The 57,671-nt window shown below is 39.0% G+C and carries 43 protein-coding genes and 1 pseudogene (2 of these 44 cut by a window edge); 23 read left to right on the forward strand and 21 right to left on the reverse strand.

Features of this window, described 5'->3' with window-relative positions:
- A protein-coding gene (locus tag AAEY68_RS05330; RefSeq protein ID WP_024593252.1) for a TonB-dependent receptor crosses the window boundary here: on the forward strand, positions 1-1,625 show its 3' portion. 424 nt of this gene lie to the left of the window's left edge; only the last 1,625 of its 2,049 coding nucleotides appear in the window; its start codon lies beyond the left edge, outside the window; the stop codon is at positions 1,623-1,625.
- 172 nt (positions 1,626-1,797) lie between these two features.
- Here the strand turns inward: AAEY68_RS05330 and AAEY68_RS05335 are convergent, their stop codons facing one another.
- Together AAEY68_RS05335 and AAEY68_RS05340 are read right to left on the reverse strand one after the other, a co-directional pair.
- Entirely contained in the window at positions 1,798-2,478 is a 681-nt protein-coding gene (locus tag AAEY68_RS05335) for a LytR/AlgR family response regulator transcription factor (RefSeq protein ID WP_024593253.1), read from the reverse strand.
- Positions 2,472-3,980 (reverse strand): sensor histidine kinase, encoded by a 1,509-nt coding sequence (locus AAEY68_RS05340; RefSeq protein WP_024593254.1) that lies wholly within the window; start codon positions 3,978-3,980, stop codon positions 2,472-2,474. The genes AAEY68_RS05335 and AAEY68_RS05340 overlap by 7 nt, the downstream gene beginning before the upstream one ends.
- A 343-nt stretch (positions 3,981-4,323) precedes the next feature.
- On the opposite strand from AAEY68_RS05340, the gene AAEY68_RS05345 reads away from it, so the two are divergent.
- Together AAEY68_RS05345 and AAEY68_RS05350 are read left to right on the forward strand one after the other, a co-directional pair.
- A complete protein-coding gene (locus AAEY68_RS05345) occupies positions 4,324-5,187 on the forward strand; it encodes an ABC transporter ATP-binding protein (protein WP_024593255.1) in 864 nt (287 codons plus the stop codon).
- Positions 5,181-8,336 carry a M1 family aminopeptidase gene (locus AAEY68_RS05350; protein ID WP_350585634.1) on the forward strand — a complete coding sequence of 1,052 codons (3,156 nt, stop codon included), beginning with the start codon at positions 5,181-5,183 and terminating at the stop codon, positions 8,334-8,336. The genes AAEY68_RS05345 and AAEY68_RS05350 overlap by 7 nt, the downstream gene beginning before the upstream one ends.
- A gap of 72 nt (positions 8,337-8,408) precedes the next feature.
- Here AAEY68_RS05350 and AAEY68_RS05355 read toward each other — a convergent pair whose 3' ends face one another.
- Both AAEY68_RS05355 and AAEY68_RS05360 read right to left on the reverse strand, forming a co-directional pair.
- Entirely contained in the window at positions 8,409-8,924 is a 516-nt protein-coding gene (locus AAEY68_RS05355; protein ID WP_024593257.1) for an ankyrin repeat domain-containing protein, read from the reverse strand.
- 99 nt (positions 8,925-9,023) lie between these two features.
- The gene (locus tag AAEY68_RS05360) at positions 9,024-10,550 is read right to left on the reverse strand and encodes a catalase (RefSeq protein ID WP_024593258.1); all 1,527 of its coding nucleotides are present in this window, start codon (positions 10,548-10,550) and stop codon (positions 9,024-9,026) included.
- 427 nt (positions 10,551-10,977) lie between these two features.
- On the opposite strand from AAEY68_RS05360, the gene AAEY68_RS05365 reads away from it, so the two are divergent.
- The 5 genes from AAEY68_RS05365 to AAEY68_RS05385 all read left to right on the forward strand — a co-directional run bounded on the left by AAEY68_RS05365 (position 10,978) and on the right by AAEY68_RS05385 (position 17,827).
- Positions 10,978-11,652 (forward strand): HAD family hydrolase, encoded by a 675-nt coding sequence (locus tag AAEY68_RS05365; RefSeq protein ID WP_024591940.1) that lies wholly within the window; start codon positions 10,978-10,980, stop codon positions 11,650-11,652.
- A 210-nt stretch (positions 11,653-11,862) separates the two neighbouring features.
- Positions 11,863-13,584 (forward strand): purine-cytosine permease family protein, encoded by a 1,722-nt coding sequence (locus AAEY68_RS05370; protein WP_024591939.1) that lies wholly within the window; start codon positions 11,863-11,865, stop codon positions 13,582-13,584.
- 60 nt (positions 13,585-13,644) lie between these two features.
- Positions 13,645-15,168: a mannitol dehydrogenase family protein gene (locus AAEY68_RS05375; RefSeq protein WP_350585635.1), complete on the forward strand. Its 1,524-nt coding sequence runs from the start codon at positions 13,645-13,647 to the stop codon at positions 15,166-15,168.
- Positions 15,169-15,170: 2 nt separating this feature from the next.
- Positions 15,171-16,088: a carbohydrate kinase family protein gene (locus AAEY68_RS05380; RefSeq protein WP_007584308.1), complete on the forward strand. Its 918-nt coding sequence runs from the start codon at positions 15,171-15,173 to the stop codon at positions 16,086-16,088.
- A gap of 269 nt (positions 16,089-16,357) precedes the next feature.
- Positions 16,358-17,827, forward strand: a complete 1,470-nt coding sequence (locus AAEY68_RS05385) for a carbon starvation CstA family protein (protein ID WP_010553606.1) — start codon at positions 16,358-16,360, stop codon at positions 17,825-17,827.
- A gap of 84 nt (positions 17,828-17,911) precedes the next feature.
- On the opposite strand, the gene AAEY68_RS05390 is transcribed toward AAEY68_RS05385, so the two are convergent.
- A complete protein-coding gene (locus tag AAEY68_RS05390; RefSeq protein WP_010553607.1) occupies positions 17,912-18,430 on the reverse strand; it encodes a TetR/AcrR family transcriptional regulator in 519 nt (172 codons plus the stop codon).
- Between the two features lie 389 nt (positions 18,431-18,819).
- Here AAEY68_RS05390 and AAEY68_RS05395 point away from each other — a divergent pair, with 389 nt between their 5' ends.
- The 4 genes from AAEY68_RS05395 to AAEY68_RS05410 all read left to right on the forward strand — a co-directional run bounded on the left by AAEY68_RS05395 (position 18,820) and on the right by AAEY68_RS05410 (position 21,270).
- Positions 18,820-19,440, forward strand: coding sequence for a glutathione S-transferase family protein (locus AAEY68_RS05395; RefSeq protein WP_024593260.1), 621 nt, complete (start codon positions 18,820-18,822; stop codon positions 19,438-19,440).
- 49 nt (positions 19,441-19,489) lie between these two features.
- Positions 19,490-20,182, forward strand: a complete 693-nt coding sequence (locus AAEY68_RS05400; protein ID WP_350585636.1) for a cupin domain-containing protein — start codon at positions 19,490-19,492, stop codon at positions 20,180-20,182.
- Between the two features lie 98 nt (positions 20,183-20,280).
- Complete coding sequence (locus AAEY68_RS05405) at positions 20,281-20,661, forward strand: SpoIIAA family protein (RefSeq protein WP_002960091.1); 381 nt, start codon at positions 20,281-20,283, stop codon at positions 20,659-20,661.
- Positions 20,662-20,817: 156 nt separating this feature from the next.
- On the forward strand, positions 20,818-21,270 hold the full coding sequence (locus tag AAEY68_RS05410; RefSeq protein WP_007584284.1) for a nuclear transport factor 2 family protein: 453 nt from the start codon (positions 20,818-20,820) through the stop codon (positions 21,268-21,270).
- An 84-nt stretch (positions 21,271-21,354) separates the two neighbouring features.
- Here AAEY68_RS05410 and AAEY68_RS05415 read toward each other — a convergent pair whose 3' ends face one another.
- Positions 21,355-22,248, reverse strand: coding sequence for an AraC family transcriptional regulator (locus AAEY68_RS05415; protein ID WP_024593261.1), 894 nt, complete (start codon positions 22,246-22,248; stop codon positions 21,355-21,357).
- Positions 22,249-22,441: 193 nt separating this feature from the next.
- Between AAEY68_RS05415 and exaC the strand changes: the two genes are divergently transcribed.
- Together exaC and AAEY68_RS05425 are read left to right on the forward strand one after the other, a co-directional pair.
- Positions 22,442-23,962 carry an acetaldehyde dehydrogenase ExaC gene (gene exaC / locus AAEY68_RS05420; protein ID WP_350585637.1) on the forward strand — a complete coding sequence of 507 codons (1,521 nt, stop codon included), beginning with the start codon at positions 22,442-22,444 and terminating at the stop codon, positions 23,960-23,962.
- Positions 23,963-24,429: 467 nt separating this feature from the next.
- Positions 24,430-24,942: a hypothetical protein gene (locus AAEY68_RS05425; protein ID WP_139016246.1), complete on the forward strand. Its 513-nt coding sequence runs from the start codon at positions 24,430-24,432 to the stop codon at positions 24,940-24,942.
- Positions 24,943-24,961: 19 nt separating this feature from the next.
- Here the strand turns inward: AAEY68_RS05425 and AAEY68_RS21910 are convergent.
- The 4 genes and pseudogenes from AAEY68_RS21910 to AAEY68_RS05440 form a co-directional block, all read right to left on the reverse strand.
- A pseudogene (locus AAEY68_RS21910) lies at positions 24,962-25,207 on the reverse strand (IS110 family transposase); the annotation flags it as partial.
- 127 nt (positions 25,208-25,334) lie between these two features.
- Positions 25,335-28,268, reverse strand: coding sequence for a TonB-dependent receptor (locus AAEY68_RS05430; protein ID WP_024592918.1), 2,934 nt, complete (start codon positions 28,266-28,268; stop codon positions 25,335-25,337).
- A 65-nt stretch (positions 28,269-28,333) separates the two neighbouring features.
- Positions 28,334-30,994, reverse strand: coding sequence for a family 16 glycosylhydrolase (locus AAEY68_RS05435; protein WP_350585640.1), 2,661 nt, complete (start codon positions 30,992-30,994; stop codon positions 28,334-28,336).
- A 322-nt stretch (positions 30,995-31,316) separates the two neighbouring features.
- Positions 31,317-33,341 carry a winged helix-turn-helix domain-containing protein gene (locus AAEY68_RS05440; RefSeq protein WP_033010261.1) on the reverse strand — a complete coding sequence of 675 codons (2,025 nt, stop codon included), beginning with the start codon at positions 33,339-33,341 and terminating at the stop codon, positions 31,317-31,319.
- A gap of 390 nt (positions 33,342-33,731) precedes the next feature.
- On the opposite strand from AAEY68_RS05440, the gene AAEY68_RS05445 reads away from it, so the two are divergent.
- Both AAEY68_RS05445 and AAEY68_RS05450 read left to right on the forward strand, forming a co-directional pair.
- Positions 33,732-34,085, forward strand: coding sequence for an alpha/beta hydrolase family protein (locus tag AAEY68_RS05445; RefSeq protein WP_350585641.1), 354 nt, complete (start codon positions 33,732-33,734; stop codon positions 34,083-34,085).
- Positions 34,012-35,304 carry an alpha/beta hydrolase gene (locus AAEY68_RS05450; RefSeq protein ID WP_350585643.1) on the forward strand — a complete coding sequence of 431 codons (1,293 nt, stop codon included), beginning with the start codon at positions 34,012-34,014 and terminating at the stop codon, positions 35,302-35,304. Before AAEY68_RS05445 ends, AAEY68_RS05450 begins: the two co-directional genes overlap by 74 nt.
- A 34-nt stretch (positions 35,305-35,338) precedes the next feature.
- Here the strand turns inward: AAEY68_RS05450 and AAEY68_RS05455 are convergent, their stop codons facing one another.
- From AAEY68_RS05455 to AAEY68_RS05490, 8 genes are read right to left on the reverse strand one after another with little or no spacing between them, the layout of a single operon-like run.
- A complete protein-coding gene (locus AAEY68_RS05455; RefSeq protein WP_024592914.1) occupies positions 35,339-36,130 on the reverse strand; it encodes a sterol desaturase family protein in 792 nt (263 codons plus the stop codon).
- On the reverse strand, positions 36,123-36,803 hold the full coding sequence (locus AAEY68_RS05460) for a CDP-alcohol phosphatidyltransferase family protein (RefSeq protein WP_024592913.1): 681 nt from the start codon (positions 36,801-36,803) through the stop codon (positions 36,123-36,125). Before AAEY68_RS05460 ends, AAEY68_RS05455 begins: the two co-directional genes overlap by 8 nt.
- A 32-nt stretch (positions 36,804-36,835) precedes the next feature.
- A complete protein-coding gene (locus tag AAEY68_RS05465; RefSeq protein ID WP_024592912.1) occupies positions 36,836-37,474 on the reverse strand; it encodes an ATP-binding cassette domain-containing protein in 639 nt (212 codons plus the stop codon).
- A gap of 55 nt (positions 37,475-37,529) precedes the next feature.
- Positions 37,530-39,284, reverse strand: coding sequence for an ABC transporter permease (locus AAEY68_RS05470; protein WP_350585645.1), 1,755 nt, complete (start codon positions 39,282-39,284; stop codon positions 37,530-37,532).
- The gene (locus AAEY68_RS05475; RefSeq protein WP_024592910.1) at positions 39,281-40,615 is read right to left on the reverse strand and encodes an ABC transporter substrate-binding protein; all 1,335 of its coding nucleotides are present in this window, start codon (positions 40,613-40,615) and stop codon (positions 39,281-39,283) included. The genes AAEY68_RS05470 and AAEY68_RS05475 overlap by 4 nt, the downstream gene beginning before the upstream one ends.
- Positions 40,602-41,420 carry a DUF547 domain-containing protein gene (locus AAEY68_RS05480; protein WP_024592909.1) on the reverse strand — a complete coding sequence of 273 codons (819 nt, stop codon included), beginning with the start codon at positions 41,418-41,420 and terminating at the stop codon, positions 40,602-40,604. The genes AAEY68_RS05475 and AAEY68_RS05480 overlap by 14 nt, the downstream gene beginning before the upstream one ends.
- A gap of 2 nt (positions 41,421-41,422) precedes the next feature.
- A complete protein-coding gene (locus AAEY68_RS05485) occupies positions 41,423-43,576 on the reverse strand; it encodes a dihydrolipoyl dehydrogenase family protein (RefSeq protein ID WP_024592908.1) in 2,154 nt (717 codons plus the stop codon).
- 10 nt (positions 43,577-43,586) lie between these two features.
- Entirely contained in the window at positions 43,587-45,947 is a 2,361-nt protein-coding gene (locus tag AAEY68_RS05490; RefSeq protein WP_350585646.1) for a TonB-dependent receptor, read from the reverse strand.
- Positions 45,948-46,373: 426 nt separating this feature from the next.
- On the opposite strand from AAEY68_RS05490, the gene AAEY68_RS05495 reads away from it, so the two are divergent.
- Positions 46,374-46,787, forward strand: a complete 414-nt coding sequence (locus AAEY68_RS05495) for a hypothetical protein (protein WP_007581772.1) — start codon at positions 46,374-46,376, stop codon at positions 46,785-46,787.
- Positions 46,788-47,073: 286 nt separating this feature from the next.
- A complete protein-coding gene (locus tag AAEY68_RS05500) occupies positions 47,074-49,590 on the forward strand; it encodes a plasma-membrane proton-efflux P-type ATPase (protein WP_024592906.1) in 2,517 nt (838 codons plus the stop codon).
- 116 nt (positions 49,591-49,706) lie between these two features.
- On the opposite strand, the gene AAEY68_RS05505 is transcribed toward AAEY68_RS05500, so the two are convergent.
- A complete protein-coding gene (locus AAEY68_RS05505) occupies positions 49,707-50,132 on the reverse strand; it encodes a hemerythrin domain-containing protein (protein ID WP_007581776.1) in 426 nt (141 codons plus the stop codon).
- A 348-nt stretch (positions 50,133-50,480) separates the two neighbouring features.
- Here AAEY68_RS05505 and AAEY68_RS05510 point away from each other — a divergent pair, with 348 nt between their 5' ends.
- The 3 genes from AAEY68_RS05510 to AAEY68_RS05520 are packed head-to-tail and all read left to right on the forward strand — an operon-like array spanning position 50,481 to position 51,296.
- Positions 50,481-50,738 (forward strand): hypothetical protein, encoded by a 258-nt coding sequence (locus AAEY68_RS05510; protein ID WP_007581778.1) that lies wholly within the window; start codon positions 50,481-50,483, stop codon positions 50,736-50,738.
- 55 nt (positions 50,739-50,793) lie between these two features.
- Complete coding sequence (locus AAEY68_RS05515) at positions 50,794-51,048, forward strand: hypothetical protein (protein WP_024592905.1); 255 nt, start codon at positions 50,794-50,796, stop codon at positions 51,046-51,048.
- Positions 51,049-51,077: 29 nt separating this feature from the next.
- A complete protein-coding gene (locus AAEY68_RS05520; RefSeq protein ID WP_007377212.1) occupies positions 51,078-51,296 on the forward strand; it encodes a DUF6500 family protein in 219 nt (72 codons plus the stop codon).
- A gap of 36 nt (positions 51,297-51,332) precedes the next feature.
- On the opposite strand, the gene AAEY68_RS05525 is transcribed toward AAEY68_RS05520, so the two are convergent.
- The gene (locus AAEY68_RS05525) at positions 51,333-53,252 is read right to left on the reverse strand and encodes a tetratricopeptide repeat-containing diguanylate cyclase (RefSeq protein WP_350585647.1); all 1,920 of its coding nucleotides are present in this window, start codon (positions 53,250-53,252) and stop codon (positions 51,333-51,335) included.
- A gap of 177 nt (positions 53,253-53,429) precedes the next feature.
- Complete coding sequence (locus AAEY68_RS05530) at positions 53,430-55,085, reverse strand: RluA family pseudouridine synthase (protein ID WP_024592904.1); 1,656 nt, start codon at positions 55,083-55,085, stop codon at positions 53,430-53,432.
- Between the two features lie 321 nt (positions 55,086-55,406).
- On the opposite strand from AAEY68_RS05530, the gene poxB reads away from it, so the two are divergent.
- Positions 55,407-57,131 carry a ubiquinone-dependent pyruvate dehydrogenase gene (gene poxB, locus AAEY68_RS05535; protein WP_024592903.1) on the forward strand — a complete coding sequence of 575 codons (1,725 nt, stop codon included), beginning with the start codon at positions 55,407-55,409 and terminating at the stop codon, positions 57,129-57,131.
- A 198-nt stretch (positions 57,132-57,329) separates the two neighbouring features.
- Positions 57,330-57,671: the 5' portion of a hypothetical protein gene (locus AAEY68_RS05540; protein WP_024592902.1), read on the forward strand. It continues 132 nt past the right edge of the window; the window shows 342 of its 474 coding nt (coding positions 1-342); its start codon is at positions 57,330-57,332; its stop codon lies beyond the right edge, outside the window.

Consider the following 57,671-nt stretch of genomic DNA (forward strand, 5'->3'; position numbering starts at 1 on the left):
TAGCGGTATACCGTGGACCGCAGTCAACTAGCAATGGTCGTAATAGCATTGGTGGTGCAGTTTATATGACAACCAAAGCACCAACACAAGATTTTGAAGGTGCTGTACGCATTGGGTATAGAAACCAAGATAGTTACCTTGATACAGCCGGAGTTGTTTCAGGGGCTTTAATTGATGATGTATTAGCATTTCGTTTGTCTACTCAATATGTTAATGGTGAAACTTTTAGCAACCCAACGATACATGAAACCAATCCAACAGATAAAAACTTAAATAAGCTTAATACCAGTAGTACGCGTGCAAAATTACTGTATACCCCAACAACAGATTTAGCTGTACAGCTAACTTACTCTACCTACAGTGAAGAGGGTAATACAGGTCGTAAGTATTTTGAAGGCGATGAGCCATTTGACTATGTACCTTTATTTCAGCGCGATATGGATACCCAGTCAGACACGACTCAGGTAAATATTGACTATAAAATAAATGATAACTTTTCGTTCGATATATTACTCGCATATATGGATTATGATTGGGGCTTCGAAGCATATGAGGCACTTGCCAGTGCTGAGTCTGATATTTTTATGGATGAAAAAAATATCACAATTGATAGTAAGTTAAACTTTGGCTTAAATAGTGATTTTTATTCGGGCTTTGTAGGTATTGCTTATTTTGACCGTGAACAAGACTTTAAAAGCGTTGGTGCAACCAATTATTTTGGTGACGATAGTAGTGACTCTAAAGCAATTTATGGCGAAACAAGCTTTGAGTTAACAAATGAGCTTACGTTAACAGCGGGGCTGCGAGTTGAGCGTGAAGAACAACTTCGTAATTTTGATATGGCTTTTGGTGGCAGCAGATTAGTTGAGCAATTAGATAATTCTAATACGATAAAACTACCTACGGTAGCTGTTCAATATAAAGTAACTAATAACACTACCTTATCGGCAAGTGCTCGTCGTGGTTATAACGCTGGTGGTGGTGCCTTAGATTTTGCTGCACAAGAATACTATTACTACGAGCAAGAATCAGTAAATACCTATGAAGTAGGCTCGCGTAGCGTACTAAATAATGGTGATTTAAATATTAGTGCTAATATTTTTTACAATAACTTTAATGGTTATCAAGCCTTAAGCTCAAGTCGAAAAATCACTAATATTGACGATGCGCATAGCTATGGCTTAGAACTTGAAGCATATAGCATGCTAGGTGAGCAATGGCAGTTACATGCAGGGCTAGGTTTATTAAAAACTAAAATAGATGAATCAGCGACTTATTCAGATGCAGTGGGTAACGAATTAAACTCAGCACCAGAGCTAACTGCAAGTTTAGGTTTATCGCATTGGTTTACTGATAGCTTAAAGTTAAATGTGAGCGCTAATTATGTAGACGATTACTATGGCGATTTAACTAATACAGAAGAGCGTGTTGCCGGAGGTTATACAATTACGCGTGCAACAATAAGCTATAACAGCGATCATTGGTTGGTGAGTGCTTTTATTAATAATGCATTAGATGAAGAAGCATTTACGTCAGTTGAGCCTGCAAGTGGTCCCTACCCAACGGGTTATGTTGCGGTAGTGAATCCTCAAACGTTAGGTGCTTCAGTAACGTATCGTTTTTAACGTGCTTCTAAAATAATGAATTGGAAATTGTAACGCTACTTTTTAAAGGTAAAATAATTTAAAGCCCTAAAGCCCTAAAGCCCTAAAGCCCTAAAGCCCTAAAGCCCTAAAGCCCTAAAGCCCTAAAGCATTAGGGCTTTTAAATAAAGGGGGAACTTTAACCGAGCTTAAATTAAATAATGTCGCGCACTTGTTGTTTAAATGACTTGCCAATTTTAACTGACACGCCTGATGCTAGTTGAACGCTTTCATTACTTAACGCAACAACTTTATTTTTGTTAATCACGTAAGATTTGTGGACTTGAATAAATGAAGTATCAAGTTCCTGCAATATGTATTTGAGAGTACTGCTTGCAAGTAATGATTTTTCACCTTGCCATACTCTTACGTAATTACCATACGCTTCAAACATGTCTATATCGCTTAATTGAATTTTATGTTTTTCACGATCGATTTTAAGCGTAATAGCCAGAGGTGCCTTGGGATTTAGCGTTATGTGTTTTCTTTTTTTCCGTACTTTATTGAGTGCTTGTTCAAGGCGTTGCGCAGAGACTGGTTTTAGTAGGTAGTCAGTTACGTCTAGTTCAAAACCGGCTAAAGCATATTCTTGATACGCACTAATAATAATCACTTGTGGTCGATTCGCGAGCACTTTTAGTAATGCAATCCCTGATAGTTCGGGCATGTTTATGTCTAAAAATAACAAATCAATAGATGATGTGGCTAAAGCACATAATGCATCTTTAGCGTTAAGGTATTGTCCGCTTATATTAATATCTTTATGGGCACTTAAATGATGCAGTATAACGTCATGCGCGAGCGGCTCGTCATCAACAATTATTGTGTTTAGCATGCAGCCAGCTCCAATTTAAGTGTGGTTTGCCAAAGGTTTTTATTTTCATTAATAATTAATGTGTGCTTATTTGGATATAAAAGAGTTAGCCTACGGCGTAAATTGTTAAGTCCCATCCCATGCTCTGAATTGTTATTAGGTAGAATAGGGTTAGAGGAAAATAGCGTTAGTATGTTATCGGCCATGGTGATTTTAAACACAACCGTTACTTTTTGTGACGTGGGCTCTACACCATGCTTTATCGCGTTTTCTAAAATCATTATTAACAGTAGCGGCGAAATTAAATAGTGTTGTTGATGTTCAGGCCATTGCACATCAAAGTTGCAGCGCTCAGCACTTCGTAAATGCTGTAATGCAATAAAACCTTTTAAGTAATTGATTTCTTTTTCTAAACTCACCTGTGCTTTTTGGCCTTCATAAACACTGTAACGCAGTAAATTAGCTAATTGCATAACAAGATCTGGTGCATTATCTGCTTTTTTTAATGTCAGCGCGTAAAGGTTGTTTAATGTATTAAATAAAAAATGAGGGTTAATTTGCTGCTGAAGTAGCATTAGCTCTGTTTTTGTTTGTTGCTGGGCAATGTTGCTAATTTGAACGTGTTGTTGCTGTCGTTCAAACGCTAAAATAATCGGTGTGCTTATAGCTAAAAACAAAAATACGAACTGATAATTTTCAGGGCTGAAAATATTATCATTACCGCCTGGTGTTAAGTTAGCAATGCCTGAGGGTAAATCGTTAATAGGTAACAGTAGCAAGCACGATGTTAATATAGGTGTAAGTACAACGAGGCTTATTAAACTTGCAAACAAAAATATTAATACGCCATGATAGGTTAATACGTAGCGTATTAATAAATATCTATTTAATAAATACACTCCATATACTAATCCGGCACAAACAGTAATTTGCCAAAGGTAACCCAAAAAAGTATCAAACTGTGTGAATACTTTATAAACATCAATAACAGGCTCAATAGGCTGGTTTAACATAGGATCAGTGTGCGTATTGAGTATGCTTGATGTAACTATTGCCCAACCTAAAAGTACTATAAACACGACTGTATCAAGTGAAAACAAGGATTTAAGCCATTTATTACTCAACACATTGTTATTTTTATTAGTGCGTTTAGTAATAAGCCATATACCACTTGCAGATGCGCACATTGTCCAACATTGTGCATCAAGGTATTGCCATTGCGAAAAGTTAAGAAGTTGGTTATTAAATACTAGCAAGAGAGATGGATAGGCTAAAAAGCCTAACAGCCAAACTATGATTGCGGGTGTAAGTAATAAACGATATGCAAACGCATGGGCAATAAAAAAGGGAATACACTGTAAAAAAAGTTGAATATTAATAGTCAGATATTGGCTAGTTGAATCCATATGTGATGACAAAAAGCGTATATGAGAGTCGAGCATAATAGCGGCTATTAGCGGTAAAAAAATTATTAGCTGGGTAATGCTAAAGCGTTGCCATATTGGTGTATTGGCTTGCTGCATATGTGACTCCGTTTTTATTATAGTTTCTGAGCAGATATGCTTAGATAAAATTGTCTTTTTATTTTAAACATTACCTTTGCACAATTCACTACGCTGAGCGCGCTAGTTTATCCATAAAATTGTTTCAATCATAATTTATTTTTAAAATAATTATTTTATTTCATAGGGTTAGTAACCGTTTTAAGCATACTAGGCCGTTTATTTAAATGATGAAAGGTCATATTTAAATGACCAACGTTACTTTTTTATGTTCATCATTTATTTCAATACGTTAACCATTATTTTCTCGCTTGTATTGACTTGCTTTCTTAAGCTGGTGCTATACCAATTAAGGATGAAACTAATGCTTACACTGAAAAATATCAACAAAAAATACGCAGATGGTACGCAGGCTTTGAATGATGTGACGATCACTCTACCCGCCGGTATGGTCGGTCTACTTGGCCCTAATGGAGCGGGTAAATCAACACTTATGCGCACACTCGCGTGTTTACAAAATGCCGACTCCGGACATATTAATTTTAATGGCCTTGATGTGATTAGCCAACCAGATGCGCTTAGATCGCAGCTAGGCTATTTACCACAATATTTTGGCGTGTACCCCAACATGAGTTGTCGGGCGTTACTTGAGCATATTGCCGTATTAAAAGGCATAGATGGTAATGCACGCAAAAACCAAATTAATAGTTTACTTGAGCTAACCAATTTGACTCAGTTTGCTAATAAAAAGGTCGTTAATTTTTCGGGAGGAATGAAGCAGCGTTTTGGTGTGGCTCAGGCTTTGTTAGGTAACCCAAAGCTAATTATTATGGATGAACCCACTGCTGGGCTCGATCCTGTGGAACGAGAAAGTTTAAATAATTTACTCGTTAGTATTAGTCAAAATAGGTTGGTATTGTTATCGACCCATATTGTTGAAGATGTAGAAAATTTATGTCACTACGTGGCCATTATAGATCAAGGAGCACTCATACAAAGCGGTGACGTAAAAGAGTTACTAGTTCCTTTAGAAGGCAAGATTTGGCAGCTCGAAAGTTTACCTACGGGCATACCAAATCAGCATGTATTAAGTAAGAGCCATCGCTATGGTAGAGCGTCATTTCGTGTCTATGCAGACACAGCGCCTGCACAAAATGCAATAAACTCGCCCGCTACGCTTCAAGACAAGTACTTTTTTGCACTCAATGAAGGAAGTCAAACATGTTAATTTTTAATGAGTGGCGATATGCAGTGCGCCAACCACTTGTTTGGCTGTGCATTATTATCCCTTTGGTATTTGCGGTTATGTTGTCCTCTGGGCTTGCAGCAGTTGAAGTTAATTCGTTAAAACAATTTAAGTTAAATATTACAATGCTACAAATGATGCAGTTACCTGTGCTTGTAGGAGTATTGGCGCCCGTTATATTTTTACGAGATCAGCACGCGTCAATGCAGGAGCTTATTTATGCTACGCAAACTAGCTTATTTAAGCGCAGTTTAGCAAGAGTATGCTTACTGATTTGCTTGGTTTTTATTATTAGTTTAATCAGTGATTTAGTAATGATATACATGCAAGTAAGGCAATTGGGCTATATACCAAATATGGTTTCTTTTACTGTATTTAATAGCTTTTTAGTGTTGTTACCAAATAGCTGCTTTTTAGTTGTTGTTGCCTTTTTTGTTTGCCATAAATCAGCTAATTCATTACCCAATTATGTTGTTTTTACAGTGTTGTGGATAGGCTACATAATGCTTGCAAGTATTACCGGAAATCCAATGCTTGCTGGAAGTAGTATTATAAGCAATCGATTTTATACATTATTTGTTTGGCTTGACCCTTTTGCATACACAGCCGTAATAAACAGTTTAACCAATTCATTAGGAGCTTCATTTGCTATTAATCGCGTTGTTGTGAGTATGCTTGCTGTTGGTATTTTTTATATTACTTTTAGTAAAAATAAAAAACACACATTATTAAAGAGTGAAAATGGTAAAAATACTAACGAATACATTCGTTACAACACGTTAGAACCCGCTGAATATAAAACAGCGAAAGTCACAAAAAAACCATTTTTGATGATGGCCAGTTTATACAAAATTACGCTGGTTAATTTGGTTTCACACCCTGTTACTTTACTGATTATTTTTGTTTGGCCGGTGATAGTTTTTAATAGTGTTGCCTCGTCGTCTGGTTATGTTGAACCAATGAGTGTTATGAGCACCACAAGCCTTGATGCGATCAGTTATTATGCATTTGATATGCAATTGTTGTTTGGCACTTTATTAATGGCTTTGTGGAGCTGGCAAGTAAGCTGTTTCGCTAAATACTATAATATAGCTGAGCTGATCGCTGCCACACCGCTCAAAACATATTACTTTTTAAACAGTCAGTTATTGGCCCTAGGTACTATGATATTGTTTTTTTTAACAATGAGCTTATTAGGGGCAAGTGCAGCTCAGTGGTTTTTACACAGTGCATATCAATTTGAAGTACATTTAACCATTTTATTTTTGATGGCAATTGTGCTTGCCATTATTGCGTGTGTATTTTTGTGTGTATTTAATTTGTGTCGTTCGCAGCTTATTGCGGGTTTGCTAATTGCTGTTATTTTACTGATCAAATTTACACCGATAATGACTAGCCTTGGCCTCACGCATACATTGTGGAGTGTTGGTTGGACGCCTTTGCAGGCACCTGATAACTTTTGGGGTTATCGTGCAAGTATAAGTAGTTATTGGCCTTATATATCAGTTTGGTTAGTGGCGTGTATAAGTTTAGTTATAATTACGGGGATTTTTAATCACCGAGGTGCCGGGTTGAGCCAAAGAGTAATGGGGGTTAAACATTTTTGGTTACTTATACCTTTACTTATTACTGTGGCACTATTTACTCAATTACATTTAAGACTGGTTGAGGAGAAGCCTTTAACCAACTCGCATAAACGCGAGGCATTTAAAGCACAATACGAAAAAGCATTCTCACAATGGCGCAATGTAGCACAGCCAAACATTGTGCACATTGATGCTAATGTAGGCTTTTATCCGCATCAGCAGCAAGCTCATTTTTCCTTAATATATACCTTAAAAAACACCCATCAAGATCCTATTAAAGAGATATTGGTTGGGCGCTCTGGTTTTTATAAATGGGCCGATATTGAAATCGATGGCGCGCAAAGGGCTAAAAGCTTTCCCTTGCTTAATCAAGCTGTGTTTAAGTTTGAGAATGAAATGCAGCCAGGAGAAATACGTAAACTAGTTACACGGTTTGATGTTCATCAAGCTAAGCTTTGGCCAGTAAGAGGCCATCAGATAATAACCCCTGAATTTAGCTATATACGATCAGTGCCTTTATTGCCGACTGTTGGCTATCAAGATAATTATGAATTAACCGATCCTATACTTCGTCAGCAACACGCACTTAAAGTGAAGTCGGTGATTAGACCCACGAAGCTATTTGCTAAAACGGCGAAAGCAAGTACTCATTACCAGTGGCTTACTATGTCGAGTAAAGTGAGTACAACAAGGGGTTATCAGGTTATAACCCAAGGAGAGGAAATATCACGTACCAGCAAAGATGACCGCGAAATATTTCATTTTGAGACTCGTACACCCATAAATGCAATCCCAGCTTGGATCACGGTGCCTTATTCCCCTGTTACCAAACAGCAAAATGGCGTGATATTAAACGTGTTTGCTAAAGATAAAAACGAGCCAGCACGAGCGGAGTCTATAGCTGTAAACCTTAGCGCAATGGGCGATACAATAAAATGGCTTAATAATATAAGCCCTTATAGAGCAAAACAATTGAGTTTAATAGGCTCGCCTAGTGTTGGTGCTACAGGTTATGCATTGCCGCAACTTATACTTATTGAAGACAGTGTTGGTTTTAGATCAAAGCCAAGCGCTAATGCAGGCTTTGATCAACGTTATCGCCGTGCAGTTCATGAAACCGCGCATCAATGGTTTGGCCATGATATTGGTAATGGGGTATTTTCAGATAGCGCTTTTTTAGTGGAGTCTATGGCAAAGTATATTGAGCTTGTTGTTATAGAGCAGCGTTATGGGAAAGCGACAATGCAAGCGCTGGTTGAGTATGAAGCAACACGCTATGAGCAAAGTATGCTGATGAACATAAAGGAGCGAACAGCCTTGGTTGATGCTACACAAAGCTTTGACCAATATTCGCGAGCAACCATTGTCTTTGCTAAGCTACGCGCTGCTATTGGGGATGAACCCATTATTAATGCGCTCAAGTTGGTTTGGAAAAATCATGGTTATCCAAACAGTCCCGCCAATTCTATGGATTTTATACGAGCATTAAAACATGAAGCTGGAAAAGAACAAGAAAGCTTAATAAACACACTGTTTTTAGAGTAAGTACGTTTAATTTGAACATATATTTAGTAAATCAAAAGCCCTATTATTTTAGGGCTTTTTGTTGCGTGCAGATTATTTTGCATTATTTACCTGCGCTAGTAACTCTATAACTTTTTGTTGACCAAATGTTTGTGCAAATTGCTCGGCTGTTTGACCGGCTTTGTTTTGATGCGCGTTATCGCAATCAAGTGATACGAGTGTTTTAGCTATACTAAATTCACCTCTAAAAATAGCGGCCATTAGCGCTGTGTTGCCACGGTTATCTTCTAGACAGGCATTAGCGCCTAAGTGTAAAAGTGTATTAACCGTGTTTTTATTACCATGGTAAGTAGCAATCATTAACGCGGTGTAGCCTTTATTGTTGTAGCTGTCGATAGGAATACCGGCATCTACAAATTGCGCTATTACAGCTGTGTCGTTTGTGCGTGCTGCGGCAAAGTAATAAGCAAATAAGCTATCGTATTGAGTTTTTACAGAATGTTGGCTTTCAACTTGCGAACTGGGTGTTTGTGTATCTGATGTATTTTGAGCGTAAACGCTACTGGTAAAGCTCAGAAATAGAGCGACTATAATTAATAAATTACGCATAACAATTGTCTCTTATAAAAGAGGAAGGGGTTTATTCCTTCCTCATGGTTGTGGTTTAAATAGCTATTTAGTTGGGACTAATTGCTTTTAACTAGTTGCTTATAAGTTAGCGGCTAGTTGTTTAACCATTTTAAGGTCGCCGTTTACAGCTTTAGTTAAGCGTGTACCGTACTCGCTATCAGCTTTGTAAAAGTGACTAAGCATTTTGTGTTTAACACTGCTGTTTTGCACTTTGCCTAAATCACCTGCTAGGTTATTAATTAGGTTTGTACGTTCTTGCTTGCTAAAACCACGGTATATAACACCTGCTTGCGCGAAGTTTTGCTGCTTTTTAATCGCGGCTTGTTGTACAAAGCCTTTAAGCTCTGTGTTACTTCTACGTGCAATTGGGTTTTCAGCTACGTTTTCTTGGCTTGGCTGGTAGTTCACATTGCTTGTCGTGTTACCAATATTCATTGCGCCGTCTTGGTTGTAGTTAACCACTTCAACTTTTGCACGGTTAATTGGCAATTGCTGGTGGTTAGCACCTAGGCGGTACATTTGTGTATCAGCGTAAGAAAACATACGACCTTGTAATAAACGGTCTTCTGATGGCTCAATACCTGGAATAATGTTTGCCGGTGCCATTGCTACTTGTTCTGTAGACTGGAAGAAGTTAGTTGGCATACGGTTTAAGGTCATTGTTCCTACTTTAGTTTCTTTAATATCTAACCACATTTTTGTTGCATCTAACGGGTTGTAATCAAAGTCATCAAGCTGCGATGGATCAAGCGTTTTAATGTACAGATCCCATTTTGGGAAATTGCCTCTGTTTATTTCAGTGTATAAATCTTGTGTTAAATGTTGAAAGTTTTGGCTTTGTACTTTTGCCACTTCTTTTGCGTCAAGGTTATCAATGCCTTGCTGGCTTACCCAATGAAACTTAACGTATTTAACATCACCCGATTTATTAATCATTTTGTATGCATGTACACCCCAACCGTCCATTTTACGAAGACTTGCTGGTGTACCGTAGTCGCTGTAAACCCACGTTAGCATTTGTGTAGAACCTGGTTCATGCGAGAAAAAATCAAATACACGGTTAGGATCTTGAATGTTATCAACCGGAGATGGCTTTAAAGAGTGCACCATGTCTGGGAATTTGATTGCATCACGAATAAAGAACACAGGTAAGTTATTACCTACTAAATCCCAGTTACCTTGGTCTGTGTAAAACTTAGTTGCAAAGCCACGTGGGTCACGCAGTGTTTCTGGGCTACCTTTAGAGTGGATTACAGATGAAAAGCGAACAAATACGTCTGTTTCTTTACCTGCTTGTGCAAACGGTGCTGCAATTGTTAAATCGTCTAACTCTTTTGATGCTACAAACACACCGTGTGCGCCAGTACCACGAGCATGCACAACACGCTCAGGAATACGCTCACGTGCAAAGCGTTGTAGTTTTTGAATTAGTTGCACGTCTTCTAGTAATACACTGCCACGTTCGCCTGCAGTAATTGAATTTTGGTTGTCGCCAACAGCTGCGCCGTTATCTTTAGTAAGTGTTGTTGCTGCGCTTGCCGGTAATGCCATTGCAAGTGCTAGTGCAGTTAGTGTTAATTTTGTTTTGTTTATTTGAGTATTCATTGTCGACCTCATCTATTTAAAAGTGCCGGCAGTGGTGCAGGCTGTTAATCTGTTAACGATAGTATTGATTTTATTAACTTCGGTAAAACTGATTAATTAGATTGATGTGATTTGTAAAACAGATGGAATAAATTAACAGGAGCACTTTTTACGTTAACGGAATTTTTTTACTACGACCTTGGTCGCAATATGCTTTTATAAAGTTGATTAAATACAAAGGTTTTTAGTTTTATCTGAGTGTATTTTCACCAAGCTGGTGCGTTTTATACTTACAGTGTGTTGACATATTCGTGCAATAAAGGGAATATACTCAATCGGTGGGCTTATGCTCATTATTGAGTTGCACTAAAAAGCTGCACAATATTAATCGCGCTTAACTCGTTATACTTAAATTAGCTAAACCAAACAGTTTTAATAAGGTGACAAGATGAATACTAACATTGAGCTAGTGATATTTGATTGTGATGGCGTTGTTATTGATAGCGAAATTTTAAGCGCACAAGTACTCATTAATATGCTTGTTGAAAAAGGCGTTGATATTGACCGTGCTTATGTACAGCAACACTTTTTAGGCTGCAATTTTAAAACAGTAAGCCAAAAAATAGCGGATGCATTTAATGTCACTCTTCCTGAAAGCTTTGAAGGTGACTACCGCGAAGCACTGTTAAACGAATTTGAAACAGGGCTAACCACGACTGACGGTATAAAAGACGTACTTAACAATTTAGCTGTGCCTATTTGTATAGCTACTAGCAGCAGCCCAGCACGCACCGCAAAAGCGTTGAGCGTAGTGAGTTTAAGTAAGTACTTTAGCGATACGGTTTTTACCAGCAGCGAAGTTAAGCGTGGCAAACCAGCACCCGATTTATTTTTACATGCAGCTAAACAAATGGGTGTAAAGCCAGAGCATTGTTTAGTGATTGAAGACAGTAAAGCCGGCGTAAATGCAGGAATTGACGCTAACATGCAAGTACTGCATTACAGCGGTGGGCAACATATGCAAGGCTCTGTTAATCATGTACACAGTGCTTACCCAAATGTTGATCATTTAACGCATTGGCAAGATTTTTTTAGTGCATACCCTGCACTTAAAAAGCAGTAAACACGCAGCTTTTTAAATAAACAAAGTTTTAAACGCGATTTGCTCGCCTTACACACTGACAGGCAAGCAAACGCAAAATATAAATGTAGATGGTTTTGCTTTACTAAAAATAAAACAAAACATGGCAAAACATCATGCGTTTATAAGCCAAATTATAAAAGGCGAAGTATTTAGGTATTAAGTACTTTGCTGTTAACAATAGGAAATACCATGGCAACGAGTCCACACACACAAACATTTAAAGATGTAAACGAAGAACAACTTCCTGTTGCTAATAATAAGCTTCATGGCTGGAAACATTTTGCAGGGCTATATGCTGGCGAACATGTTGCGGCTACTGAATTTGTTATTGGTGCAACGTTTGTTGCATTAGGCGCTTCAACCATCGACATTCTACTGGGTTTATTAATAGGTAACCTGTTAGCAATGTGTTCTTGGTGGCTGATTACTGCACCCATTGCAGTAGAAACCCGCTTAAGTTTATATAACTACTTAAACAAAATCGCTGGTAACTCAATGACCAAGCTCTATAACTGGGCTAACGTGGTTATTTTTAGTGTTATATCGGCCGCCATGATCACGGTATCCTCCACCGCCGTGCGGTTTTTGTTTGATATACCTGCGCAACTTGATTGGTATCCAAATAGCTTTTGGTTTGTAGCCATTGTTTTAGCTGTTGGCTCTATTGTTGTGTTTGTTGCGATGTATGGCTTTTCTACGGTTGCTGACTTTTCGAAACTGTGCGCGCCGTGGCTATTTGTTATATTTATTGCAGGTTCGTTCGCGTTATTCCCTGAGCTTTCAAATCACGTATTAGGTTCTACCTCTTTAACTAGCTTTAGCGACTTTATGACCATAGGCGACTCCTCCATATGGACGGGCACCAATGCCGATGGTGAAAAAGGCATTGGCCTATTAGAAGTGATTGGCTTTGCATGGGCTGCTAACTCAATTACTCACTTTGGTTTAATCGACATGGCTATTTTTAGATTTGCTAAACGCAAAAGCTATGGCTTGTTTTCTGGCGTGGGCATGTTTTTTGGTCATTACTTAGCGTGGATCTCTGCCGGTATTATGGGCGCAGGTGTTGCGGTATTACTTAAAACAACTATTTCATCACTTGATCCGGGCGATGTTGCATACCATGCATTAGGTTGGACTGGCTTTGTTATTGTAATTATTGCCGGTTGGACTACAGCTAACGCAAACCTTTACCGTGCAGGTCTTGCAGCACAATCTATATTTGTTAATCAATCACGTGAACGCACAACCGCTATTGTAGGTGTTGTAACCGTGATTATTGCGTGTTTCCCGTTTGTATTTTCACAAATGCTTCCGCTACTTACCTACGCAGGCTTATTAGTTGTGCCAGTAGGCGGCATTGTGTTTGCTGAACATGTGTTATTTCCTAAAATTGGCCTAACACGTTACTGGGCTAAATATAAAAATATTACCCGCAGCGTACCGGCTATAGCATCTTGGGCGTTAGCGCTTGTGTTTGGCTTTGGTTTAAATGCTATTGATGTAATGTCGTTTTACTACTTGTTTATTCCTACGTGGATTTTCACAATCGTTATTTATACGCTTTTAGCTAAAAAATACGGCGCCGGTGAAGATTACACACAAGAGATTGAAGCAGAAGAGCAAGAGCAACGTGATATTAAAGAATATCAAGCTGCTGAAGCTAAAGACATTCCAAAGCCAGTAATTGACAGCTCTGTATTTACCAAAGTACTTAATGCGGTTTCTACGGTTTCACTGGTTATTATTTTTATATTTGCCAGCCAGGTGATGTTTTTCAGTGAAACTATGAGTATGTACAGCGCTAATAAATCGCAATTCGAAATAGCCTGTTTTATTTGTACTGTTATTTATTTTGTTACTGCGTACTGGTCGTTAAAACGCCATAAAGTACTCAATACAGCATCGTAATTACTTATCGTAATACAGTATCGTAATTTATATTTTATTTTTGTTTAGTAAGGTCGCACCATGACGCAACATCAACACACTGACGCTCTAGTTACAGGGCTAAACCAACAAAGCTTGGCTCAATTACCAAGCCATGTTGATACACCAACCTACGACCGTAGCGCAGTTAAAGCCGGTATTGTTCATATTGGCGTGGGCGGTTTTCATCGTGCTCATCAAGCGGTATATGTTAACGAGCTTTTAAAAACCCCAGGCTCTGAACAATGGGGCATATGTGGTGTTGGCCTTTTAGAGGGTAACCGTGGTCTGCGTGATATTTTAAAGCAGCAAGATTACCTTTATACGCTTACTGTTAGACACCCAGACGGTAAAATAGATAACAAAGTAATAGGCTCAATGATCGACTTTTTGTTTGCTCCAGAGGACAAACAAGCGGTAATTAATAAGTTAGCGAACAGCGATACTAAAATTGTGTCGCTTACTATTACCGAAGGCGGCTACAACTTTAACCCTGCAACGGGCGAGTTTGATTACAGTAATCCAGATATTATTAACGACATTAATAACCCGAACGACCCAATTACAGCGTTTGGTTACATTACTGCCGCGTTAAAACTGCGTAAAGAGCAAGGCTTAGGCGCATTTACAGTGCAGTCGTGCGATAACATTCAGCACAACGGTAACGTAACACGCAAAATGCTTTTAGCCTTTGCTACAGAGCAAGACAAAGACCTAAGTGAGTGGATTGAGCAAAACGTATCGTTTCCAAATGCGATGGTTGACCGTATTACACCGGTATCTAAAAAGAGTGATATTGATTACGTGGTTGATGCATATGGTGTTAGCGACGAGTGGCCAATTACCTGTGAGTCGTTTACACAATGGGTAATAGAGGACACATTTAGTGACTCTCGTCCAAATTGGGATGTTGTTGGTGCTCAGTTTGTTACTGATGTAACGCCTTATGAAACCATGAAAATACGTTTACTTAATGCAGGGCATTCTGTACTTGGTTTATTAGGTTCAATCCATGGCTATGGCACTATTGATGAAACGGTATCGGATGAATTATTTGCCACATACCTACGTGCTTTTATGGATAAAGAAGTAACCCCAAATCTTGAACCACTTGAAGGCATTGACCTTGAAAGCTACAAAGATACGTTAATAGAGCGTTTTGCTAATCCTAATATTAAAGACAGCCTAGCGCGTATCTGTAGTGAAAGCTCAGCTAAACTGCCTAAGTTTTTAATTGCCACAATTAACGAAAACCTAGTACAAAGTCGCGATGTGTCACTGGCAACGCTTGTTATTGCAACTTGGTGTTTATACAGCGATAAAGGTTTAAGTGAAAACGGCGAAAAGCTTGAAATTCAAGATGCGATGCACAAAGAGCTTAATTCTTACGCGCAAGAGACTCAAACTAGCCCGTCTGCATTTTTAAAGTTAACGAGCTTGTTTGGTAAGCTTGAGCATAACGAAACGTTTACTGCTGAATATAAAAAGTCGATTGCTGCGTTGTATGCACCTAATAGTAAAATTAAAGCCATTATGCAGGCTGTACTTGATCAAAAGAGTAACTAATTATGAGCATTTTAATTAATCATAAATCAGGCGAAAACGTAAGTGTTAGCTGCTTTGGCGAAGTGCTGTGGGATTGTTTTGATTCAGGTAAACGCTTAGGTGGCGCGCCACTTAATATGTGTGTGCGTATCAACTCACTAGGCATTAAAGCCGATATGATCAGCGCTGTTGGCAACGACGAGTTAGGCGCTGAGCTACTAGGCGAAATTACTAGCAAAGGCGTAAGCTGCGAATACATTGCTATTAATAGTGACAAAAAAACCAGCACGGTTGAGGTAACACTCGACAGTGGCGGCTCAGCAAGTTATGAAATAGTGGCAGACACTGCGTGGGATAATATAGCGCTTACTGATGAGTTACTTAGTAAAGTTAAAAGTAGCGATGTATTTGTATTTGGCAGCCTAATTGGGCGAAGCGAAGCGTCACTGGCAACATTAAATCAACTAGTTGATGTAGCAAACTTTAAAGTATTTGACGTAAACCTACGTGCACCGCATTACAAGCTAGAAACACTTGTAGATTTAATGAATAAAGCAGACTTTATTAAATTAAACGATGAAGAGCTATACGAAATAGCAAAAGCGATGGGTTGTAAGTTTCATTCGCTTGAACAAAATTTAGCGTTTATAGCACAGCAAACAAATACCGATTACTTATGTGTAACCAAAGGTAGCCACGGTGCTTTATTAACAATCAAAGGCGAGAATTTTTATAATTCAGGTTATTTAATTAGCGTAATTGACACTGTTGGCGCAGGGGATTCGTTTTTAGGTTCGTTAATTTATCAGCTTTGTAGCAACGACGACGCGCAATATGCCGTTGACTTTGCATGTGCCGTTGGAGCAATGGTCGCCGAAAGTTCTGGCGCAACACCTACTTTAACGCATCAACAAATTAGTGAGTTTATGAACCCACTTTAAAAAACATTGTGTGTGAAAGCGGTTATAACGTAAAAGTTTAACCGCTTTTTTTGTGCCCAAAATAAGACGTGTGTAATAAATATTCAATGTGGAGCGTTAAGTGTGCAGGTTGCGTAAATAGTGGCTTATATCGATTATTGTATTAGCTAAACGTCTTATTGTTTGAGGGTTGAAGCTTTGTTATTGTTCGTCGATTATTCACGGATTGAAAAGGCGGGGCGACACACAATGCGCTCTATAACTAAAATACAAAAAGAGAAACGTGCTTTATGATCATCTTTTTTATCTGCCTCACTATTTTAATACTGGGCTATAAGTTTTACAGCCCATTTGTTGAAAAACAAGCCGGTTTGGATTCAACTGCTGACACACCACAAAAACGCTTTAGCGAAGGTGTTGATTACGTAGCTATTCACCCTGTACGAGCATTTTTAATTCAGTTTTTAAACATTGCTGGCGTAGGTCCAATATTTGGCCCAATTTTAGGTGCTTTATACGGACCAGTTGCACTAGTATGGATTGTACTTGGTAATGTTTTAGGTGGCGCTGTACACGACTTCTTCTCAGGTGTAATGAGTATAAAAGAAGACGGTAAAAGCCTACCAGAAATCGCAGGCCATTATTACAACGTCGTATTTAAAGGCTTTATGCTTGTATTTACTGCCATGCTACTGTTTTTTGTAGGTGTGGTATTTATTATGAGCCCTGCAGGTTTGCTAAGTAACCTTGATTTTTTTGAAGGTACAATACTGGCAAATAATACCTTTTGGGTACTCGCTATTTTAGCGTATTACTTTTTAGCTACCTTGCTACCAATTGATAAAATCATTACTAAGTTTTACCCAATTTTTGGTGCGCTAATGATTGTAATGACAGTGGCAATTGCTATTTCATTACTTATTAATGCGCCGCACTTACCGGTACCAAGTGACTTTTTAGCTTACTTTGAAGCTGATCACGCACATGACTTTTTAGAGCCAAATCCAGATGGACTACCAACATGGCCATTGTTATTTATAACAATTACCTGTGGTGCTATTAGTGGTTTTCACTCTACTCAAGCGCCAATTATTGCGCGCTGTTTAACTAACGAAAAATACGTACGTCCAGTTTACTACGGCGCAATGATGTGTGAAGGTATTGTAGGTTGTGTATGGGCACTTGCTGGTATTGCAGCGTTCCCAGATGGTTACGCGGGCTTAAAAGCATTGCTTGATCAAGGTGGTCCAGGTTTAGTTGTTAACCATGTAGCTAACAGTTACTTAGGTGTATTTGGCGGTATAATGGCAATTATTGCAGTAGCCGTTTTCCCAATTACTTCTGGTGATACAGCGTTCCGCTCATTACGTTTAACAGTTGTTGATGCGTTTAATATTCCGCAAAGTTTACGTAATCGCTTATTAGTGGCTGTACCTATACTTACTATTGCTTACTTTATGACGAAACTCGATTTTTCATTAATTTGGCGCTACTTTGCATTTTCAAACATGCTGCTTTCTACAAGCGTATTATGGCTTGCCACTAAGTACTTGTTTGACCGTGGTACATTCCATTGGATTGCGAGTGTTCCTGCTGTTATAGCAACTGCGGTAACGGTTTCTTATATTGGTACTGCCGCAATTGGTCTTAACTTATCAAGTGATTTAGGTAAACCTATTGGTGCTGTAGTAACAGTGATTGGCTTAATTGTTTTAGCTATTGTGCACTCTAAGCATAAAGTTAAACCAACAGCGGTTTAATAATCACATAAGTTATTTCAAGCATTAAAAAAGCGAGCTATTCATTATGAATAGCTCGCTTTTTTTGTGTACTAAATTTAGGTATTACTGAGTTGCAAGTTCAAAGTAACTATTATCGTCGAGCGTTTTGCTTATCATCATAGCGCCCTCAAGCAGGCTCACTGTTTGAATAGCCGCTTTAGTAGGGTTGAGGTCACCATTAGCTAAGTGCGCAGCGCTAAGCCATGTTAAATTTTGATTAAAAAAGCGTTTTACTTCAAGGCGTACTTTATCTGGAAGGCTATCGCTTTCGGCTCCTAGCAAACCACATAAACACATTTTACGATCGGTTACTAATGCACTTCTAAAAAGCTGAGTGTACACATCAATAGGATTTTTACCGCTTGCTTTAAGCTCGCTTGGCTCGCCTAACGCAGCTAAAAAAGAATTAGTATATTGATGAGCAAGCTCAGCACCTAAATCGGCCTTAGTCGGAAAGTGATAGTGCACACTGGCGCTCTTAATTCCAACTTCGCTGGCGAGCTCTCTAAAACTAAAATTACTGTATCCGCCAAGGCGCACCTTGTTTTCAGCTGCTTTTAATAAAGCTTCTTTTTTACTCATTTTGAATATTTCCTATCTGCAGTAATACCAATTTTATTAAAACATGATCATTCTATCGCATTAAACAACTCACTAACTGCGTTAAAAATTATTCATATAGAACAACTATATCTCATAATTCTCGCCTTGCTATTGCGCTATTTTCTTAGCGCAATAATAGATCACTTATTTAATGCAATTGGTATAGTAAAATTATCGACCAGTAGGTAGTTATTTACAAGCGTTTTTATTTTTAAGCAACCCCCTAATTTTATTATGAATTAAGTTAAATCCTATAAATCAGAAAAATTTAAACGTTGACTTAAATTTAGTTTAATACTATAAATTACCTATCGGTAGGTAGGTTGCTGCCATTAATTCACTTTTAAACAATAAAGATAGAGATTGCTATGAAAATTTATGATGTAGAAAATTTTCCAAACCCACTTCGTGTTCGTATCGCTTTAGCTGAAAAAAATGCCACTGCAAATGTTGAGTTTGTACCTGTTGATTTATTAAATGGTGAGCACAGAACAGAAGCCTTTTTAGCTAAAAACCCATTAGCAGGTGTGCCGGTATTAGAGCTAGATGACGGCACGTTTATATCAGAAAGTACCGCTATTACTGAGTATATTGATACCGCATTTGAAGGCCCATCTTTAATGGGTGAAACCGCAAAAGAGCGTGCAGTAATTAACATGATGCAAAAGCGCGCAGAATCTATGGTGCTTGACGCTGTGGCAACTTACTTTCATCATGCAACTGATGGTTTAGGTCCAGAGCTTGAAACATATCAAAATGTGGCTTGGGGTGAAAAACAAGGCGAAAAAGCACGCCAAGGGTTTAGCTATTTTAATGATGTACTAGCGCAATCGGCGTTTGTTGCTGGTGAGCAGTTTAGTATTGCTGATATTACATTGTATGCTGGTCTGGTATTTGCTGGATTTGCACAAATAGCAATCCCGAATGAGTTAACCCATTTAGTTGCATGGCAAGAAAAAGTAGCAAAACGCCCAAGTGTTGCGGCTTAATTAGGTTGTTAGTTTAAAATTTAAGTGAAGTTACGCTTAGGAGCCAAATATGAAAATTGCTGCCGATTTTAGTAAACGAGTTGTGGTACATAGCGAAACGCTACCGTGGGTTGCATCGCCAATGGCGGGTGTTGATAGACGAGCACTGGACCGTGTGGGCGACGAAGTTGCTCGCGCAACGACTATTGTTCGTTATGCACCTGGCAGTGAATTTTCGCCGCATGTTCATACAGGCGGTGAAGAGTTTGTTGTGCTTGAAGGGGTATTTCAAGATGAACATGGTGACTTTGTGACAGGTTCTTATATCCGTAACCCACCGCAATCAAAGCACAAACCGAGGTCTGAAAATGGCTGCGTTATATTTGTAAAGTTATGGCAGTTTCAGCCAGATGATCGAACCCACGTGCGTTTACAAACAGACTTGACGCAAAGTACGGCGCACCCTAGTTTTAAAAATGTAGCCGTAACCCCTTTATACAAAGACAGCTTTGAAGACGTAAGCTTGTTGCACTTTAAGCCCAGCGCCTGCATGGTTATAAACGCAAAAGGAGGAGCAGAGCTGCTAGTACTTGAAGGCTCATTTGATGAGCAAGCCGATACCTTTGTAAAAAACAGTTGGTTAAGAGTGCCTATTAACAGCTCTGTTAACGTTAAAGCGGGAAGTAATGGTGCAAAAGTATGGCTTAAAACGGGCCATTTAACTGATGTAGAAAACCAGATATCTCGCGTACAAAATGCGTAATTGAGTCGTTTATTTGAGATTATTTAATGATCTAGTTCAGGACTAATTAATTTTAGAAGGTGTACTTTTACTACTCAGCCTATTTAAGGAGAGCAGTAATGGTACACACAACACATGGTTTATCGATTGGTCTTGAACGTGCAGGAAGAGAGTTTTTTTTAAAACTTAAAGCCGTTGGTACGCTTACTCACGACGACTACAAAATAATTACCCCAATGATAAACTCAGCTCTTGGCGAAGTTAAGCACCCAGTCGTGAACGCCTTAATAGATGGTAGCGAACTTGAAGGCTGGGAACTACGCGCAGCGTGGGATGACTTAAAGTTAGGTGTTAAGCACTCTAAAGAATTTAAAAAAGTAGCTATTTACGGTAATAAAGAGTGGCAAGCTCGAATGGCAAAAATAGGTAACTGGTTCATATCGGGTGAGGTTCAATACTTTGAAAATGCTACCGCAGCCATAGATTGGCTAGATGAATAGCTTTATTGAAAACTTAAATTAAAGCACTCTTATAGAGTGCTTTTTTGCTCTATGGGTAACATTGTTAGGTAGTTACATTCGGTTTATTTCAATTGTTAATACTGCTCTATTAAAATACACTCATTATTATTGAGCAAACTACACATTATAAAAACAATGAAACAAGTACTTACCTTTATTACATTCCTGATATTTTCGACATCGATACATGCAAAAGATAACAACATATTCACGCCGGTGAGCGATCTTTTTTTGGCTGTTTCTAACGTTGATCACACGCAAATGCGTGCAGCCGTTGATGATTCATTTTTACTTTTAGAGCACGGTGAAGTGTGGACTATTAATGACTTTATAAATGTTGTTAAGCCTTCTGACTTTATAAGAACTAATTATTTTAGTGTTATAAATTCGCGTGTAGTGGGTGATGTTGCTTTTATTAATTACTGGAATAAAGCCAATATTAAAAACACCGAAAGAAGTATTGATATTTATTGGTTAGAAAGTGCCGTTGTATCAAAAGTGGGCGATAAATGGTTGTTATCGCAAATGCACTCTACTCGATTACCCCAAGATGAAATACCTAAAGGTGTCACCTTTATAAAGCAATAGATATGACTCTAATTTAAAGCCCCGTAATATGGGGTTTTAATCGTTTAAATTATATCAGCCAACTCAGGTAATGCCCTTTTAGAGCTAATGTCGACACTCTTTAGGCGCAATGCCAAACGTTTGTTTAAATAAACGACTAAAGTGGCTCGCGCTATTAAATCCAACATCAAAGCAAACTTTACTAATTGCATGGCCTTGTAGCAATTGAGCACGCGCTTTTTTAAGTCTTAATTGTTGCTGCCAAAGGGCTGGGCTAGTGCCAAATGCAAGTTTAAACTGCTGATAAAACTTACTGCGGCTCATGCAGGCTATTTTGCATAAGGTATTTATGTCGAGCGTTTCACTTAAGTGTTCTTCAATATAAAGCAGGGCATCGCTGACTTTTGTTTTAAGGCGTGGCTTATCGCAGCTAGCCAGCAATAGCTCGCGGCTTTGTTGTTGTAGTAAACGGGTGATTAATTCGTTTAACGACAAATCAATCAAGTAATGTCGCTGTGCGCCTTGCTCGCTAAATAAATGCACCATGCGCTCTAATAATTGCTGCGTTTGAATATTATGTTGGGTATGCACTAACTGCGGTACATATTCAAATAAGCCATCGTGTGCAAAGTTTTGCTGCATGTTAAGTGCATTCGCCACGCTAGTTATTTTGTCGGTGCTAATTTCAATCGCTAAACAAGTAGTTGGGGCGTGCATTGATGCTTGTGGAAAATCAATTAATACACCTTGTTCTGGTGCTAGTACAAACGACTCGTGTGGTAAAAATGCTTTATGATATTGGCTGCTTTCTACGTGCATTACCTTTTTGCCGCTAAGCATGGCACAAAACAGTAACTCATTTGAGTGCAGTGCCACCTTTTGCGCGCTTTGATATGTGTCGTAAATGCTCAACTCGCTGCTATCTGCAGCGAACGTAACTTTATTTTCTATTAATACATCAAGTTGTTGGCGTTTTTTGTTTAACTGAGATGTGTGCATATCAATCCTTTAGGTTTTTATTAGTGTGGACTCACAGACAACTTTTGTGGACAGCTAATCAAGTTATTAGGCGCTTGTTAGTTTAATGTCAATCAATGCTGCTCAATTATAAAACAGCGCTTGATTAAATATAGAGCAAAAAGATTTATTTAACAGCTCGACTTTTAGCTAATAACAACAAGAGAGTGTCACTATGGTTTATGCAAATCCAGGCGAAAAAGATGCACTAATTACCTTTAAACAACAATACGGAAACTACATTGGCGGAGAGTGGGTAAAGCCAGTGAATGGCCAATACTTTGATAATATAAGCCCAGTAAACGGGAAAGTATTTTGCCAAATACCGCGCTCAGACAAAGACGACATAGAGCTGGCTCTCGACAAAGCGCATGCAGTGCGAGCGCAGTGGGGCACAACGTCGGTGACCGACCGAAGTAACATACTGCTAAAAATAGCCGACCGAATTGAGCAAAACCTAGAGTTACTTGCCGTAGCCGAAACGTGGGATAACGGTAAAGCAATTCGTGAAACACTCGCTGCTGACATTCCGCTAGCGGCCGATCACTTTCGCTACTTTGCAGGGTGCTTGCGCTCGCAAGACGGCAGCATTGGAGAAATAGACGAAACGACCGTTGCGTATCATTTTCATGAGCCACTAGGGGTTGTTGGGCAAATTATTCCGTGGAACTTCCCTATTTTAATGGCCGCCTGGAAACTAGCGCCAGCACTTGCTGCAGGTAACTGCGTAATTTTAAAACCCGCAGAGCAAACACCAGCTTCTATTTTAGTTTTAATGGAGATAATTGGCGACCTACTCCCAGCAGGCGTATTAAATATAGTAAACGGCTTTGGTAAAGAAGCGGGTGAAGCACTGGCAACAAGCAAGCGTATCGCTAAAATTGCATTTACGGGTTCAACGCCTGTAGGTTCACATATTTTGAAATGTGCTGCTGAAAATATTATTCCTTCCACGGTCGAGCTCGGTGGTAAATCACCTAATATATTTTTTAACGATGTAATGGAAAAAGACGACGCGTTTTTATCCAAAGCCATTGAAGGCGCCGTGCTTGCTTACTTTAACCAAGGCGAAGTGTGTACGTGCCCATCAAGGCTGTTTATTCAAGAAGACATTTACGAGCAGTTTATTGAGCGAATACTCGAACGTACTTTAAAAATTAAACGCGGAAACCCACTCGATAGCGAAACCATGGTGGGCGCACAAGCCTCAAAAGCGCAATTTGATAAAATATTGAGCTACATTGAAATAGGTAAAAAAGAAGGCGCCGAAGTACTCACTGGCGGTAACGCAGAGCAACTAAGTGGCGATTTAAACGGTGGTTACTACATACAACCTACGTTATTAAAGGGGACAAATGATATGCGTGTGTTCCAAGAAGAAATTTTTGGCCCTGTTATTTCAATGTCGACCTTCAAAGATGAAGCCGAAGCACTTGAACTTGCCAACAGCTCTGAGTTTGGTTTAGGCGCAGGTGTGTGGAGCAGAAACATGAACCGTGCTTATCGTATGGGTCGCAAAATAGAAGCAGGGCGAGTGTGGACTAACTGTTATCACATGTACCCAGCACACGCTGCGTTTGGTGGTTATAAAAAATCAGGAATAGGGCGCGAAACGCACAAACTCGCACTCGATCACTACCAGCAAACTAAAAACCTATTAGTGAGCTACAGCGAAGATCCGCTCGGCTTCTTTTAAATAAAAAATTTTTTTAATACAACAATCACTCAGTAATGAGGGCGCTGCATATTTGTAGCGCTTTTTCATTTTAAGATGTTCATTGCACCACTCACAGCTTGTTGTAATACATAAATAGGATACTAATTGAATTAAAACGTTAGAATTTCAGCTCTCTAAATAATTCATTAACTGCGTTAGAATGTGATTTAATAATACGTACTATTTTATAAATAGCCGCTGTATATATCGACAGTAATTTATATTTTGTCTGATATTACTGATCTCCACCACTTTGGTGTATTACAGCATTAATGGAAATCTACTTATAGTTAACTAATTGTTTACAGATGGTTATTTGCTGGCTAAGATAAACGCATTGTAATATATGGACATTTGTCGGTTTATAAAACGACAAATGTCGTAGACAAAATTGTTAGCTTCATGGAGGATTCATCATCAAGTATCTATTAATAATAATGTGTTTATTGTCTTATTCTGTAAATTCTGAAGAATGGCATACGAATAATAAACCAGATAACTCAAACACCTTTCAAGGATCTTCTGGCGAATTTGGTGCCATGATATTCATGACCACGGATTCTCAAAAAATGTTAAACAACTGGGAAGCTCCAACTCCTGGTTATCATATATTACCATCTGAGAATGTAGAAAAAGGCCAACCAATTGAAGCTTTAGTTTTATTTAGTGGTTGTTCTGCTAATGCAGATGGGAATTGTATAGCTGAGGTTGATTACCAAATTCTCAAGCCAGATGGATCAATCTATGCAGAATATAAAAATACTGAATTATGGAAAAACAAACCCGCATTACCTAAAGGTCAATTAGGTTTAGCTATTGATCGCGTAGGATTAATAGCGGAGGATAATGATCCTATTGGTGTATATAAAGTTACTTGCGTTGTAAAAGATCTTGTAAGTAACAATAAGTTTTTTATATATTCTAGTTTCAAAGTAAATGAAGCTAACAACACGCCCTGAGGTGGACGACTAGTAAAATTTAGCTATTAACTGCAAATTTTAAAAGTGGTGAGCCTCTGCGTTTTAAGGCCGCTAAATACGTCGATTCATCGTAGGGTGTATTCGTTTTCCAACACTTAAATACAATCCTTATCCATTTAAATGCCAGTGATCTAATTATGCTGTTATGCGGCTTACCCTTGGCTTTTTGTTGCTCATAATACGCTTTAGCCCAAAACGAATAACGAATAGAAAAGCCTGCCCATTCCACAAATGTTTGCTTTAAAAGGAGTTACTGTGGTTTGATATATCGATGGTATGTATGCTTAATCACTTACTAACAGGTTACTATTTAAAACAATAAAAAACCGCTCAGTGAGCGGTTTTTTGCATTTTTACTAAAGGAAATTTAGTTAGAACGTGTAACGTGCACCAATTGAGTAACGCGGACCGTATTGATTAGCAAATAAGAACTGCTCTTCGTAACGTCCGTAACCTTCTTCGGTTGCATTGTTTAAGTTTATGCCATCAAAAAATACCGTTACGTTTTCGTTTACATCGTAGTTAACGCTCATATCCCATTGGCCATACGCTTTAGCATATTGCGGAGGCGCATCAGCTGAACCTTGAGCTTGGCCAACACCAATTAGGTATGAGTCGCGCCATGCGTAAGTAATTTTAACTGATAGGCCGTCTTTTTCGTAAAAGCCTTGGAAGTTAGCTGAGTCACTTAAGCCTGTAAGTGGTGCTTGTTGATCAAGGCTTTCGCTATCAAATTCAACGTCGCCATCTACAAATGTTGCGTTAACACCAACACCAAAACCGGTTTCACCAATTAAGTGCTGAACAGCTACTTCAAAACCATCTACCGATTTACTGTCGGTATTTTGTGGCTGGCTAATATTCCATGTAATTAGCGGATCGTCGCTGTTTGGTTCAATAACGCCATTTGCATTGCCGTAACCGCTGGCAATCATTTGTGCAAAAATAGCGTCGGTTGTTGCTTGCTCGCCACGTGATTCAATATCGCTTACGGCTTGTAAGTAACGAGGGCCGTTTAAAATATCGTGCAAGCCATCAATAGTAGTTTGCGTAATGGTGGTTTGAATAAAGTTATCAACGTCTTTTTTAAAGTAACCAACAGACGCGTAGCTGCCTTCTGCATAGTAATACTCAAGTGATAAATCAAGGTTTGTTGATTCAAACGGCAATAAGTTTGTATTACCTTGGCTACCTGTACGAGAACCTGGTTTTGGGCTGCCTGTTAAACTACGGCCACCGGCTAAATTACCTAGTGGTGCACGCGACATTGTTTTACCCCAAGATACGCGGGCTACTACGTCTTCAGTTAAATCAACACTTACGTCGATTGAAGGCAGTAAAACATCGTAATCACCTTGTTGCTCTAAGAAGTTATCATCGCCGCCAGCAGCGTATTGCATGATCCACTCTGAAGCGCTGATCCAATTAACTTGATCTTCAACGCGTTGACGTACAGTACTGGTTACGTCTGTTTGCTCATAGCGTAGGCCTGCATTTACTTTTACGTAGTAGTTACTTACGTCAAATTCCCAGCTTGATTGAACATAAAAGCTATTAGTGATTTCTTCTACGTAGCTTTCGCTGTCAATACCATCCATATAGGCATTTGCGGCGTATGCATCGCCACCGGTTACATCAGCCGTTAAATAAGCAATTTGGCGTGCAACAGCTTCGTCAAAATCGTAGGTATAGTAGTAACCAGGTTGTAAGTTGCTGCCGCCGCCATCAAACTGATCTAATAACCCAGATGTGTCGTTGCGGGTAAACATGCTATCTGGGAATATTTCTGTGTACGATGGGTTAAAGCCTGGACCACCTACTAAACCACTCCACGCGGTGTAACCACCAGTGTTTTGTTCTGTACGTGATGCGCCAAATTTTACTTTAACTAAACCAATGTCATAACTTTCGTTATACCATGTTGTATGTAGCTGTAATTGTTCAATGTTTGATTCACCTGGTGAATGAATAAACTGACTAAAGTTTGAATCAATTTCGCCAGGCGTTAATTCACTTGTGCCATTTAACCAATTAACTTGTGCACTGGGTACTTCGCCCGTACGGTAATCATAAATTTTATTAGCTAGCTGATCAGAACCTAAAATTACTTGGCCGGCACTTCCCAGCCCGTTGTCGGCGCCGTTATCAGTTTCGTTTTTAGAGTCGTGGTAATCAAGCTCTACGTGCCACGTGTCGTTAATTTCCCAATCTAGATTTAAACCTAGAGAGCGCGCTTTTACTTCTGTAGTACCTTTATTAGCTGTGAATGATGCATCGTTACCGCTAATATCAGCATAAACAGCTGTACCATTTTCATCTAGTTCGTAGCCATTAATATTGCTACCAAAGTCGTTCCAAATACCCCAACCAATACTTTGAGAACCTGTTACAGCTTTACTTGCGGTGTAATCAAGTGTTGCTACAAAGCCATCTACCGGTGCAAACTGAAAAGTAACTTGTCCGTTCGTACGTTCACGTTCTACATCTTCAATAGAGTAGTTCATGTCTTTAGGGAAGTAGTAGTTACCTGATGTATCTGTACGGTTATCAACAACGTTGCTGCTATCTAAATCAGGTAGGTCTACGTTTGCTTGCCAGCCTTGAATATTGGCACTTTGTTTTTGAAAGTCACGCTCTTGGTGCGAAAACGAAAAACCAAAACCAAAAGTATCATCTACAAAAGTATTGCTGTAAACAGTAGAAAACTCTGGTGTTACGTCATCGCCAGCTTCGTTTGATGAGTCGTGGTTTGCTTTAACGGTTGCTGAAAAGTTCTGACCCGGCTTTTGAAAAGGGCGTGCAGTAGAAATATTAACTGTTGCACCTAAGCCACCGCTTGGCACATCTGCACGTGCTGTTTTAAATACTTCAAGGGCACTTACACCTTCAGAGGCGATGTTTTCAAGGTTGTACGAACGTGTATAACCTGTGCCCGGCATTTGGCGACCATTTAAGGTAATTAAGTTAAACTCAGGACCAAAACCACGTACTGTAATTTGGCTACCTTCACCGTTTGCACGGCTCACCGATACGCCGGTAATACGTTGTAATGATTCTGCTAAGTTGGTATCTGGGAATTTACCCATTTCTTCAGATGAAATGGCATCTACAATGCCAGAAGAGTCGCGTTTCATATCCATAGAACGAATAAGTGAACCACGAATACCTTTTACTTCAATAACTTCTACATCAGATGAAACGCTTGTTTCTGCTTCTGCCGCAATAGCTGTGTTTAATGTGCTCGCAGCAATGATGAGAGACACAGAAGCCGCAAGTTGGCTCTTTTTAAAATTGAATGTGTTCATAATAGCTCTGCTTTATAAAATGTTGTTGTGTAGCAATAGGCGCTAAGCGCCTATTGGTGTGTGTTTTATGGATTTGCAATAATCACGTTGTCTATACGGTAAAGCGCGCCATCGCCCATGTCCCAGCTAGGAAAAACCATAATTACGTTTAATGCGCTAATGTCTAAGCCGGCATCAAATAATTGCTGAAGAGGGAAGGTGTATGTTTGCCATTCGCCCGTTACAGGTACTTGGCCTTCAACACTGCTAGATAAAGCAAGCTCTACGGCACTCGATGTACCAATTGATTCAATTTTAAATAGCCATTGTGCGTCAATATCTGAAGGGGCTGATACAACTTTCATATCAAATTGAACCACACCATTTTCAAGTATTGCAGAGGCATCGAACGATACGTCTTCATCAGCAATAAAGCCCATTACTGTAGCAGTAGAACCAATGCTAAATTGCGCTACTGCGCCATGCGCGTCATCATCGGTTTCTGTTGTTGGTGTAGAGCCACCACAACAATCCCAAATACTCCACTGATCGGCAGCTGCATCTTTAAATACAGTAAGCTCACCCGTTGCAGCTGGCGCTGCATTTGGATTATAAATCTTAACGTTATCTACACGGTAAACAGAGCCTTCACCTGCACCCCACGCTGGGAAAATCATTAGTACATCTATAGTACTTACATCTAAGCCAGCAGCTGCAAGATCAGACAGCTTAAACGTATATGTTTGCCACTCGCCAGTAACTGGCGCTACGCCTTCAACACTTGCCGTTAATTCAAGCTCTACTGCAGAGTCACCTTCGTTTGACTCAACTTTAAACAACCACGGTGTAGTTGGGTCACTCGGTGCAGACGTTACTTTTAAATCAAATTGAATAACGCCTTCATCTAAAATGCTACTAGCATCAAACGATTCACCTGCGCCACCTGACGATGTGCGGCTATTAAAGCCCATTACAGTAGGCTCTGCACCAATGCTAAATTCTGCGGTTAAACCATGCTCTTCATCATCCATAGCTTCAACAGGGGTTGAGCCACCACAACAATCCCACATTGGCCATGCTAGATTTTGCTCATCAGTAAAAATAGTAAGCTCAGGTGATACGCCTAAGTTATCTTGAGTAATCTCAACATCGTCAATTAAATAAACAGCGCCTTCACCTGCGCCCCATGCTGGAAACACCATGATCACATCAATTGCACTAATATCTAAATTTGCAGCATCTAGATCTTTTAATAAAAATGTATAAGTTTGCCATTGGCCAACAACAGGACTTACGCCTTCAATGCTATCTGTAATCGGCATTTCTAATGCGCTAGAACCTTCATTACTTTCAAGTTTTACAAGCCAAGCTGTATCAGCAGTGCCTGGTGCATTTGTTACTTTCATTTTAAAACGAACGTAACCTTCATCCAGCATTGGAGATGCATCAAACGGGCTGGCTTTTCCTGCTTCGTCAGTAATAAAAATCTCACGGCTAATAAAGCCCATTACAGTGGGTTCTGCACCTACTACAAATTCAACTACATTACCTTGGGTTTCATCTGCAACAATAGCGGGAGTAGATCCTCCACAACAATCCCATGCAGGCCAATTTGGATTAAATGACTCACCAAAAATAGTCAGTGGTGTTGCAATGCCTGTCGAAGGTGGGCTAGGAATTGGTGCATCGCCTTCAAGCAAAGCATCGTCTAGGCTATTGTAACCTGGGCGAATAGTTTCACAGCCTTTACCTGTTTCAGGGTTTGATGCACATTGATAAACACGTACGTAATCAATAGCAAAGGTTTGGCCGTTTTCAAATGCGCTAGCATCTATACCTAGATCATTAACGTTTTCAGGCCAGTCGCCGCCTACTGCTAGGTTTAGCAATAAGTGAAAGTCTTTATCAAATGGTGCGCTATCCCAGTGAGTTTCAAGCTCGCCAGAACCTTGCTCAAAATATTCTGCAAACCAGCCACGGTGTTTTAGACCTACAGCCTCGTCACTTGCATTAGTACGAACTTCTGATTGACGCTGAGTTGCATAAAGGTAACCGTCTACGTACCAGCGAATTTCACCTTCTTGCCATTCAACAGCATACGTGTGGAAATCATCTGCCGGGTTAGTATTTTCAGGGAATTTAAATTCTTTGCCCGTAGAGCTGTTATCTGGCCACGCGCGTCCGTAATGAAGTGTGCCGTGGATGCTTGACTCTATTCCACCGTCTTCATCCGGTGTTTTAAGATTTACTGATTCTAAAACATCTATTTCGCCAGAACGAGGCCAAGTGCCGTAAACTTCATCTGTTGGCAGCATCCAAAATGCTGGCCAGCTACCTTGTCCTGATGGAAGTTTGGCGCGCACTTCAAAGCGACCATACGTAAAGTCAGCGTTGTAACGCGTATTTAAGCGCGCTGAAGTGTAAGGTTTTTCTGCACCTTCTTCAGCGGGTAGGGCAACAATGTTTAACACACCGTCTGCAATAAATGCATTTTGCTCGCTGTCGGTGTAACACTGTTTCTCGTTGTTACCACCGCCATTGCAGTTTAATTCATAGTTCCATTTGTTTGTATCAATGGCTGAGCCTTCAAACTCGTCGCTCCAAACCATTTGCCAATCTGATACTGGTTCAGAGGCATCTACATTTTCAAAATTTGATTTAGTGGCAGAGTCGCCACCACAGCCAGCTAACGTAACTAAAGAGATAGCGGCAAGTAAACGTGTAATGTGCGTTGTTTCAATGTTCATAACTGAACCCCGGTTTCAACAGATTATTGTCAGATTAATTGTTTTACGATCTATGTATTTTTGTGTTGTAAGCGCTTACATTTGTAAATGTGTTTTGTAAGCGCTTACAAATGATATTGTGGAGTACGCAAATGGTCAACATATTTGTTTATTTTATTTACAATTAGTTTACGGTAAGACCAGTTGCAGGACTGAAAAATACATAAATACGAGGAGCGTAAGCAGTTTACTTATTTACATATGTATTGCTAAACAGCTTATAGTAAAGCATTTTTATTATTTTATATTTGAAAAACACACAACCTATATTTAAAAACGATAATTAAAAGGTATATTGATAAATATCACCTTGAATAGTTTTTAGGCGTACCCAGAATATATGTTGCTGATCAGGTGCCACTGTATACTGGTGAACAAAACCATCAGGTTTTGGCATGATCAAATTCTCTTTTTGAGTATTGATATTAAAAGTCCAAATTCCCGTTGCTTCTCGATAAAAGTATAATTGGTGGTCAATAAGTTGCCAGTTTAGCCAGTTGATTCGATTGAAGTTTTTAATAACAAGTTCTTCACTTGTTGTTGTTAAATTTTTACGCCATAAACCATCTACATTAAATTTAGAGTAATAGAGGTATTGATCTACGATTCTGCCGCTATAACCCCCATTTAAAGTTAATTGACTGTGTGTATCGGTACTTCGTTGATACAACCACAGTTGCCATTGTCCAGAAGCGTTTGTGCTATAAATAATGTTATTTTGTACGTCGTAATTAGCAACATAGCTATTGTGATTTTTAGTAAACACTTTTTGATAGGCATTTTTATTTAAATCTAGTTCAAAAACATCGCCGTGCTTAGTAAATAAAATACGACTGCCATCATCAGATAGTTCGTAGCGGACAAACTGTAGATCAAAGGGTAAATCGATATCAATTAATTGGGCCTCGTCGTTTTTAACTCTCCAAAAGTGATGGCTTTTGTAACGCGTAGACAAAAAAGTTTGAGTGTTTGCCCGCATACGAGGAAGCAGCTCTGTGCGCGCACTTTGCTGCCACACATGTTGACTACTGTTAATAGTGTTATATTTTACAATTTCGCTTACGACATTAAGGCTACTTACTAATAGCGAGGCATTCAATTTAGCTGGGATAATAGCTAAAGAGTTAATTGTAAAATCTAATTTTTTTATCGAATAATATTCACCACTTGCGGCTTCTAAAGAGAAAATAGTGTTGTTGTTTGCGATAACTAAAGTATTGTTTTTAGAATGCCATACAAGACTTTTTACACGCAGATTAACTACGTATTCGTTTAATTTTTCTTCTTCATTTTTAATAATTATTTTTGAGTCGTTTTCGGTTATATAACGAACAATAGCAAGTTGATTACTATGGTTATTGTAGGAGAAATCAAAATCGCCCTTAGTATTATTTTTACTACTTGGATTTGTAATTTGTCTTAATCTACTCGTGTTTATATTATAGCTATATACTTGATATGGATGAGATTTACTAAAACGTTTATTGAAGTAAAATGTATTGTTTTCTCCCCAAGCTAGTGAGGTTGGGAACTCATCACATGAAAATAAAAACTGCTTTTTCTTAGTGTGTACATGATAAGTCGAAATTAAACATTGTTCATCAATGTGTGTTGCATAAACGATATATTCTCCATCAGCACTTATCGTCGCCAACGAATTTGTTAGTACACTGTTTTGAGTATGTGTTTTTGTATCATATAAATAAACCGATTGACGGTCATCCTCATCAAGGTGATGGAACAAAATGAGTCCCCCAGATTGGGTGGCCGAGAGCTTATATTCTCTACCTTGCAAACCAATCAATGGCGCACTAACAAGTGATAATTTATTTGGCGTGATTAAGTTTTCAACTTTGAAGAGTGTGCTAAAAAGGGTAATTAATAGCAGAGTTATAATAATTGCAATAATTGATGCTTTTTTGATATTGCGCATAGGTTTCTTGAATGATGGGCTTTTAAAAGCAACCTTTTGCTCAACAGGCATTTCATCGTGAGAAATATCTGTGTTCGTTACAGTAGCAACTAACCGATACCCTTGAGTTGGGACAGTTTCAATAATATTTTCATTAGTTAATGCTGAAAAATGGTTTCTCAATAAAGACACGGTTCGATTGATCGCTCCCTCACCTACAACCCGATTATTCCAGACTTCAACTATGAGTTGGTCGCGAGTGACAATTTTCCCATTAGCTGCTAGTAAAGTAATTAATAAACTGAATACTTTTGGTTCAATTTTTCTAGTTTGACTGTCATTTTTTAATGTTCGCTGCTCTTCGTCAAAAATAACACCAGAAATATGGACAGCCATAGGGTTCTCTATCATATTGAAATTACATTGCTTTTTAAAACATAACATAAATATAACAAAAACATAAGCGTCAACTATGGCAACAACAAATAAGTATATGATTTGCTACCAACTCATATTTAATGAGAGTAGAGAAGATGCGTACTTATTTATATTTATTATTGAAAATAATGACTGTCACATTATTAATGGCCGGTTGTAATGGTACTAATAAGGATTCGAGTTTAACAAGTACCCAGCCCAAGGGTTTAACTAAAGTTAAATTAAAAAATCGAAGTTATTATGTGGCAACACCACGTAATAACTTTGATACAAAAAAATCTTATAAGCTTTTATTAGCTTTTATTAGCTTTTCATGGTTCTGGGCAGAGCGCTAAAAATATGCAGAGTATGGCTGCGTTTGAATCTGCATCAGAAAATTATATAGTTGTTTACCCACAATCAAAAGTTGAAGAGTGGAATGAAGGATGTGATTGCAATAAACCCCATCGATTAGGCATTAATGATTTGGTGTTTGTCGAAAATGTTGTTGATGATGTTAAAGCTAAATACAACATTATTGATGGAGAGCTTTTTGCGGTCGGGTTTTCTCAAGGAGGTTTATTTACACAAAATTTAATGTGTAATAGTAGTTTAAAGCTATGCGGCCATAGCATCAGTTGCCTCGCCTATGTCAGAGCAGCTGTCTCAACGATGCGAGATAGTAAATCACACCAACTACATGATGGTACATGGCACAAATGATCAGACTTTACCCTTTGAAGGTAAAACTCATTCAAATTTTGGATTAATCCCAAGTAGGCTTGCTATTGAAATAATAGCCAAAGAAAACAGTATTGATTCGGGTGTACAATTAGAAAAAAGTCAGGCAATCGCTAAATATACATTTAAAAATGATAGCTATATCAACCAATTGGTAGCAATTGAAGGCGGTGGGCATAGTTGGGCATTTAGTAGTTTTAACACCACGGAAGAATTAATAAGCTTTTTTGATACAGTAAGTAAAACTAAACTCGATACCTACTCAAAATTATATCGCGTTGATCAACAACAAAAAAACGATGTACATGTACGTAGCATGGGCCTTGAACATTCGGGGCCCGCGATTATTCTTTTATCGGGCTTTAATAAAAACTTTCATAGTGACAGTGCTTGGTTTGCTTTACTGCAGCCATTGATAGCAAAAACTCATCGTGTACACGTCATAGAACGCTTTGGAAGCGGTTTTAGTAGCCCTGCTGAGCAACCATCGTATGCTTCTTTTGTGCCTGCATTAGATAAAACGTTAGGACTGCTTAATGAAAAGGAGCTAATTATTGTTAGCTTTGCCAGTGCAAATATTTTGGCTCACTTATGGCAAAATTCACCTGATTCACAATTTGTAACTAGCCTTAACGGTATGGTGTGGATTGACCCCGATGTTTTGCTGCCACACTCTATTAGCTTGTATCAAGATTGGCCCGTATATTGGTATAGAGACGCGGGTGATACCTTAATCACACATATAGAAGAAGGTAATTGGACGCAAAGGACTCGAGATAAATTAATTGATGAACGTACAACGACCGAAACACTCATCCCTTCACAGTATAAAGCAGAAATGAATTGGCCGTACTTTGATTTAATAAGCCAAAGCCGTACTCAAATTGATAAACAAGTAACACGAGCAAGAGAGATTATGAATTATCATGATGATTTAAATCGTGTTATTAGTGCCGATATAGCCATACCCACTCCAATCTCCGTTATAGATACTGATTTTGAATCGTATGATATTAAAAATGCAGAACCTGACTTCGTCGATAATTTAGTATTATGGCAACAAGAGGGCTCTTTATGGAGCCAGCAAATTAGTGAGCAATCGGGTGGGCAATATATACCTCTAAGTAATAGCGATCATATGGCAGTTTTTCAGCGCCCAGACGACATTTTAAAAGCAATAAAAAATATAAAAAGTAAATAACCTGATGTAATATATTAACTAAGTGAGCTTATGCTCACTTATTTTTAAAAGGCATGATCAATAAGCCCCACAACGAGGCATTTTGCTTTTTGCTTGGGTATTCTTTTAAGCCAATATTTATATCTGCATCAGTTTTTTTAGCTTTATCTTTGTAGCTACCAAATAATTTATCCCACCAAATTACACTAAACCCATAGTTTGAGTTAGTTTCGCTAACCACTTGGCTATGGTGAATTCGATGTAATATTTGCGTCATTAATATTAAACGCAGCGGCTTTTCAATGGCATTAGGTAGGCGTATATTTGCATGATTAAATAGTGCTAAACCATTAAGTGCTATTTCAAATATAAGTACCGCAATGGCAGGTACGCCAAGAGCAGTTACTGCAATGAGTTTTATAAGTATGCTCAGCACAATTTCGATAGGGTGAAAGCGCAGCCCAGTACTGGTATCAACATGCGCATCGGCGTGGTGTACGCGGTGCAAACGCCATAAAATAGGCACTTGATGAAATAATCTATGCTGCCAATAAATTAATATATCGAGTAAAAGTATGCTCAATATAATAATTAAACTGCTTGGTAGAGCTATTTGATTAAATAAGCCAATGCCGTGCTCTTGATTGTAAAGTGCTACAGCGGTTAACCCAATAGGGACCACTAAGCGCGCAATAACTGATGATGCAAACACTAAACCAAAGTTAGCAAACCAGCGTGTGCTGCTTTTAATTGGGGATTGTCGTGCTGGTTTTTGCCATTCAAGCAGCATCATTATAATTAAAATGCTAAAAAAGCAGCCGAGTCGCCACCATACTTCATTAGTCATTTATTACCTCAGAACTTGCACTGCTAGGCACGTTTTCAGCTGCTTTGTTAGCATCGGCTTCTTGTTGCTTAAGCGTGTGATAACCGCCATGTATACGGGTAAAAATAGTTATGCCACACGCAATAGCAAAAATGCTCGCCATAACCGCAAAGTGCTGCGGCCAAATACAAAATGCAATAAATAGCGCGATTGTTTCAGTGCCTTCGGTTAAGCCGTTTAAGTAGTAAAAACTTTTGTATTTAAATTGCGGTTTTTCGAGTTTAAATTTTTCGGCGGCAATCGCAAAAGCTAAAAAGCTTGAGCCCGTGCCAATAAAAGTGGCAAGTAATAACGATCCCGCTATCGCGTTTTGCTCAGGGTTTGCCAAAATAAAGCCAAGCGGAATAGCCGCGTAAAATAAAAAATCGAGTGTGATATCTAAAAAGCCACCCGCGCTTGAACTTTGGTTTGCATAGCGTGCTAATGCGCCATCAAGCCCATCTAAAATACGATTTAAAACAATGGCAGTTAATGCCCCATACCAAAGTCCAAAAGCAAGTAATGGCACTGCTAATAAACCCACTAAAAAACCAACAACAGTGAGTTGATCGGGGGTTATACCGCGTTTGTGCATAAGCATTACAACAGGAGTTAAAAGTGGCTTAATTACAGGGGTGATAAATTTGTCTAGCATGTTTTTTGCCTTATGCGTTTAAAGCTATGTATTTAAAGTGCGCTACTTAAAGTAATGAGTTTGCCACTTGCAGCGTCGGCGTCGCTATGGTCGTGAGTTACCATAATTGCAGGTAGCTTATGATCGCGTATTTGGCTAAACACGAGTTCGCGTGTATCAACACGCAGTTGGGTGTCGAGTTTGCTAAAGGGTTCGTCGAGTAAAATAGCTTTAGGTTCGCTCAGCAGCATACGTAATAATGCAACACGGGCTTGCTGCCCGCCCGATAAGTTATCGGGGTGACGATTACCCATGTCTTTAAGACCTACTTGCTCAAGTGCGTGTTCTATTTTTTCAAGGCGTTGTTTTTTATTACCTTTGGGCATTGCAAAGGCAATGTTACCAGCAACAGTTAAATGCGAAAACAATAAAGCGTCTTGATAAAGCACTCCAATATGGCGCAAGTGTGGAGGGGTGTTATCGATATTTTGACCATTAAGCCACACCTCACCATTGGCCTTAAAGCTACTTGGTAAAGTACCCGTAAGCCAATTTAATAAGCTTGATTTACCACTGCCTGATGGGCCCATAATAGTCAGAATTTCACCGCCATTAACTTGCTCGTTTAAGCTAAGTAACAGCTCATTTTGGCGATAAAGCTGACAATTTTTAATCTGTAACGATGACTGCATTAAAAAACCTTAACCCTGATAGTGTTAAACATGGGTGCTTTAAATATGTGCACGTTTAAACACGTGCACTTTTGAAAAAATATTTAGGTAAACCCCATGCCAGTATAAATCCAATAAGTGGCAACGCCATTTGCATAATCGCGTACACGGCACTGGTGCGTCTGCTTGCGCCATTGGCAAGCGTAACGGCTTCGGTTGTTATTGTAGCTATGCGCCCGCCGCCAGCTAAAAGCGTGGGGAGGTATTGTCCAAAACTAATTGCTAAGCCCAGTGCGGCTGCAATTAAAATAGGGGCAAACAACTGAGGTAGTTTTACTTTAAAAAACACCTTGCATGGCGCTGCGCCTAGGCTTGCTGCAACATGAGCAAAACGAGGATCTAAGCGCCTATAACTGCTCGCAAGTGACAAAAACACATAAGGCAACACAAACAGTAAATGCGTAAGTACCACATTAAAAAATGCGGCTTGGTTATTTACCAATTGTTGTATCCATACTAGCCCAAACAAAAAGGCAATACTGGGTACTAATAACGGTAAGTAAATAATTAAACTGGTAAAACGAGAAATAGGTTTGTCACTCAACTGCTCTGATTCTAAACACAATAAAGTAAGAATAATGGCAAATAGTGTGGTTACTAAACCGATTGCTAGCGTATTAAAAAGCGGACTGCCCATTTGCATTAGCGCACTTTTAAAATGCAGTAGTGTAAATTGTTCAGGCATTGCATCTGGAAAGCGCCAAAAACCTGCAACCGACCACATAACTAAACCAATAAGTGACAACAGTATAAAGCTAATTACTAATGTGGTGAGTACGACCGTTATTTTTTGCCAATAAAATCCGCCGTATTCGCGCACTCCATTAGTGAGAGAGTCGCTAAATAGCACTTTTACGGCCTTTTCCCCGCCAAGCCAAAGGGCTAACAAACCGCCTGTAACAGCCAGTTGTAATAAAGCACCTGCTGAGGCTTTAATACGCAGGTTTAAATCAACATCGTTAAACCAATGCATTATTGCAACTGCCAACGTGGGTGGTGTATTTGGGCCTAATATAAGAGGCATTTCTACACTTGCGCTTGCATAGGCAAGCACTGCTAAAAGCGGCAAACGCAGTAGCGGATAAAGACTTGGCAGTATTACTTTAAAAAAGGCGGTCATTGGGCAATAACCCAAGTTAAGCGCAACCTTATGTTGTTGGCGTAATTTTTTGCCAAGCTCAGGTTGAGCAAGTACGCCCAGTGCCATTAGTAATAAAAAGGGAAGCTCTTTGAGTGTTAAGCCTAAAATAATACTAATACCGAACGAATCATGCGGAAACATACCGTTTGGCGCAAGTTCCCAGCCGCTTAACCAAGGCGACGCTAAGCGTGAAATCATACCTGAAGGGGCAATTAAAAACCCCACCGCAATAGCAGCTGCAGCATGAGGTATCACTAATATAGGGCTCAATAAACGCTGAATTCGGTTAAGCCACGGGCTATTAAAAAACGCAGCTAAAATCATTAAGGTAATGATAAATGCAAGCAGAGTACTTATTAAGCCCGTTGCAACGCTTAAGGTAACCATTTGAGTAAGGCCAGGTGTTTGCCAAAGGGCATTAAAACCTTGCAAGCTAAACGTTGTTTGCTCAAGTACGGGCGCATAACCAAAGGCAGGCAGCAATACGCTAATTAAGCCACCAAGTACGGGTAGTATAAGTAAAGCGAGTAAAAATCGCGGGCTAAATTTTGCAATGCGCGTAAACATATCGGTGCTGCACTGCGTTGTTGCTTTGGTATTTACTGGTACACTTTTTGAAATAACGCTCATTGGCTTACTCCATAACGGGTTTGCCAACCTTGCATAATGGCGTTTACCCAGCTTGGATGAGGTTCGCTCAATGTGCGTTTAATACTGTTTAAAGGCAGTGCACTTGGATGCGGTTTAGCTGTTTTAAATAAGGCTTGCTGATCAGGCGTTAACGTTGATTGAATAAGTACGCTTTTATCGCCCCATATATGCGCTTTTTGCTTTTGAGCTTGCGCCTCAGGGCTGAGTAAAAAATTAGCCACTAATTGCGCACTTTGCTGGTGGCTTGCATTGTAAGGAATTGCCACAAAATGGGTATTACTTAAACTGCCATCACTCATTGCGTAACTGCGAATGCTGTTTGGTAAATCATAGCGTTTTACAGCAGCTGGTACTTCAGGTGCTGAAAAAGTAAAGGCTAAACTCAACTCTGTATCGTCCACAAGGCGGCGCATTTGAGCACCACTTTGCATAAAATGAGTGCCACCACGCCAAAGCGTTGGGTGTAGTTTATCTAAAAAGTCCCACAGTGGGTTTAACACTTGCGCTGTATTTTTAGTTGTAGCTGGTTGGTTTAGCTGCGCTTTAATGTTTTCGCTGCTTTGCTGATGCAGTACAACTAAGGCGTATTTTAAAAAGCTCATACCTAAAAAGTCAGGCGGCTTTGGGTAACTAAAGCGACCAGGGTTTTGTGCGCTCCAGTTTAATAATTCGTTTAATGTCGTCGGCAATTTATTGTTTGCATTACCATTTATTGCAATGCTGTCGTAATAAAACGTAAGTGACGCTTGCCCCCATGGAGCCTCCATCCCATTGGTAGGTAAACCAAAATCAAAGGTTACAGCAGGGTTATTAGCCGGATCGGTTAATGCAAAGTAGGGAAGTTTACTCGCCCATTGCTTTAAAAGCAGAGAGTGCTCACTCATGGTGGCAAAGTTAGCCCCGTTGATCCACATTAAATCTACGCTGCCTTGGTTGTTATTGTTTGCTGATTTTTCGGCAAGTACACGACTTACTGCTTCGCTGGTGTCACTTAATTTTACATGCACTAAGTTAATGTTGTACTTAGTTTTAACTTGCTGCGCTGCCCATTGAATATAAGCATTTATTTGCGCGTCGCCACCCCATGCATAAAAGTATACATATTGATTGCTACCAAGTGTTTGAACTTGTTGCCAGCGAGATCCCTGTTGTGTGTTTATTACTAAATTACTTTTACTATTTGAGTTAATAACGGTATTAGCAAACGCAGTGCTCGAAAAAGCAGCTAAATTTGCGATTGTACAAACGCAAAACGCGACACAGCAAAAGCTGTATCGCGCCTGTGTTTGCCAAAACTTAATGGCGAACATTTAAATCCCAGTTATAGTCTAAAAATTTAACTTTCATGTCATCATTTTTAAGTGCTTTTTGCTGAGCGGGTATCAGTTTAAGTGCGTCGCTGTATTGCAAGAAAAACTGCTGTAGCGTGTTTGCACCTCTAAAACCTTTTTCAAAATCATCGCCGTACCATTTAAATATTGAAGACACGCTTAGCGTATTTTCTTGAGCCATATTGCGTGTCATATCTGATAAAAAGCGCACTGTTTGCTCTTGCAATTGGCTTTCTAAATCAGTGGCTGTATACGCTTCTTCTCGAAGCGCTGGGCAACCAATACTCGCGCAATTTACTGCAAAGTGAATGCGTGGGTCGTTGTATTTACCGCTGCCACGTATTAAACCATGTTCTATATCATCAAGGCTGCGAGTTTTGCCAAGTAATGGCACAAACTCTTTACTCCATGGTGAGCTAAAAAAGCTCCCTAAGTCTTTGATTGACTTAATATCAGGGTACTTAGTCAATATAAGTTCAACAGTCCACGCATTATAAGCATTGATTAAAAAAGCGAGTTGCTTAGGCTTTTCCCATGCGTCAAATTCACTTTGCGTTACAGCCGTTAACGAATCTAAATACGTTTTTAGCTGGGCATGCTCACGTTTTATGGCAGTGTAATCAACCTCAGTACTGTGATTATGGTTAATAGCGACAACATGCTTATTTAACAATGCATTCCAGCTATCGTGCATGTTTTGGGCTTGGGCCGAAAATGATGTTGCAAACGATGTTACAACTAAAGCCGAACCAAGTAACAATGCTTTTAGAGGTGTTTTAAACATAATTAACCTCTGCGCCAAGTGTGGTATTTTTCAAGTAAGTTAAGTACTTTTTCAGGAGCATGAGCGCGTTTCCACTCACCGGCTGCGTACTTATTGCCTTCAGCCCATGTAGGGTAACTATGAATAGTACCGAGTATTTTGTTAAGCCCTAAGCCGTGCTTCATTGCCAGTACAAACTCAGCAATTAAATCGCCAGCGTGTTCAGATACCACGGTAACGCCCAATATTTTATCTTTGCCTTTGGGTGTAATCACTTTAATAAAGCCTTTTGTAGCGCTGTCGGTAATTGCACGGTCTAGCTCTTCAAATTCAAAGCGAGTAATTTCGTAATCTATGCCTTTGTCTTTTGCGTCTTGCTCGTTTAAACCAACACGTGCAACTTCTGGGTCAATAAATGTAGTCCACGGGATAACACGGTAATCTACTTTAAACTTTTTAAGGTGACCAAATAAGCCATTTACCGCTGCGTACCAACCTTGATGGGCTGCCACGTGTGTAAACTGGTATGGACCTACAATATCGCCTGCTGCAAAAATATTTGGGTACAGTGTTTCTAGGTATTCGTTAGTTACTACTGTGCGGTTTGTTTCTATGCCTAGCTCTTCAAGACCGTAACCTTTAAGGCGCGCACTTCTACCAACGGCACATAATAGCTCGTCATATTCAATATCTATTTCTTTGTCGTTATGTTTAACAACAATATATTTTTTACCATCGCGCGTTTCACAACGAAGTGCTTGGTGCGATGTTAAAATATTAACGCCACTTTCGGTTAACGCTTCGTGAGCAAAAGTAGACACTTCAAGATCTTCTTTGATCATGATGCGCTCGCTCATTTCAATTTGCGTAACACTTGAACCTAAACGTGCAAAGCTTTGTGCTAATTCGCTACCAATTGGACCGCCACCTAGTACTACAAGTTTTTTAGGTGCCTCATCTAATTCTGCAAATTTATTCCACAATGTATCGCTTGTTACATAACCTGTTTCTTCAATACCAGGTAGTGGCGGTACAAATGGGCGTGCGCCAGTGGCAATCACAATAGTACGAGCGGTGAGTGTTTGCGTGCCGCCATCGTTAAGTTTAATTTCTACAGTCCACGGGTCTATTAATTTACCGTAACCTTTTACAACATCTACGCCTAAGTCGGTGTAGCGCTCAACACTGTCGTGTGGTGCTACATCGGCAATAACTTTATGTACACGTGCCATTACTTTTTTGAACGAAAACTGCGGTGTTGCGTTTTCTAGGCCGTAGTTTTCACCGTGGCGAATTTGCTCTGCAATTTTAGCGCTTTTAATGACTGCTTTACTTGGAACACAACCATAGTTTAAACAGTCGCCGCCCATTTCGCCCGCTTCAATAAGGGTTACTTTTGCTTTAACAGCAGCGGCTATATAACTTGTTACCAAACCACCTGCGCCTGCGCCAATTACAATCATGTTACGGTCGAATTTTTTAGGTTTAGTGTAGTTTTTGTATACACGACGTTTTTTAAACACGTTTAAAATTCCTTTAGCAATGAAAGGGAAAATGCCCAATAAAGCGAATGATAAGATAAGGTTGAACGATAAAATGCCTGATAGGCTCTCTATTTGAGCTAACTGTGTACCTGCGTTCACAAATACAAATGTACCTGCCATCATGCCTAACTGGCTTACCCAGTAAAAAGTCCATGCTTTAATTGAGGTAACACCCATCAATAAGTTAATTAAAAAGAACGGAAACACCGGCACTAAACGAAGAGTAAATAAGTAAAATCCACCTTCTTTTTCAACGCCTGCGTCGATAGCGGCTAAACGCTCAGGAAAACGTTGTTTAATAGTATCTCGTAGTAAATAACGCGACACCAAGAAGGCAAGTGTAGCCCCCACAGTTGACGCAAAAGATGCAACTAATAAACCCTCTACCAAGCCAAACAATGCACCTGCGGCAAGTGTTAAAATAGCGGCGCCCGGTAAAGAGAGAGCCGTTACAACAACATATAATAAAAAGAATCCACCAATAACGAGTAGCGGCGATTGCTCTTTATATTGACTAAATTGATCCATCGACCCTTTTAGGCCATCAAGTGTAAGTAACTGGTGTAAATTAAAGTGAAAGAACAGGCCGATAGCGGCCGCTGCAATCAATAATAAAAATATTTTTTTAATCATGTTCTCTCTCTTAAAAACTATGCGTAAGGGTTAACTTTGCGTTTATTGGTAACTCAGGAAAAGCTAAAGTTGCACCAAAGTAACCGCCTTCAAATACTGGGCGCCAGTTTTTTTGATTTGTGACGTTATTTACATCTAAACGTAATTTAGTACTAGGCGTAAAAGCATAGCTAGTATTTACGTTTAGTGTGTACTGATCACGAATTTTTACTGTCGCCAAAAAATCTAATGGGTAACTCTTTGTATATAGACCTGAAAAACCCGTTTGCCATTTCGAATTAATTGAATAATTTCCGTTAAAGCTGAACGATTGCTCAGGGATACCCTGTACACGGGTGTTTGAAGGTGCAAAAGCGGTAAAGCTAGGTGCGCCAACACTGGTACCTTCAATAATATCTGGACGTGAGTTGTCAAATGCATCGGCTACTTGAGCTGAATCTTGGCTACTTGCAGAATTATAGTAGCGAGCATCAATATAGCTGTAGCCAGCACTTAGCCAATAAGGGTAAGCATCATAAAATACTTGGCTTTCAAAGCCGGTAGTACGAATGCCGGTATTGCTACCATCGCGATTACGTAAACTACGACGTTGGCTGAATACTGCTCCATCGGCGTACCAATCACTGTCGGTTGGTGCGTATTTTAAACCAAATTCAACTAAAGTATTTTCGGTTGAAAAGTTTTGCGCGCTAATCGTGTTGTCGCCACCAAGAGACGTGCCGCCAGCCATGCTATTTGATGTGGCTTCGTTGTAACTTGCTGCACCATAAGTGGTGTAATCACCGTTTAATCGGTAGTTAAAGCTTATTTGCCCAGAATGTAGCTTATCGTTAATGCTATCGCGAGCTGCAATTTCACCCTCTGGTGCTATTGGGTCGTGCGCGTCTACATCATAAAAATCAATGCGGTAGCCAACACTTGTATGAAACTTATCTGTCCAATCAGAATCTTGCTGAATAGCAAAACCTGTTTGCCATGAACGCGAATCAGTAGTGTCTGATAAGTTAAAGTCGCTACTGCCGTCATTATTAATATCATATTGACCACCAGGGGATACAAATACACCTGGGCTAATTTCAATTAAACGCGCTTGTTGTACATCAGTTAAAGGAATGCGGCGGTTTGAAAGTGGGCCAGTTAAATCAATAGGTAAATCGGCTTCTGTTGTAAATTGGCTGTAGCCTAATACGCGGTTATAACGCACATCAAATGCAAAAATTGTTTGCTGATTACTATTCCAAAGGTAGGTAAGCTCGGTACGGTTTTGCGCGGTATCGGCACCATCTATAATTTCAACAAAGCTATTTTGTGCAATTTCTTCGCGTTGTAAGTGCTGAAAATACGTGATGTTTTTAATGGATGCGTTGTTGGAAAGTTCACGCTTATAAATGCTGTGTAGTAAATAAGTAGTGGCTTCGTTCTGATTATCAGGATCGGTAAGTACTGTACTACGGTCTATTTTTACTTGCCCAGTTGGTGAGATTATTGAACCTGCTGCCGGTACTGTGCTGCCATTTGCTTGCACGCCTTGGCCGGTAATATAAAGGCCATTATCTATTAGCGCTTGAGTAGGGCGGTTAATACCTGCGTTATCGGTAAATTCAACTTGATATAACTCAAAGTTAATATCCCAGCTGCTCTTGTCATCGGGTAATACGCGTAATGATGCAAATAAGCTGTCGCTCTTTGTGCCTGAAAAATCGTAGTAGCTGCCGTTATCTATGTGTTCAGCGCTTACTCTAAAACCTACTTTATCTTTTACAATGGGTGCACTGTAATCCACTAAAACACTGTACTGATCCCATCGACCTGCAGATACCGTTGCTTTGCCTTTACTTTCGTCAGTTGATGCTTTTTTAGAATGTAAGTTTACAAAACCACCGTTGCGTTGGCTTGAGCCAAATAATACCGGCGGCGCGCCTTTTACCACGTCTATCTGTTCTATAGAGTTGAACGATAACGGCACGCCAAAGCCATTATTACCTGCTTGGCGGCGTGTACCATCTTGAAAAAGCTCACCTAGTTGCCCACGAATAGTAGGTAAACTGGGTGCCCCAAAACCACTGGCTGAATAGGTATTAGGGCTTACTGTGAGCACGTCTTGTAAAGTCGTAATATTGAGTTGCTCTATTAGCTCGCTTGAAATTGGTGTTACTGATCGGGCTATATCTTGTAGGGCTAAGTTGTCGCCAAACGGGCCGTCTACAGTGGCGTTTTTAACCGAAAGACCTTGAGATTTAATAACTTGGCCTGCCACCTCAATGCGCTCTATTGCGCCATCTTTTGTTGTTTTTGATTCTTCGGCTGCAAAAGCATTAAGTGGTGTATTTAATATGGTGGCTAGGGAAAGTGCTAAATATGCGTGTTTCAAACGTTTTCTCTCTACGGTTAAAATGTTGTTGGCGATAAAGACCGAAAGGATTAAAAATAAATTTCAGTAAAATTTCGATTCTTTTTGTTTTTTAGAACATAACAAAACGGATGCATTATAAAGGTGGTAATTAAGTACTATTGTTTTATTAGTTGATAAAATATTAATAGAGCGATTGTATTAGAGTGAATGTAAATATTTGCTTTTAATGGGCTTTTTTAATTATAGACTACTTTTTACCTGCTAACATTTTAAAATTGTTAACTTTTACGCAGCATTTTAAAATTCCTAAAATAAGCTTCACTTTTATTACTACAAGGCTTAATTACTTTTTTATTTAAAATAATTAAATTTTTTTGAAATAAAAAATAACTTATACGGTCTAGGTTACTTCAACGTTTATTAATATTCATTTAAGGAAATTTTATGACAGGTTCAATGAGTTCTGATGTGCAAAACCGTTTGCAATGGTCACTTTTATCTTTGCGTTTAGGCGTATTTATTGTAATGGTTATGTGGACGTTCGATAAATTTGTAAACCCTGGTCATAGCGCACGTATTTTTGAACATTTTTACGGTATTAGTGGCTCATCTGACATAGTTGCTTATGTTATCGGTGCTCTACAACTTGTATTAGTATTGGCATTTTTAGCGGGTATTAAAAAGCGCATAACTTACGGAATCATTTTTGTAATGCATGGCTTATCAACGCTTTCTTCGTACAACCAGTATATAGATGGCTTTAACAATTTATTATTCTTCACTGCATGGCCAATGTGGGCTGCGTGTTTTGCACTTTACTTATTACGCGACCAAGACGTAAAATTTACTGTAAAGTAATAAAACAATAGCTACACCCTTAAGGTTGTAGCTAAAAATACATTGGGCTGAGTTATTTACTATTTCAGCCCAATGTATAGCCTTTGAGCACTTCTTTTAATAATCCACCCTCTTTGTCATCTTCTAAAAATAATCCTTTTATATTATTTCATCTTAAATATTGCGTTAGATCAAAGTTAATATATTTGTAAGAACAATATCGACAGCTTTAGTTTATGTTAGCTATACGGTTAGTAGGTTTTAATTACCTCAAGTTATTCAACTCAATGTTGTATAGAAGGCTCGTATGGAAAAGGTCAAAATTTCGTCAGTGCATCAATCATCAAATCGTTCAGTAAACAAGTCTTCACATAATCAAAATTGCGATGAATGGAGCAAGCTCGATTTAGCACAATTACAAGCAAAGCTAAAAACATCATCCGACGGGTTAAGCCAAACTGATGCCACACAAAGATTGGCACAATATGGACCTAACGAACTAGTTGAAGAAAAAACAAACCTACTACTCAAATTTTTATCTTACTTTTGGGGACCAATACCGTGGATGATCGAGGCTGCTATTATTTTATCGGCGCTTGCTAAGCACTGGGCTGATTTTTTTATTATTCTTGTATTATTGCTGTCTAACGTATTGGTTGGCTTTTGGGAAGAGCATCAAGCGGGTAATGCAATTGCTGCATTAAAAGCAAAATTAGCCAACAAAGCACGCGTTCGCCGCGATACTCAATGGCAAAATTTAAATGCCAGCGAACTTGTACCGGGTGATGTTATTAGAATGCGGATGGGCGATATAGTGCCTGCAGATGCGCGTTTGCTAAATGGTGATCCAGTAGAAGTAGATCAATCATCACTTACGGGTGAGTCGTTACCGGTTGTAAAGTCGGCGGGTGAAACTGTTTATTCGGGCTCTATTATTCGCCAAGGTGAAATAGAAGCAATAGTTTACGCAACCGGCGCTAATACCTTTTTTGGTAAAACAGCACAGTTAGTGCAAGGGGAGCGAACCGCAAGTCATTTTCAGCGTGCAGTGCTTAAAATTGGTAATTATTTAATAATGCTTGCTGCGGCTTTAGTACTGCTTATAGTTATTGTTGCTTTGTTTCGCGATGATCCAATGATCACCACATTACAGTTTGCACTCGTATTAACCGTTGCGGCAATACCAGTTGCCATGCCAACAGTGCTATCAGTTACTATGGCTGTAGGCGCTCGTTTATTGGCTAAAAAGCAAGTGGTTGTAACGCGTTTAGCTGCAATTGAAGAGCTAGCAGGTGTTGATATTTTGTGTTCCGATAAAACCGGCACATTGACACAAAACCTATTAACGTTAGGTGACCCGTTTTATATCGAAAACTCAATAAATAAAGGCTCTGCTGAGCAAGTTATATTGTACGCGGCATTAGCATCTCGCTCAGAAAATAACGATCCGATTGACTTAGCAGTATTACAAAGTATAAAAGCTGAGCAGCATCTAGATTCTTATCATATAGAGCATTTTCAGCCATTTGATCCTGTGAGCAAACGTACTGAAGCAATCGTTAAAAATGATGATGGCAAAACGTTTAAAGTGACCAAAGGTGCACCGCAGGTTATTTTAGCTTTGTCGGCTAATATTGAGGCAGTTAAAACTCAAGTTGAGGCATCGATAGATGAATTTGCAGCGCGTGGGTTTCGCTCTTTAGCGGTTGCTAAAACAGACGAGCAAGGTAAATGGCAATTTATAGGTGTATTGCCGCTTTTTGATCCACCGCGTGAAGAAGCAATACAAACCATTGCCGATGCAAAAGAAATGGGTATGAGCGTTAAAATGGTCACGGGTGACCAAGTTGCCATTGCGCGCGAAACTGCAAGTAAACTGGGTTTAGGGACAAACATTCTTGATGCTAGTGGATTTGGTGCAACTGAGCATCATCAAGCCACACAGTTAGATGACTCAATCGAGAGCGCTGACGGATTCGCACAAGTATTCCCTGAGCATAAATACCATATTATTGATGTGCTTCAGCATAGAGGGCACATTGTTGGTATGACAGGAGATGGCGTAAATGATGCGCCAGCACTTAAAAAAGCTGACTGTGGCATTGCTGTATCGGGTGCTACAGATGCAGCGCGTTCAGCAGCATCAATTGTGTTAATGACCGATGGCTTATCGGTTATTATTGATGCAGTTAAAGAAAGCCGAAAAATATTTCAACGCATGAACAGTTACGCTATTTACAGGGTTGCTGAAACATTGCGCGTATTACTTTTTATGACAATGGCGATATTAATTTTTAACTTTTATCCGTTAACAGCAGTCATGATTGTGATGCTTGCTTTACTTAACGATGCCGCCATTTTGTCTATTGCATACGACAATGTACATTATCAAAATAAGCCCGAAACATGGAATATGCGGCTCGTTTTAGGTATTGCATCTGTGCTGGGAATTGTAGGGCCAATTGCAGCCTTTGGTTTATTTTACTTAGGAGATAAAGTATTTGAACTCGACCGTCCTCATCTTCAAACATTAATGTACTTATTACTTTCTGTAGCAGGGCATTTGACTATATTTTTAGCGCGTACCCGAGGTCCATTTTGGTCTATTAAACCGTCTGCTATATTAATGGTCGCCGTATTTGGCACGCAAGTTATAGCAACACTTATTGCTGTTTATGGGGTGTTTATGACCCCACTAGGATGGGGATGGGCACTTGCTGTGTGGGCATACGCTTTGGTGTGGTTTTTTATTAACGATGGTTTAAAGCTAGTGGCGTATCGAATTTTTGATCCGACAGAAGCACCCTTACTAGAGAAGAGTTAGCACATAGGCTTAAAAAATGGTTATAAGCCAAGTGGCTTATAACCAATAGTACACAAGGGAGTGTATATAAGGTGGTTCAATTATTTGTGAGTAAAGTTACTCACAAATAAAAAGTATCAGTGCATTGCATCGTTATACTGCTTTGCCAAGCTTTGTTTTTGCCCTTCGGTTAGTGCTTTACCCGCTAATTGAAATACTTCGTGTTCTTCTTCACTTAAATGATGATGTACTAAATGGTGCAGTTTTTTAGCTGCAACTAACCATGCAGACGAGCTCATTTCGGTATCTTCAAGTTGTTCAATTAATTCATCAATTTCGTGATGTTCAGCTACGCTGTGGCGCGCTTTTTCATGAGTTAAGTCATCAAACATAAGTGGGTTGTAAAAGTAACGTTCTTCAAATTTTGCGTGTTGTTCTAGTTCTGTTTTTAGCTCGTCCATTAGCGTGTGGCGCTGCTCTGTGTCGCCGTGCGTTTGAATAAGCGCATCTACCAATTCTCGTTGTTTGTCATGGTCATGACGTAGTGCTTCAAAAATATTCATAACTAATCCTTTTACAATTTATTTGCTTATATCACTAACTAGCAAACTAAATGCCAAATGTTAAGTTGATGTATTTTATTGTTTTTATTTTGATTTTTTATTTTTGGGCTGCTATCACTGTAAATTTTACAGTGATATGAATGCAATTATTTCAGGCTTTTACGTAGTTCAATTATAAAAGTGAGTATAAATTCCTACAGAACCTTACAAATATTTACTGGTTGTTTATTTTATTGTAGTGATAAAGTAGCAACATTATTTAGGTACAATCTATATGTATTACTCCCACATATAATACCAATCGGTATAAATGCAGGTAGCACGTTAACTTAATAGGATAGTTTAAGGATGAACATAAAAAGCCCCATCGCCGCATTATTGCTGTGCGCTTTACTAAGTGCCTGTAGTACAGCCCCACGTTCTGACCCTAACTTATGCATTGAAGAGGCTGAAACGGTTGATCGAAATGGCGCTCAAACAAGCTCAGAAGTTTATAATCAATGCATTAGCGCACAAATTAAAAAGGATGAAAAAAATGACACTTTTTTTGATGCTATAGGTACGTTCTTTTTTGAATTTTTTGTAATGGTGGTAGAAAGTAAATAGGCTAACTTGCAGCTGTAATTTAAAGTAAATAAGTTGCGTAAAAATAGGATTAGTTATGAAGCAATTATTGATAGCAATTCCACTTTTTTTATTACTAAGCGCTTGTGCGGCACAGCCTTACGCAGGCTCGGCAAAATGTATGGAACAAGCAGATATTGCATACGAAACCGATACACGTAAAAATGAGATATTAGATAATGAATGCAAAGCTGCAAAAGTAAATACGCCTAATAAAGAGCTTGAGAATCATGGCTTGGTTGATAGAAGCCTTTTACAGCTAATCGTTAGCGTTTTAAATGGCGTATTTTAATAGTAAAAATATAATTAAATAAGGTATGTATGAGGGAAGAACTAAGAGCAAAAATAATTACCGTGTGCGATAAAAAAATAGCAGCTAAAGGCGAAAATGTAGGGCTTTCTTTTTATGCATTTTTTGCTAATAAAAACGACGACCCAGAGCTACTTATGGAAGCTGCTACTTGGTGGATACACACCCATAAATTAGATCATTTTGTAAAAGCACATAAAATTAAACAAATGGTTTTAGACGGACTTTAGTCAAGTAAATGAGCCAATACTTTTAGCTGTGCTTATTTAATCAACAACGACTTGGTTTCTTCCGTTTTCTTTTGCTTTATAAAGTAATTTATCTGCATGCTTAATAAGAACATCTAGTGTGCTTTTTAAAGGGCCACTTACAGAGGCCCCTGCACTAAAGGTGATTTTTGTATCACTAGGAAAGTCTTCTATATTACTGCAATGCTCGGCGAAGCTAATGGCGAGTCGGTTAAATATATCGCGAATTATTCGTTCATCAACCGTATTTAGTGCAAATAACCATTCTTCGCCGCCGTAACGACCAAACTGATGATCATTACATAGTGTTTCTTTTGCAGCTTTTGCAAAGGCAATAAGAACTAAATCTCCAACATCGTGACCAAAATGGTCGTTAACTTTTTTAAAGTAGTCTAAGTCAACAATTGCTATCGTCATTTTACCTTCACCAAGCTTTGCTTCTGCTGCGCGCATTATTCCTCTGCGATTAGGGCAATTTGTTAGATAATCTGTTAATGAAATATCGTGATATTTTTGACGTTGTCGAGCTTGCCGATAAAATAAAAATAATGAAGCAATCACTAAAATAAAAGCAATAGCAGCGCTGAGTCGCCAAATTATTTTTTGTTGGTACTCTTCTTTAGCTTGTAGTTCACTAATGTCTTTTTCGTACTCTAGTTGCTGTATTTTTTCTTCTTTTTCTTTTACTTCAAACTGCACCTGTAGTGTTTTTATATTATTTTCACTGGTAGCTTCGTAGTGTTTTTTTGTATAAAGGAGCTTTTGTTCAATTGCTTCAAAAGCCTCGTCAGTGTAGTTAAGGCGTCGCTTTAGCTCATAGCGTTTACCTAAAAAATCGGCTTTATAAATACTGCGGCTGAATTTATCTAATTTTAAAAACACCTCATCGTTTGCTTCATTTGCTTGATCAAGTAAATTTAGTTTTATATATATGTCAGCTAACAAAATGAGCGATGCGAGTTGCATGTCGTGAACACCTGCAGAACGAGCAAGCTCAATGTTTTCTTTAGTTAAAGTTAGTGCTTTATCGTAGTTTGCTTGTAAGTACTCAATACTGGCAATTGAGTACTGAGCAAAGGTTAAGCCTTTTTGCATATTAACTTTTTTAAAATAGAGCAATGCTTTGTCTAGGTATATTAAGGCATCTTTAGGTTTTTCTATCTCAAGCAATATATTGCCTAAACTCCAATATGCTTTTGCAGTAAAAAGCCCATCTTGTGTTTGCTCATATGCCGCAACCGCTTTTTTTGCATAATATACGGCTTTGTCTTTTTCGTTTAGATAATTGTATGCATCAGCTATTTTTCTAAAAAAGTATCCTTGAGATGCTGAATCGTCATCTTTTAATGCTAATTCTAACCCCTCTAGTGCAACATTTAGGGTCTTTTTCAATGAATCTGTATCGGTGTAATAGTAAGCAAGTGCTCGTAAAATAATGATTTTTTCTTTAGTTGAATGCTGTTGCAAGCTTTCTTCTAATTTTGTGGCTAGCGTTTGTGCTGGAGCTGGGTTTGGCTCCCTCGCTAGAGACTTGAGTTGTGATTCGAGAAATAATAAATATACACTTTTTTGATTTGGTAACTCTTTGTTCTTTAAGTAATAGGATAAGTGTGTGTTTAACGCTTCATATTTTTCTTGTCTAAAAAGTAACTCCGCATACAAAGCGGCCGCTTCTAGATGAAGGTTTTCCCAATTTTGCTCTTTGCTTATTTTAAACGCTTGAGTGAGTTTGTCTTCATTTTGAAGATAGTCTAATTCATTCAGTTTTATGTTGTTGATCAGGACTTGAGTTGTGCCAAAGTCTAGCGCATGTAAAGTTGCACTTAATGAGTCGCCGTTAGCTGAGGCAAGCTTACTTAAAAGTAAAAATAAAAGGAGAACAATATACTTTGCCCATAAAGTATTACCTAAAACCTTTATTTGTGTATTGTTAGTCATGTTAATCCTTTGCTGACTTATTTTTATTAGGAAATACTTTTCTACATTGCTTAATAAACTTGGGCTTGAACAGTTTTTTATACTCATTATTGAAAAAATAAGACCATAAACGATATCAATTTAATTAATAAAAACCAACACATTGTATAATATAGTCGTTGTAGCTATGTGTTTTTATTAAAAATCTGCGGCTACTTCAAACTCTAATCGTTTAAGTGTAATTGGGTGAGTAAATGCTAAATACTCAGCGTGTAAATGTAATCTATCTGCTTTTTGTCCGTAATGTGTGTCGCCTATAATTGGCATGTTTAAACCTAAACTGTGCGCGCAATGTACTCTTAATTGATGAGTTCGCCCTGTTTTAGGGTATAACTGTAATCGGGTAATATTGTTGTTACGATCTAAAACCTGCCAGGTAGTAAGTGATGGCTTACCATGTTTGTAACACACCATTTGGCGCGGTTTATCATCAAAGTCGAGCACTAAGGGTAAATCAATTACTCCGCTATCCTCAGCTACGTTACCATTAACTAATGCGACATAACGTTTATCTATGGTGCGTTCAATAAACTGCTTTTGCAGTGCTTTGTGCACGCGTTTATTAAGTGCAATCATCAATAACCCAGAAGTCGACATATCTAATCTGTGTACAATTAGTGGTCCTGATGCCTCTGGAAACTGCGTTTTGATTCGCATATAAACTGAGTCATCAATATTAACGCCAGGCACAGATAAAAACTCAGCGGGCTTATTTACCACAAGTAAGTCTTCATCTTTATAAACAATACTTAAATTTTTACCCTGAGCTGGGTTGGTAAGTAGCGGGTTGTCTTCAACGTTTAAGCCCTTTAGCATGTGCCCAAGTATTGGTTGGCATTTACTGTAACAAGAAGGGTAGTAGTTTTTATGCTGCCTGATTGCTGATTTAGGTGCTGCTCCCCACCAAAACTCTGCCATAGCAAGTGGTTTTAAACCATGCTTATAGGCGTATTGTAATAATTTAGGCGCTGCACAATCGCCAGCACCCGAAGGAGGAGTGTGCTCAGGTAATGCTGCAAAAATAGCATTTAAGTCTGTAGTTTCACCATTTGCATTTAAAAATTGGTACTGCGCAAATAACTTTTTTTGTAAGCTTTTAGAAAGCGTTTTACGGCGCTTTTTTAAATGAGCAATTTCATCAGAAATATTGATGTGTGTTTGCTGCAGTGACTCGATTATATTTTGCCAATAGGCTTTAAGTGCTAGCAGTTGCTTTTTTTCTACGATACTTTGCCCTGCAAGCTTATTTTTTAACTGCTCAAAATCACTTTCGCTAAGCTCTAATTCGCCTTCGGTACGTTGTATTTTTCGTTGCTGGCGACCGGCTTGCATTACTGCCTGTTGGGCTAATAGTGCTTGCTGGTAGCTTTGTGTTGCATCATCAAGTTTGCTAATAACTTCATGCAGTTGTTCACTATTTTCTAACTGCTCAATTTGAGCATTAATATCGTTAATTATTTTACTTTGAGCCAAATAGCTATCGTCTTGCAGCTGCATGCTAGAGATGGGCGGTACAAAGCTAATATTGCCGTTATCGTCTTCAATTTGCCCCGAATAAGCACTTAAAAAGCCTAATTGTTGCTTAGTATTTTGCACCACTAAAACCCCAAACATTTTACCGGCATTTTCTGCTTTTAAATGCATTAACGTTTCAAGTTGTTGCTGTAATTGTTTTGTGGCTGCTACAGCTAATGGTTGCGGCTCGTAATAAAAAGGGAAAGTAAACTTTTCAGGAAGCGCGAGAGAATCAATATTTTGAGAAAATAATGTAAAGCACGAAGCAGAATTTGACATAGAAGTAAGAGAAAAGCATTCAGTAAAATAATTGAGCGCATAATAACATATTCATAGTTAAGCCACTAAAAATCTCGCACCCGCATATTCATAAACACTTTAAAGCGGACATTCATGTTTTATGTATCAGTATGGGGGCGCAGCAAACCTAGGAGTATCGTTTGTTAGTAAAGTCTCAGTAGTAATATATCTATCATTATCAAAATATTTAAGCTTATCGATTCTCAATAATTGAGCGCATTTCGAAACGATGACTTACTTGATAGAGCAGAGGCGAAAAATCAATTTACAGAATAACTGAATATTTAGGAGTTCTATATTATGAGTCAAAATATCGCAAGTTTTATCACTAAAACCCTCGAACAAGCTGGCGTAAAACGTATTTGGGGAGTAACTGGCGATTCACTTAACGGCATTAGTGAAAGTCTGCGAAAAATGGGAACAATTGAATGGCTAGGAACGCGACATGAAGAAGTTGCCGCATTTGCAGCCGGTGGCGAAGCGCATTTATCAGGCGAGCTTGCGGTGTGTGCGGGTTCTTGCGGGCCAGGTAATCTTCATTTAATTAACGGCTTATTTGATTGTCAGCGTAATAATGTACCGGTATTAGCTATTGCCGCACACATTCCTTCATCTGAAATTGGCAGTAGTTATTTTCAAGAAACCCATCCGCAAGAATTATTTAAAGAATGCAGTGTGTATTGTGAAATGGTGTCGAGCCCTGAGCAAATGCCGTACCTGCTAGAAACCGCAATGCGACAAGCAATACTAAACAAAGGCGTGAGTGTACTTGTGCTACCTGGCGACATTGCATTAAAAGATATGCCTAAAGCTATCAAGCCAAAATGGAACGTGCCAAAACCAGCAACGTATACTCCCGCTTTATCTGATATTAAAGCAATGGCGACTCATCTTAATAAAAGTAAAAAAGTAACCTTATTGTGTGGTGCTGGTTGTAAGGATGCCCACGACGAAATTGTTGCGCTAGCCGAAAAATTACAAGCACCGATAGTGCATGCTATGCGTGGTAAAGAGTTTATTGAATACGATAACCCTTACGATGTTGGTATGACTGGGTTTATTGGCTTTGCGTCGGGCTATCATGCAATGCAAGAAGCCGATACGTTACTTATGATTGGTACTAGTTTTCCTTATCGTGCTTTTTATCCTGAAAATACGACCATATTGCAAATTGATAATCAGGCAGCGTCACTTGGGCGACACGTTCAAATTGATTGTGGCGTGTTAGGGGACACAAAAAATTCAGTGACCACACTGCTTGATTATATTAAAGGTGAGCGGATAAGTTCGCACTTACAAAAATGTGTTAAAAACTACAAAGAGTCTCGACAAGATCTTGATGAACTAGCCAGTGGCAAAACCTCGCAAAATTTAATTCACCCGCAATACCTAACACGTTTACTCAACGAGCAAGCAGCTGACGATGCTGTTTTTACTTGCGATGTAGGTACGCCAACAGTGTGGGCTGCGCGTTATTTATCAATGAATGGAAAGCGCCGCTTAATAGGATCGTTTAATCATGGCTCTATGGCAAATGCCATGTCGCAGGCAATGGGGGTTCAATCTGTAGATAGAGACCGCCAAGTAATTGCAATGTGTGGTGATGGTGGCTTTTCGATGTTAATGGGCGATTTAATCTCGCTTAAGCAGCTTAATTTACCAATAAAGATTGTTGTTTATAATAATCGCTCACTTAGTTTTGTGGCTATGGAAATGAAAGCCAGTGGGTTTTTATCAAGCGATACCGATTTAGAAAACCCAAGTTTTGCTAAAATTGCAGAGGCTTGTGGCTTAAAAGGGATTCATGTGGACGACCCTGAAAAATTACCATCGGCAATGAACGAGATGATGAATCACCCAGGACCTGTTGTTTTAGAAGTAGATACCGCAAAACAAGAGCTTTCAATGCCGCCGCAAATCAAATTAGAGCAAGCAAAAGGCTTTAGCGTTTACATGATGAAGGCGTTGATAAACGGCAAAGGAAACGAAATTATAGAGCTTGCCAAAACTAACTGGTCACGCTAGCTAAGTTACTTCCCTATTGAGTATTTTGGCTCAATAGGGAAGTGCCATAGTAATAATCCTCACAGTCATTCTCGACCATTAATAATTGATGGTTGCTTGTAAGTAATTGAACAAAAATAAAAAATCATATATGGTTTATCATTAAATTAATAAAAATACGCATAAAATGCCTCTGCTTCATAGAGGGGCGGAGCAATAATGAAATGGAAATCAGTTTTACTGTCGCTAGTTGTTTTATGGCTTATTCAAGCTCAGCAAAGCAGTTTACGCACCAATGAATACGCAAATATAATTTCTGATTTAGATGAGGTTAGTGTGCTTGGCGAATGTGAAATCTCTACGGAGGTTACAAGAGGGTGGCCATTATCTTGGGCTATAAGCGGCGCTGAAATTACTGTTAAGAACAAAAATACTTTGCTGACAGCAACAACCAGTAAGTTTAATAAACCAGATCGTAAATTTCTTAGTACACACAATACTCACTATCACTTTACGTGGTCCAAAACCAAAAACAACTCTGTATTTGCATCTTACATGGAC

This window comes from Pseudoalteromonas sp. RB2-MNA-CIBAN-0110 (assembly GCF_040309305.1).
Lineage (GTDB): Bacteria > Pseudomonadota > Gammaproteobacteria > Enterobacterales > Alteromonadaceae > Pseudoalteromonas > Pseudoalteromonas arctica.

Coding starts and splice junctions, on each gene's coding strand:
- AAEY68_RS05530 (WP_024592904.1), bottom strand. CDS start 55,085: ATGTCAAATTCTGCTTCGTGCTTTACATTATTTTCTCAAAATATTGAT.
- AAEY68_RS05400 (WP_350585636.1), top strand. CDS start 19,490: ATGAAAATTGCTGCCGATTTTAGTAAACGAGTTGTGGTACATAGCGAA.
- exaC (WP_350585637.1), top strand. CDS start 22,442: ATGGTTTATGCAAATCCAGGCGAAAAAGATGCACTAATTACCTTTAAA.
- AAEY68_RS05510 (WP_007581778.1), top strand. CDS start 50,481: ATGAACATAAAAAGCCCCATCGCCGCATTATTGCTGTGCGCTTTACTA.
- AAEY68_RS05370 (WP_024591939.1), top strand. CDS start 11,863: ATGGCAACGAGTCCACACACACAAACATTTAAAGATGTAAACGAAGAA.
- AAEY68_RS05495 (WP_007581772.1), top strand. CDS start 46,374: ATGACAGGTTCAATGAGTTCTGATGTGCAAAACCGTTTGCAATGGTCA.
- AAEY68_RS05520 (WP_007377212.1), top strand. CDS start 51,078: ATGAGGGAAGAACTAAGAGCAAAAATAATTACCGTGTGCGATAAAAAA.
- AAEY68_RS05415 (WP_024593261.1), bottom strand. CDS start 22,248: ATGCACACATCTCAGTTAAACAAAAAACGCCAACAACTTGATGTATTA.
- AAEY68_RS05450 (WP_350585643.1), top strand. CDS start 34,012: ATGTCAGAGCAGCTGTCTCAACGATGCGAGATAGTAAATCACACCAAC.
- AAEY68_RS05445 (WP_350585641.1), top strand. CDS start 33,732: ATGGCTGCGTTTGAATCTGCATCAGAAAATTATATAGTTGTTTACCCA.
- AAEY68_RS05515 (WP_024592905.1), top strand. CDS start 50,794: ATGAAGCAATTATTGATAGCAATTCCACTTTTTTTATTACTAAGCGCT.
- AAEY68_RS05390 (WP_010553607.1), bottom strand. CDS start 18,430: ATGAGTAAAAAAGAAGCTTTATTAAAAGCAGCTGAAAACAAGGTGCGC.
- AAEY68_RS05505 (WP_007581776.1), bottom strand. CDS start 50,132: ATGAATATTTTTGAAGCACTACGTCATGACCATGACAAACAACGAGAA.
- AAEY68_RS05335 (WP_024593253.1), bottom strand. CDS start 2,478: ATGCTAAACACAATAATTGTTGATGACGAGCCGCTCGCGCATGACGTT.
- AAEY68_RS05455 (WP_024592914.1), bottom strand. CDS start 36,130: ATGACTAATGAAGTATGGTGGCGACTCGGCTGCTTTTTTAGCATTTTA.
- AAEY68_RS05460 (WP_024592913.1), bottom strand. CDS start 36,803: ATGCTAGACAAATTTATCACCCCTGTAATTAAGCCACTTTTAACTCCT.
- poxB (WP_024592903.1), top strand. CDS start 55,407: ATGAGTCAAAATATCGCAAGTTTTATCACTAAAACCCTCGAACAAGCT.
- AAEY68_RS05380 (WP_007584308.1), top strand. CDS start 15,171: ATGAGCATTTTAATTAATCATAAATCAGGCGAAAACGTAAGTGTTAGC.
- AAEY68_RS05440 (WP_033010261.1), bottom strand. CDS start 33,341: ATGGCTGTCCATATTTCTGGTGTTATTTTTGACGAAGAGCAGCGAACA.
- AAEY68_RS05340 (WP_024593254.1), bottom strand. CDS start 3,980: ATGCAGCAAGCCAATACACCAATATGGCAACGCTTTAGCATTACCCAG.
- AAEY68_RS05385 (WP_010553606.1), top strand. CDS start 16,358: ATGATCATCTTTTTTATCTGCCTCACTATTTTAATACTGGGCTATAAG.
- AAEY68_RS05500 (WP_024592906.1), top strand. CDS start 47,074: ATGGAAAAGGTCAAAATTTCGTCAGTGCATCAATCATCAAATCGTTCA.
- AAEY68_RS05475 (WP_024592910.1), bottom strand. CDS start 40,615: ATGTTCGCCATTAAGTTTTGGCAAACACAGGCGCGATACAGCTTTTGC.
- AAEY68_RS05355 (WP_024593257.1), bottom strand. CDS start 8,924: ATGCGTAATTTATTAATTATAGTCGCTCTATTTCTGAGCTTTACCAGT.
- AAEY68_RS05345 (WP_024593255.1), top strand. CDS start 4,324: ATGCTTACACTGAAAAATATCAACAAAAAATACGCAGATGGTACGCAG.
- AAEY68_RS05375 (WP_350585635.1), top strand. CDS start 13,645: ATGACGCAACATCAACACACTGACGCTCTAGTTACAGGGCTAAACCAA.
- AAEY68_RS05465 (WP_024592912.1), bottom strand. CDS start 37,474: ATGCAGTCATCGTTACAGATTAAAAATTGTCAGCTTTATCGCCAAAAT.
- AAEY68_RS05525 (WP_350585647.1), bottom strand. CDS start 53,252: ATGACTAACAATACACAAATAAAGGTTTTAGGTAATACTTTATGGGCA.
- AAEY68_RS05410 (WP_007584284.1), top strand. CDS start 20,818: ATGAAACAAGTACTTACCTTTATTACATTCCTGATATTTTCGACATCG.
- AAEY68_RS05485 (WP_024592908.1), bottom strand. CDS start 43,576: ATGATTAAAAAAATATTTTTATTATTGATTGCAGCGGCCGCTATCGGC.
- AAEY68_RS05470 (WP_350585645.1), bottom strand. CDS start 39,284: ATGAGCGTTATTTCAAAAAGTGTACCAGTAAATACCAAAGCAACAACG.
- AAEY68_RS05405 (WP_002960091.1), top strand. CDS start 20,281: ATGGTACACACAACACATGGTTTATCGATTGGTCTTGAACGTGCAGGA.
- AAEY68_RS05365 (WP_024591940.1), top strand. CDS start 10,978: ATGAATACTAACATTGAGCTAGTGATATTTGATTGTGATGGCGTTGTT.
- AAEY68_RS05350 (WP_350585634.1), top strand. CDS start 5,181: ATGTTAATTTTTAATGAGTGGCGATATGCAGTGCGCCAACCACTTGTT.
- AAEY68_RS05480 (WP_024592909.1), bottom strand. CDS start 41,420: ATGTTTAAAACACCTCTAAAAGCATTGTTACTTGGTTCGGCTTTAGTT.
- AAEY68_RS05435 (WP_350585640.1), bottom strand. CDS start 30,994: ATGAACATTGAAACAACGCACATTACACGTTTACTTGCCGCTATCTCT.
- AAEY68_RS05360 (WP_024593258.1), bottom strand. CDS start 10,550: ATGAATACTCAAATAAACAAAACAAAATTAACACTAACTGCACTAGCA.
- AAEY68_RS05395 (WP_024593260.1), top strand. CDS start 18,820: ATGAAAATTTATGATGTAGAAAATTTTCCAAACCCACTTCGTGTTCGT.
- AAEY68_RS05430 (WP_024592918.1), bottom strand. CDS start 28,268: ATGAACACATTCAATTTTAAAAAGAGCCAACTTGCGGCTTCTGTGTCT.